At 61.2% G+C, this 56,711-nt stretch carries 48 protein-coding genes and 3 tRNA genes (2 of these 51 cut by a window edge); 30 read left to right on the top strand and 21 right to left on the bottom strand.

Going from position 1 to position 56,711, the window contains the following annotated elements; genetic code table 11:
- The 3 genes in view from agaW to agaF are tightly spaced (at most 10 nt apart) and all read left to right on the top strand, a layout consistent with a single transcriptional unit that may run on beyond the window.
- Positions 1-567, top strand: partial view of a PTS N-acetylgalactosamine transporter subunit IIC gene (gene agaW, locus ACF8MC_RS13195; RefSeq protein ID WP_033635784.1) — the 3' portion only. Its footprint begins 213 nt before the window's first position; only the last 567 of its 780 coding nucleotides appear in the window; the start codon falls outside the window, past its left edge; it ends in the stop codon at positions 565-567.
- Positions 557-1,450 carry a PTS system mannose/fructose/sorbose family transporter subunit IID gene (locus tag ACF8MC_RS13190; RefSeq protein WP_033649490.1) on the top strand — a complete coding sequence of 298 codons (894 nt, stop codon included), beginning with the start codon at positions 557-559 and terminating at the stop codon, positions 1,448-1,450. The genes agaW and ACF8MC_RS13190 overlap by 11 nt, the downstream gene beginning before the upstream one ends.
- Before the next feature lie 10 nt (positions 1,451-1,460).
- Positions 1,461-1,895, top strand: a complete 435-nt coding sequence (gene agaF / locus ACF8MC_RS13185; protein ID WP_164105288.1) for a PTS galactosamine/N-acetylgalactosamine transporter subunit IIA — start codon at positions 1,461-1,463, stop codon at positions 1,893-1,895.
- Between the two features lie 36 nt (positions 1,896-1,931).
- On the opposite strand, the gene ACF8MC_RS13180 is transcribed toward agaF, so the two are convergent.
- Positions 1,932-3,659 (bottom strand): ABC transporter ATP-binding protein/permease, encoded by a 1,728-nt coding sequence (locus ACF8MC_RS13180; RefSeq protein WP_164105289.1) that lies wholly within the window; start codon positions 3,657-3,659, stop codon positions 1,932-1,934.
- A 205-nt stretch (positions 3,660-3,864) separates the two neighbouring features.
- Between ACF8MC_RS13180 and ACF8MC_RS13175 the strand changes: the two genes are divergently transcribed.
- The gene (locus tag ACF8MC_RS13175; protein WP_060422165.1) at positions 3,865-4,572 is read left to right on the top strand and encodes a hypothetical protein; all 708 of its coding nucleotides are present in this window, start codon (positions 3,865-3,867) and stop codon (positions 4,570-4,572) included.
- Positions 4,573-4,604: 32 nt separating this feature from the next.
- Here ACF8MC_RS13175 and ACF8MC_RS13170 read toward each other — a convergent pair whose 3' ends face one another.
- Complete coding sequence (locus ACF8MC_RS13170) at positions 4,605-5,252, bottom strand: DsbA family protein (RefSeq protein WP_033649493.1); 648 nt, start codon at positions 5,250-5,252, stop codon at positions 4,605-4,607.
- Positions 5,253-5,320: 68 nt separating this feature from the next.
- Positions 5,321-6,205 (bottom strand): MBL fold metallo-hydrolase, encoded by an 885-nt coding sequence (locus tag ACF8MC_RS13165; RefSeq protein ID WP_039567352.1) that lies wholly within the window; start codon positions 6,203-6,205, stop codon positions 5,321-5,323.
- A gap of 108 nt (positions 6,206-6,313) precedes the next feature.
- Here ACF8MC_RS13165 and ACF8MC_RS13160 point away from each other — a divergent pair, with 108 nt between their 5' ends.
- A complete protein-coding gene (locus ACF8MC_RS13160) occupies positions 6,314-7,222 on the top strand; it encodes a LysR family transcriptional regulator (protein ID WP_086580390.1) in 909 nt (302 codons plus the stop codon).
- Positions 7,223-7,249: 27 nt separating this feature from the next.
- Here ACF8MC_RS13160 and ACF8MC_RS13155 read toward each other — a convergent pair whose 3' ends face one another.
- Positions 7,250-8,173, bottom strand: a complete 924-nt coding sequence (locus ACF8MC_RS13155; RefSeq protein ID WP_060422171.1) for a LysR family transcriptional regulator — start codon at positions 8,171-8,173, stop codon at positions 7,250-7,252.
- A 133-nt stretch (positions 8,174-8,306) separates the two neighbouring features.
- Here ACF8MC_RS13155 and lysA point away from each other — a divergent pair, with 133 nt between their 5' ends.
- A complete protein-coding gene (gene lysA, locus ACF8MC_RS13150) occupies positions 8,307-9,569 on the top strand; it encodes a diaminopimelate decarboxylase (protein ID WP_033649495.1) in 1,263 nt (420 codons plus the stop codon).
- A 27-nt stretch (positions 9,570-9,596) separates the two neighbouring features.
- Here lysA and ACF8MC_RS13145 read toward each other — a convergent pair whose 3' ends face one another.
- The 3 genes from ACF8MC_RS13145 to galR form a co-directional block, all read right to left on the bottom strand.
- Entirely contained in the window at positions 9,597-9,899 is a 303-nt protein-coding gene (locus tag ACF8MC_RS13145) for a helix-turn-helix domain-containing protein (protein WP_004931828.1), read from the bottom strand.
- 5 nt (positions 9,900-9,904) lie between these two features.
- On the bottom strand, positions 9,905-10,249 hold the full coding sequence (locus ACF8MC_RS13140; RefSeq protein ID WP_033635775.1) for a type II toxin-antitoxin system RelE/ParE family toxin: 345 nt from the start codon (positions 10,247-10,249) through the stop codon (positions 9,905-9,907).
- 160 nt (positions 10,250-10,409) lie between these two features.
- Positions 10,410-11,429: an HTH-type transcriptional regulator GalR gene (gene galR / locus ACF8MC_RS13135; RefSeq protein WP_033649496.1), complete on the bottom strand. Its 1,020-nt coding sequence runs from the start codon at positions 11,427-11,429 to the stop codon at positions 10,410-10,412.
- Positions 11,430-11,649: 220 nt separating this feature from the next.
- On the opposite strand from galR, the gene ACF8MC_RS13130 reads away from it, so the two are divergent.
- The 3 genes from ACF8MC_RS13130 to lplT all read left to right on the top strand — a co-directional run bounded on the left by ACF8MC_RS13130 (position 11,650) and on the right by lplT (position 17,594).
- The gene (locus ACF8MC_RS13130; protein WP_039567358.1) at positions 11,650-13,908 is read left to right on the top strand and encodes a molybdopterin guanine dinucleotide-containing S/N-oxide reductase; all 2,259 of its coding nucleotides are present in this window, start codon (positions 11,650-11,652) and stop codon (positions 13,906-13,908) included.
- Between the two features lie 348 nt (positions 13,909-14,256).
- On the top strand, positions 14,257-16,410 hold the full coding sequence (aas, locus tag ACF8MC_RS13125; protein WP_164105290.1) for a bifunctional acyl-ACP--phospholipid O-acyltransferase/long-chain-fatty-acid--ACP ligase: 2,154 nt from the start codon (positions 14,257-14,259) through the stop codon (positions 16,408-16,410).
- Positions 16,410-17,594, top strand: a complete 1,185-nt coding sequence (lplT, locus tag ACF8MC_RS13120; RefSeq protein WP_033635770.1) for a lysophospholipid transporter LplT — start codon at positions 16,410-16,412, stop codon at positions 17,592-17,594. Before aas ends, lplT begins: the two co-directional genes overlap by 1 nt.
- Positions 17,595-17,627: 33 nt before the next feature.
- Here lplT and ACF8MC_RS13115 read toward each other — a convergent pair whose 3' ends face one another.
- From ACF8MC_RS13115 to mutH, 4 genes are all read right to left on the bottom strand, one after another.
- The gene (locus tag ACF8MC_RS13115; RefSeq protein ID WP_033635767.1) at positions 17,628-18,668 is read right to left on the bottom strand and encodes an NADP(H)-dependent aldo-keto reductase; all 1,041 of its coding nucleotides are present in this window, start codon (positions 18,666-18,668) and stop codon (positions 17,628-17,630) included.
- A 206-nt stretch (positions 18,669-18,874) separates the two neighbouring features.
- A complete protein-coding gene (locus tag ACF8MC_RS13110; protein ID WP_033635766.1) occupies positions 18,875-19,093 on the bottom strand; it encodes a YgdI/YgdR family lipoprotein in 219 nt (72 codons plus the stop codon).
- A gap of 159 nt (positions 19,094-19,252) precedes the next feature.
- Positions 19,253-19,969: a TerC family protein gene (locus ACF8MC_RS13105; protein ID WP_033635765.1), complete on the bottom strand. Its 717-nt coding sequence runs from the start codon at positions 19,967-19,969 to the stop codon at positions 19,253-19,255.
- Positions 19,970-20,072: 103 nt separating this feature from the next.
- Positions 20,073-20,759 carry a DNA mismatch repair endonuclease MutH gene (mutH, locus tag ACF8MC_RS13100; protein WP_033635764.1) on the bottom strand — a complete coding sequence of 229 codons (687 nt, stop codon included), beginning with the start codon at positions 20,757-20,759 and terminating at the stop codon, positions 20,073-20,075.
- Between the two features lie 696 nt (positions 20,760-21,455).
- Between mutH and rppH the strand changes: the two genes are divergently transcribed.
- From rppH to recD, 12 genes are all read left to right on the top strand, one after another.
- On the top strand, positions 21,456-21,983 hold the full coding sequence (rppH, locus tag ACF8MC_RS13095) for an RNA pyrophosphohydrolase (protein ID WP_004931849.1): 528 nt from the start codon (positions 21,456-21,458) through the stop codon (positions 21,981-21,983).
- A 12-nt stretch (positions 21,984-21,995) separates the two neighbouring features.
- Positions 21,996-24,242 carry a phosphoenolpyruvate--protein phosphotransferase gene (gene ptsP, locus ACF8MC_RS13090; RefSeq protein WP_041036509.1) on the top strand — a complete coding sequence of 749 codons (2,247 nt, stop codon included), beginning with the start codon at positions 21,996-21,998 and terminating at the stop codon, positions 24,240-24,242.
- A 222-nt stretch (positions 24,243-24,464) separates the two neighbouring features.
- Complete coding sequence (gene lgt / locus ACF8MC_RS13085; protein ID WP_060422186.1) at positions 24,465-25,337, top strand: prolipoprotein diacylglyceryl transferase; 873 nt, start codon at positions 24,465-24,467, stop codon at positions 25,335-25,337.
- Positions 25,338-25,344: 7 nt separating this feature from the next.
- Complete coding sequence (gene thyA / locus ACF8MC_RS13080; RefSeq protein WP_016929918.1) at positions 25,345-26,139, top strand: thymidylate synthase; 795 nt, start codon at positions 25,345-25,347, stop codon at positions 26,137-26,139.
- Positions 26,140-26,313: 174 nt separating this feature from the next.
- Positions 26,314-26,817 (top strand): prepilin peptidase-dependent protein, encoded by a 504-nt coding sequence (locus tag ACF8MC_RS13075; RefSeq protein WP_039567375.1) that lies wholly within the window; start codon positions 26,314-26,316, stop codon positions 26,815-26,817.
- The gene (locus ACF8MC_RS13070) at positions 26,811-27,389 is read left to right on the top strand and encodes a prepilin peptidase-dependent protein (protein WP_041036506.1); all 579 of its coding nucleotides are present in this window, start codon (positions 26,811-26,813) and stop codon (positions 27,387-27,389) included. Before ACF8MC_RS13075 ends, ACF8MC_RS13070 begins: the two co-directional genes overlap by 7 nt.
- Entirely contained in the window at positions 27,386-27,832 is a 447-nt protein-coding gene (locus tag ACF8MC_RS13065) for a YgdB family protein (protein WP_033649503.1), read from the top strand. The genes ACF8MC_RS13070 and ACF8MC_RS13065 overlap by 4 nt, the downstream gene beginning before the upstream one ends.
- Complete coding sequence (locus tag ACF8MC_RS13060; RefSeq protein WP_164105291.1) at positions 27,822-28,178, top strand: prepilin-type N-terminal cleavage/methylation domain-containing protein; 357 nt, start codon at positions 27,822-27,824, stop codon at positions 28,176-28,178. Before ACF8MC_RS13065 ends, ACF8MC_RS13060 begins: the two co-directional genes overlap by 11 nt.
- Before the next feature lie 32 nt (positions 28,179-28,210).
- Positions 28,211-31,582: an exodeoxyribonuclease V subunit gamma gene (gene recC / locus ACF8MC_RS13055; RefSeq protein WP_164105292.1), complete on the top strand. Its 3,372-nt coding sequence runs from the start codon at positions 28,211-28,213 to the stop codon at positions 31,580-31,582.
- A 231-nt stretch (positions 31,583-31,813) separates the two neighbouring features.
- Positions 31,814-34,702, top strand: a complete 2,889-nt coding sequence (gene ptrA, locus ACF8MC_RS13050; RefSeq protein WP_033649514.1) for a pitrilysin — start codon at positions 31,814-31,816, stop codon at positions 34,700-34,702.
- Complete coding sequence (recB, locus tag ACF8MC_RS13045; RefSeq protein WP_049212623.1) at positions 34,699-38,250, top strand: exodeoxyribonuclease V subunit beta; 3,552 nt, start codon at positions 34,699-34,701, stop codon at positions 38,248-38,250. The genes ptrA and recB overlap by 4 nt, the downstream gene beginning before the upstream one ends.
- Positions 38,247-40,097 carry an exodeoxyribonuclease V subunit alpha gene (gene recD / locus ACF8MC_RS13040; protein ID WP_041036497.1) on the top strand — a complete coding sequence of 617 codons (1,851 nt, stop codon included), beginning with the start codon at positions 38,247-38,249 and terminating at the stop codon, positions 40,095-40,097. Before recB ends, recD begins: the two co-directional genes overlap by 4 nt.
- 37 nt (positions 40,098-40,134) lie before the next feature.
- On the opposite strand, the gene argA is transcribed toward recD, so the two are convergent.
- Complete coding sequence (gene argA / locus ACF8MC_RS13035) at positions 40,135-41,478, bottom strand: amino-acid N-acetyltransferase (protein WP_049232224.1); 1,344 nt, start codon at positions 41,476-41,478, stop codon at positions 40,135-40,137.
- A gap of 221 nt (positions 41,479-41,699) precedes the next feature.
- Here argA and amiC point away from each other — a divergent pair, with 221 nt between their 5' ends.
- The gene (gene amiC / locus ACF8MC_RS13030; RefSeq protein WP_033635752.1) at positions 41,700-42,953 is read left to right on the top strand and encodes an N-acetylmuramoyl-L-alanine amidase AmiC; all 1,254 of its coding nucleotides are present in this window, start codon (positions 41,700-41,702) and stop codon (positions 42,951-42,953) included.
- Between the two features lie 264 nt (positions 42,954-43,217).
- A complete protein-coding gene (locus tag ACF8MC_RS13025) occupies positions 43,218-44,558 on the top strand; it encodes an MFS transporter (RefSeq protein WP_164105293.1) in 1,341 nt (446 codons plus the stop codon).
- Between the two features lie 48 nt (positions 44,559-44,606).
- Here the strand turns inward: ACF8MC_RS13025 and ACF8MC_RS13020 are convergent.
- From ACF8MC_RS13020 to ACF8MC_RS13010, 3 genes are all read right to left on the bottom strand, one after another.
- Positions 44,607-44,683: transfer RNA gene (locus ACF8MC_RS13020), tRNA-Met, on the bottom strand.
- 65 nt (positions 44,684-44,748) lie between these two features.
- A tRNA-Met gene (locus tag ACF8MC_RS13015) sits at positions 44,749-44,825 on the bottom strand.
- A gap of 58 nt (positions 44,826-44,883) precedes the next feature.
- Positions 44,884-44,960: transfer RNA gene (locus ACF8MC_RS13010), tRNA-Met, on the bottom strand.
- 216 nt (positions 44,961-45,176) lie between these two features.
- Here ACF8MC_RS13010 and mltA point away from each other — a divergent pair.
- A complete protein-coding gene (gene mltA / locus ACF8MC_RS13005; protein WP_164105750.1) occupies positions 45,177-46,313 on the top strand; it encodes a murein transglycosylase A in 1,137 nt (378 codons plus the stop codon).
- Positions 46,314-46,397: 84 nt separating this feature from the next.
- The gene (gene tcdA / locus ACF8MC_RS13000) at positions 46,398-47,204 is read left to right on the top strand and encodes a tRNA cyclic N6-threonylcarbamoyladenosine(37) synthase TcdA (protein WP_004931886.1); all 807 of its coding nucleotides are present in this window, start codon (positions 46,398-46,400) and stop codon (positions 47,202-47,204) included.
- Here tcdA and csdE read toward each other — a convergent pair.
- A complete protein-coding gene (csdE, locus tag ACF8MC_RS12995; RefSeq protein WP_049235398.1) occupies positions 47,195-47,629 on the bottom strand; it encodes a cysteine desulfurase sulfur acceptor subunit CsdE in 435 nt (144 codons plus the stop codon). The genes tcdA and csdE overlap by 10 nt on opposite strands.
- Before the next feature lie 19 nt (positions 47,630-47,648).
- Positions 47,649-48,854, bottom strand: coding sequence for a cysteine desulfurase CsdA (gene csdA / locus ACF8MC_RS12990; protein WP_164105749.1), 1,206 nt, complete (start codon positions 48,852-48,854; stop codon positions 47,649-47,651).
- A gap of 196 nt (positions 48,855-49,050) precedes the next feature.
- Between csdA and ACF8MC_RS12985 the strand changes: the two genes are divergently transcribed.
- The 4 genes from ACF8MC_RS12985 (at position 49,051) to rlmM (ending at position 52,121) form a co-directional block, all read left to right on the top strand.
- Positions 49,051-49,275 (top strand): YgdI/YgdR family lipoprotein, encoded by a 225-nt coding sequence (locus ACF8MC_RS12985; protein WP_025304050.1) that lies wholly within the window; start codon positions 49,051-49,053, stop codon positions 49,273-49,275.
- A 385-nt stretch (positions 49,276-49,660) separates the two neighbouring features.
- Positions 49,661-50,578, top strand: coding sequence for a transcriptional regulator GcvA (locus ACF8MC_RS12980; RefSeq protein WP_025304049.1), 918 nt, complete (start codon positions 49,661-49,663; stop codon positions 50,576-50,578).
- A gap of 51 nt (positions 50,579-50,629) precedes the next feature.
- On the top strand, positions 50,630-51,025 hold the full coding sequence (locus tag ACF8MC_RS12975; protein ID WP_004931896.1) for a DUF423 domain-containing protein: 396 nt from the start codon (positions 50,630-50,632) through the stop codon (positions 51,023-51,025).
- Positions 51,018-52,121 carry a 23S rRNA (cytidine(2498)-2'-O)-methyltransferase RlmM gene (gene rlmM, locus ACF8MC_RS12970; protein WP_033635748.1) on the top strand — a complete coding sequence of 368 codons (1,104 nt, stop codon included), beginning with the start codon at positions 51,018-51,020 and terminating at the stop codon, positions 52,119-52,121. The genes ACF8MC_RS12975 and rlmM overlap by 8 nt, the downstream gene beginning before the upstream one ends.
- A 39-nt stretch (positions 52,122-52,160) precedes the next feature.
- On the opposite strand, the gene xni is transcribed toward rlmM, so the two are convergent.
- From xni to queF, 3 genes are all read right to left on the bottom strand, one after another.
- Positions 52,161-52,919 carry a flap endonuclease Xni gene (xni, locus tag ACF8MC_RS12965; RefSeq protein WP_033635747.1) on the bottom strand — a complete coding sequence of 253 codons (759 nt, stop codon included), beginning with the start codon at positions 52,917-52,919 and terminating at the stop codon, positions 52,161-52,163.
- A 52-nt stretch (positions 52,920-52,971) separates the two neighbouring features.
- Entirely contained in the window at positions 52,972-54,336 is a 1,365-nt protein-coding gene (gene ppnN, locus ACF8MC_RS12960; protein WP_038878760.1) for a nucleotide 5'-monophosphate nucleosidase PpnN, read from the bottom strand.
- A gap of 192 nt (positions 54,337-54,528) precedes the next feature.
- Positions 54,529-55,374, bottom strand: a complete 846-nt coding sequence (gene queF / locus ACF8MC_RS12955) for an NADPH-dependent 7-cyano-7-deazaguanine reductase QueF (protein ID WP_164105746.1) — start codon at positions 55,372-55,374, stop codon at positions 54,529-54,531.
- 63 nt (positions 55,375-55,437) lie between these two features.
- Here queF and syd point away from each other — a divergent pair, with 63 nt between their 5' ends.
- The gene (syd, locus tag ACF8MC_RS12950; protein ID WP_164105745.1) at positions 55,438-55,986 is read left to right on the top strand and encodes a SecY-interacting protein; all 549 of its coding nucleotides are present in this window, start codon (positions 55,438-55,440) and stop codon (positions 55,984-55,986) included.
- Between the two features lie 598 nt (positions 55,987-56,584).
- On the opposite strand, the gene ACF8MC_RS12945 is transcribed toward syd, so the two are convergent.
- A protein-coding gene (locus tag ACF8MC_RS12945; protein ID WP_072627069.1) for an MFS transporter crosses the window boundary here: on the bottom strand, positions 56,585-56,711 show its 3' end. 1,112 nt of this gene lie beyond the right edge of the window; only the last 127 of its 1,239 coding nucleotides appear in the window; its start codon lies beyond the right edge, outside the window — the gene reads right to left on this strand; it ends in the stop codon at positions 56,585-56,587.

The raw sequence follows: 56,711 nt of genomic DNA, 5'->3' as shown, positions 1-56,711 counted from the left end.
GTGATCGGCGGGGTGATCGGCACCGCGTTCGCCATTCTGACCAAGGCCGACCCTAAAGTGGCGATCGGCGTGGCGGTGCCATTCTCGATTGCGGTGCAGGGCTGCATCACGCTGCTGTTTACGCTGTTCTCGCCGATGATGCACCGCTGCGATCGCATGGTGAAAGAGCTGAACTGGCGCGGCGTCGAACGGGTGAACTATCTCGGCATCGGCATCCTGTTCATCTTCTATTTCGTGGTGGCGTTCCTGCCGATTTACTTCGGCGCCGATGCGGCCAGCGCCATGGTGCAGAAGGCGCCGGGTTGGCTGCTGGACGGGCTGGCGGTGGCGGGCGGCATGATGCCGGCGATCGGCTTCTCGCTGCTGATGAAGGTGATGATGAAAAAAACCTACGTGGCCTATTTTATCCTCGGCTTTATCTCGGTCACGTTCCTCAAGCTGCCGATCCTGGCGGTGGCGCTGGGCGCCCTGGCGATCGCCCTGATCGATTTCTTCAACACGCAACGCGGCGCGGCAGAGGCGACGGCCCGGCCCGCTCCGCAGGAGGACGCCGAAGATGGCATTTAACGATTCCGACGATCTGCTGGCGCAAAAGGCCGAGCAACGCATGGCGCAGGCGCTGGCCACCAGCCAGGTGGAGCAGGACGACTATCTGGACAGCCAGCCCGCCGAAGCGCTGACGCGCGGCGACATCAACCGCATGGCCTGGCGTTCGCTGCTGCTGCAGGCGTCGTTCAACTATGAACGCATGCAGGCCGGCGGCTGGCTGTATCAGCTGATCCCCGGGCTGCGCAAGATCCACCGCAACCCGCAGGATCTGGCCAACTCGATGAAGATGCACATGGAATTTATCAACGTGCACCCGTTCGACGTCACCTTCCTGTCCGGTCTGGTGCTGGCGATGGAGCAGAACAAGGAGAAGATCTCCACCATTCGCGCGGTGAAAGTGGCGCTGATGGGGCCGCTCGGCGGCATCGGCGACGCGCTGTTTTGGCTGACGCTGCTGCCGATCTGCGCCGGGATAGGCGCTTCGCTGGCATTGGAGGGCAGCCTGTTCGGGCCGATCGTCTTCCTGCTGCTGTTCAACCTGTTCCACTTCGGCCTGCGCTTCGGGCTGGCGCACTACGGCTATCAGGCCGGTACCAGCGCGTTGGCGCTGTTGAAGACCCACACCCGGCGCATTTCTCACGCCGCGTCGATCGTCGGCATGACGGTGATCGGCGCACTGGTGGCCTCGTATGTGCATCTGTCCACGCCGTTGGTGATGCATGCCGGCAAAGCCAGGGTGGCGCTGCAGACAGACGTGCTGGACAAGTTGATGCCCAACTTGTTGCCGCTGTGCTTCACGCTGCTCATTTTCTTCCTGATGAAGCGCGGTTTCTCGCCGGTGAAGCTGATTGGCGTCACCGTAGCGATCGGCGTGGCGGGCAAATTTATCGGCATTTTGTGAGGAGTGGGCTATGCCAGGCATGGTGATTACCGGCCACGGCGGCTTCGCCACCGGGCTGTTGCAGGCGGTGGAGCAGGTGGTGGGGCCGCAGCCGCACTGCGCGGCGGTCGATTTCCCCGAACAGATGAGCACCGCGCAGCTCAACGACGCCTTGCGCTCGGCGCTGGCGGCGGTGGCGCAGCCGGACGGCGTGGTGTTTCTCACCGACATGCTCGGCGGCTCGCCGTTCCGCAGCGCCTGCGAACTGGCGGATGCGCAGGGCGATTGCGAAGTGCTTACCGGCGTCAACATGCAGCTGGCGGCGGAAATGATGCTGGAGCGCGACGGGTTGAGCCTGGATGAGTTTCGCGAGGTGGCGCTGGCGTGCGGCAAACGCGGCCTGACCAGCCTGTGGCATGAGCGCCGCCGGGTGAAATGCGAAGACGTGCCGGCCGACGGCATCTGAACGAACGCCGGGCGCCGCCGCGCCCGGCTCTGCGGGTTATGCCGGCAGCGGGCTTAGCATCAGGCGCGCCGGTTGATCTTCGCTGCGGCTGAAGCGCCAGCAGGTCTGGTGGTACTTCGCCACGCTGTTGCGGTGCGCCACGCTGATCAGCGTCACGTCCGGCAGTTCATCCACCAGCAGGCAGTACATCAACTGTTCGGTTTCGTCGTCCAGCGCGCTGGTGGCCTCGTCGAGGAACAGGATGTTCGGGCGAATCAACAGGGCACGGGCGAACGCCAGCCGCTGTTGCTCGCCCGGCGACAGGCGATGGCTCCAGTTGGCGGAGGTATCCAGCCAACGCAGCAGGTGCTTCAGGCGGCAGTTTTCCAGCACTCGCATCAGCTGCGGATCGCTGTATTCCGACGCCAGGCTCGGGTAGCTCAACGCTTCGCGCAGCGTGCCGATCGGAATGTAGCTGCGCTGCGGCAGGAACAACGTGTTGGCATTGGCCGCTACCCCAATGGCGCCCGCGCCGTAAGGCCAGATACCGGCGATGGCCCGCAGCAGCGTCGACTTGCCGCAGCCGGAAGGGCCGACGATCAGCAGGCGATCGCCGCGTTGCAGCGTCATCTCGGCGCCGGCCAGCAGCGGCTGGCCGTCGGGCAAGTGCAGGCTGAGGTTGCTCAGCGTCAACGGATGGGCGGTCTCTTCCCGCAGCTGAATGCCGCGCGGCTGATGATGCACCTGATCGACGGCGGCGTTGAAGCCGGCCAGACGGTTGACGCAGGCTTTCCAGGTCGCCAAATCGTTAAATGCGTCGATGAACCACGACAGCGCACCCTGTACCTGGCCGAAGGCCGAGGCGATCTGCATCAGGCCGCCCATCTGAATGGCGCCGGAGAAGTAGCGCGGCGCCGCCACCAGCAGGGGAAATACAATGGCGAACTGGCCGTAGAAGTTGGTGGCGATGTTCAGCCGCCGGGTGATGCGCATAATCGCCCACCAGTTGCTGCGAATGGTGTCAAAACGATCGCCCAGCTGCTGCGCCTCGCGCGGTTCGCCGTGGTACAGCGCGATGGCGTCGTTGTTTTCGCGGATGCGGATCAGGCCGAAACGGAAGTTTGCCTCATACCGTTCCTGGTTGAAGCCCAGCATGACCAGCGGTTTGCCGACCCACCAGATCAGCAGCGATCCCAGCACCGCATACAGTAGCGCGAACCACACCATATAACCGGGCAAGGTGATGGCATGCTGGCCGAGCGCGAAGGTCATTGGCCCGCTGACGTGCCATAGGATGTCGATAAAGGAAAACAGCGTCACCAGGCTGGAGAGCAGCCCGAGCGACAGCGACAGGGTATATTGGGTCAATACGTTGAGATCTTCGGCAATACGCTGATCGGGGTTATCGACGATCTGCTGCTGCTCGGCGTGGTAATACGCCTGGTGCGCCAGCCATTTTTCCATGAACTTTTCCGTCATCCAGCGCCGCCAGCGCATCTGCAGCCCCTGAGTCAGGTAGATCTTGTAGACCGCCAGCACGATGAAGATCAGCGCCAGATAGGTAAAACGCCACAGCTGCGCCTTGAATACCGGGTAGTTCTTGTTCTGCAGCGCATCGTAGAACACCTGATTCCACTGGTTGATCTGCACGCTGATATAGACCAGACCGAGCGACAGGACGACGATGGCGATCAGCATCATCCAGGCGCGCCATCGCTCCTCCGACACCCAAAAGGGTTTGATCAGCTGCCACACGGCGTGTTTCTGCAAGGGGGTTGCGTTCATAACGGCTCGATAATTGCGGTATTTCGTTCAGCATGGGCTGCGGGACGGTAACAAACAAACCGCGACTGTAAGCAGTTTTAACTCCGCTAACCGTTTGAAATAAGGCGGCTGAATCGACAGCGGCACACCGACGGGCGCAATTGCGGCATACACTCCACCGCCGGGCGGTTATACTGGCGCCGAATTTTTGCAGAAAGGATAAACGATGAAGGCTTGGTTTCCCCTGTTGCTGACCTGCGGCGTCTTCGCCGGCGCCCGGGCCTGGGCGCACATTGACGAGCCGGACATCGCCGCCGACTGCCAAAAGGTGGCGAGCTACGCCGAACTGGGAAAAAAGGCCTATCAGCGGCAGGATTACGCCAAAGCTGCCGACATCTTTCGCGATCAGGCGGCCTGGAGCGAGTTTTGCGGCCTGAGCGAGCAGGCCATCGCCACGGCCTACAACAACGTGGCGCTGTCGCTGATGCGCGCCGGGGAATTGCTCAAGGCACAGGCCTACCTGGCGCTGGCGCCGCACGATGACAAATCGCAGCACAACATGAGCCTGTTGCGCCAACGCCTGGCGCAGCGGCCGCAGCCACAGGGGCCGGGCGGCGTGTATTGGCAATACGCCGGGCGCGGCGTGTGGAGCGAAGTGGCGGTGAAGCCGCAGGGCGAGCGCTGGCTGATCGATTTTTCCGGCTACGCCATGCCGCTGATGGGGCTGTATTACGGGCCGAACATGGGTGACTTCACCGCCGAGCTGCCAATCGAGCACGGCAAAGCGGTCTACCATCAGCATGACTCGGAAAGCGCGCAGGTCTGCGACGTCACGCTGGAATTTGGCGAGCAAGCGCTGGAGATGCACACGCGGGGGGATTGCGGGTTCGGTCACAACGTGCGCGCGGAAGGGCGGTTCGTGCGGGTCGAATGACCCGCCCCGGCAGCCGGGACGGGAAAGGTAGGTTACGCCAGCGCGGCGGCGCCCAGCAGGTTTTTCCAGGCTTCCACGTTACCCAGATAGTTGCCGGCCGGCAGCAGATGCAGGCGGCCTTCGCTGTCCTGCAGCGCAAAGGTCGGGAAGCCCTGGCCTTGCACTTTGGCCAGTAGCGCCCGGCTTTCCGCGATGTGCTGCGCGGTTGGCGCGCCGGTGTTGAAACGCATTTCGGCGATAAACGCCGCCGAAGGCAACCCCAGCTCTTTCGCCAATGCTTCCAGCACCGGCGTATCGGCGATGCGCCGGCCTTCTTGATAGTGCGCCTGCTGAATGCGGTGCAGCATGTCCAGCCCGCGCCCCGCCAGCTTTTCCGCCGCCAGGATAGCGGTGATCGGCGGCTCGGAATCCATCACTGCCGTGGTGTCGCGCAGCAGGCCGTTGAAATAGGCTTCGCCAAAAGGCTGGCCCGTCATCTCGGCGATGCGTTTGTCGTGCGGAATGACGTAGTTGCGCCATTCGTCGGTGATTTGGCGGCGGTTGTTACCGGTCATCATGCCGCCGGCGTGCGGCACAACCTTCAGCCCTGGGAGGCTCTGAGCAGCTTTCACCAGTGGCGCGGCGCCGTAGCACCAGCCGCACAGCGGATCGAAAATGTAATGCAGAGTGGTTTCGGTCATCTTTACTCCTCGCCTGGCGCGCGGCAGCTCACCGCGGCGCCAGGGCTGGTTCAATCACGCACGGGCGCTTATTGCGGCCACTTCATCTCGCCTTTCAGCACTTTCGCGCTCAGTTCCAGGCTCGACTCGTCTTTCAGCGTCGGGTAGTGCTTTTTCATCGCCTCAATCAGCGCGGCGGAATCCTTGGCCTTCGGCAGCTCGGCTTCCAGCGTGGTCAGGTATTTCTGGGTAAAGTGCACCGATGCCAGCGTTTGCGCTGCGCCCGGCAGGAAGTGGCCCGGCACGACGACCTGCGGCTTCAGCGCTTCGATGTTTTTCAGCGTCTGCTGCCAGTGCTGGCGCGATTCCACGCTCTGGTTGTCGGCGATCCACGGGTGGATATTGTCACCGGCGACCGCGACACCGCCCACTACCGCTTTCAGCGCCGGGATCCACACGAAGGTGCGATCGGGGGTCGGGCCGTTCAGGCCTTTCACTTCCACTTTCTGGCCGTCGATGGTGAAGCTGTCGCCCTGCAGCGGCTGCGGCACGATCACGGTTTTCGGCGCGTTGTCTTTCAGGATCGGGCCCCAATAGGCGACTTTACCGTCTTTGGTAGCGTTGATGTCCTTGATAGTGCCTGGCGAAGCGATGATTTTCGCCTCCGGGAAGGCCGCTTTAATCACGTCCAGACCGAAATAGAAATCCGGGTCTGAGTGGCTGATGTAAACGGTGGTCAGTTTCTTGCCGGTCGCCTTGATCTTTTTAACCAGCGCTTCAGCGTCGTTACGCTGGAACTGAGCGTCGATCAGCGCCACTTCGTGTTTGCCGCTGATGATTTCGGAAGACACCGGGAACACGCTTTTCTCGCCCGGGTTATACACTTCCATGGTCAGGGTATCGGCCGCGGTGGCGTAGGCGCTGAGGGTGGCGACGCCGGTGAAGGCCAGAGTTAACAGTGATTTCTTAAACATGGGCAGAGGTCCTTAGGTATCGGTTAATGTTGTAATGATGTTAGGTTGCATAAAGCGATAGAAAAACCGGATAATAAGCAATTATTCGTTGCATAAATCGGACTAATCATGGATCGCATTACCGCCGCAGAGGTTTTTGTCACCATCGTCGATCGCGGCAGCATGATCGCCGCTGCGGAAACGCTGGAGATGTCGCGCGCGATGGTGACGCGCTACCTGGCGCAGATGGAGCAATGGGCCGGGGCGCGTTTACTGCACCGCACTACCCGTAAGCTTAGTCTGACCGACGCCGGTGAGCGTACTCTGGAGCGCTGCCGGCAAATGCTGGCGCTGGCGGGGGAGATCGACCTGGTGGAGGAAGGGCAGAGCGACGAGCTGCGCGGCCTGCTGCGCATCACCTGTTCGCAGTCGCTGGGGCAAACGGCGCTGGTGGGGGCGGTCGCTCAGTATCTGAAGCGCCACCCGCAGGTGGCGGTCGATCTGCAGATGAACAATCGGGCGGTGAACCTGGTGGAAGAGCGTATCGATCTGGCGCTGCGCATCACCAACGAGCTGGATCCCAACCTGATCGCCCGCCCGCTGTCCACCTGCGCATCGGTGGTGTGCGCCGCGCCGGCATATCTGGCGGCGCACGGCGCCCCGCGTCAACCGCAGGATCTGGCGTTGCACAACTGCCTGACTTATTCCTATTTCGGCAAAAGCCTGTGGCACTTCGATGCTCAGGGCGTGAAATCGGCGGTAGCGGTCAGCGGCAACCTGAGCGCCAACGAGTCGGTGGTGCTGATGGCCGGCACGGTGCAGGGCGCGGGCATTTCCATGCAGCCCTATTATTCGGCGGCGCCGCTGCTGGCCAGCGGCGAACTGGTCGAACTGTTGCCGGATTACCGGCCGCAGTCGATGGGCATCTACGGCATCTACACCTCGCGCCGCCAGATGCCCGCCACCTTGCGCACCATGCTGGACTTTTTGGTGGAGTGGTTCGCCACCGATCCGCAGTGGCAGGCGACGCTGCGCTGATGCTGCGGCAATATTCCCCCGCCGCTTTCAGCGCCTGACGGCGGCGGCCAGCCGGGCGACAAAGGTGGCGGCCTGCTGATGAAGGTGGTCGATAAAGGCCGTCACCAGCGCCGACGAGGGGCGGTGTAGCGGCCGAATCAGGCTGACGGTGAACGGCACGTCGATGCTGAACGGCCGCACGTGCACGCCGTTGCCGGCATAGTCGAGCACCGTCAGCGGGTTGACGATCGACACCCCCACGCCGGCCCTCACCATGGCGCATACCGATGCCGCGCTGTGCGTTTCCATCACCATGCGGCGCTCGACGCCCTGCTCGCCGAACAGCGTATCCAACAGGTGGCGATAGCTGTCGGTGCTCGACAGGCTGATAAAGTTCTGCCCGGCGAAGTCCTGCGGCGTCAGCCGATCTTTCAGCAGCAGTGGGTGGCCCGTCGGCAGCACGCACACTTCGTTCAACGTCATCAGCGTCACCCGCTCGGTGCCCGCCGGCGTCAGGGTGGTTTCCGTCAGCCCGAGATCGTGGCGCTGGGCCGACAGCCACTCTTCCAGCAGCGGCGACTCTTGCGGGATAACGCTGAAGCTGACTTCCGGGTAACGTTCGATAAAGGGCCGGCATACCGCCGGCAGCAGCGATTGGGAAAAAACCGGCAGGCACACGATCGACAGCTGCGCCTGCTGAAACTGGCGGATGCCGGCGGCGGCGTTGACGATGCGATCGAGGCCGTAATAGGAGCGCTGCACCTCTTCGAACAACCGTAGGCCCTGCATCGTGGGGGACAAGCGACCGCGCACCCGATCGAACAGCTGCAGCCGAATCAGCTTTTCAAAACGCGCCAGCTCACGGCTGACGGTCGGTTGCGAGGTCTGCAGCAGGGCCGCCGCCTCGGTCAGGTTGCCGGTGGTCATCACCGCCCGAAAGATTTCGATCTGCCGCAAAGAGATGCTGTGCATGGCGAGGGCGCTCGACTGTGGGGAAAGCCATATCATAAATGAATAGACTACGGCTAAATAGATATTTTCCACCCGATTCAGCGTGCGGCACTATGGCGTTATCTGCCGTCATTTTTGAATTGGGAATATCGCCATGCCACGCCCGTTGCACGACACCTCCACTGCGTTGAACGCCGCTAACCTGTTGGCCTTGCCGCAGCGTTTCGGCTGCCCGGTTTGGGCCTATGATGCGGACATCATCAGCCAGCGCATTGCTCAGCTGCGCCACTTCGACACTATCCGTTTCGCACAGAAGGCCTGTTCGAACATTCATATTTTGCGCTTGATGCGCGAGCAGGGCGTGAAGGTGGATTCGGTGTCGCTGGGCGAGATCGAGCGGGCGCTGCAGGCCGGTTTTCAGCCGGGCGGCGAACCGAGCGAAATCGTGTTTACCGCGGACGTGTTGGATCATGCCACGCTGGCGCGCGTCAGCGAATTGAAGATCCCGGTCAACGCCGGTTCCATCGACATGCTGGATCAGCTCGGCCAGGTTTCCGCAGGGCACCCGGTGTGGCTGCGCATTAACCCGGGGTTTGGCCACGGCCACAGCCAGAAAACCAACACAGGCGGCGAGAACAGCAAGCACGGTATCTGGTATGCCGACCTGCCGCAGGCGGTGGAGAAAATTCGCCGCTACGGCCTGAAGCTTGTCGGCGTGCACATGCACATCGGTTCCGGCGTCGATTACCAGCATCTGGAGCGCGTCTGCGATGCGATGGTGCAGCAGGTGATCGATCTCGGTCATGATATCAGCGCCATTTCCGCCGGCGGTGGCCTGTCTATCCCGTACCAGTACGGCGAAGAGGCGATCGATACCGAACACTATTTCGGGTTGTGGAACCGGGCGCGTGAACGCATCGCCGCGCATCTGGGGCATCCGGTGCAGCTGGAGATCGAACCGGGGCGTTTCCTGATGGCGGAAGCGGGCGTCTTGGTGGCCGAGGTGCGGGCGGTAAAAGACATGGGCAGCCGCCACTTCGTGCTGGTGGACGCCGGTTTTAACGATCTGATGCGTCCGGCAATGTACGGCAGCTATCACCATATTTCGCTGTTGCCGGCCGATGGGCGCGACACCTCGCGGCAAGCGCTGCGCGAGACGGTAATTGCCGGGCCGCTGTGCGAATCCGGCGACGTGTTCACCCAGCAGGCGGGCGGCGGCGTGGAAACCCGCGAACTGCCGCCGGTGCAGATCGGCGATTATCTGGTGTTCCACGACACCGGCGCCTACGGCGCATCGATGTCCTCCAACTACAACAGCCGCCCGCTGTTGCCCGAAGTGCTGTTCGAAAACGGCGAGCCGCGGCTGATCCGCCGCCGCCAGACCATCGAAGAGCTGATCGCGCTGGAGCTTATCTGATAAGCGGGCGGGCGCCTTGCGCTCGCTTCACAGCGTCATGCGGCGGTGTTGGCCATTGGGCAATTGCACATCCAGCGACAGCGTGCCGCCCATGGCCTCGATATAGCGTTTGAGCGACGACAGCTTTATTTCGCTGCCGCGCTTTTCCAAATTGGCGACGGAGGGTTGGCTGATGCCGAGCCGCTTCGCCAATTCAACCTGAGAGACCGCCAGCTCTTCCCTCAGCATCGCCAGCCGCAGCTCGAAAATTTCCTGGTCCGCTTTTTGCCTGGCGGCGGCAACGACGGCGGGATCGAGTTTATCGATCAGTTGGGATAAAGGTTTGGCCATCTGCACTACCTCCGGGTTGCCAGATAATGTGAAAACTCCATGGCGGCGATGGGCAACATGCGCTGGTAAAAGCGTTTGTCGCCGGTTTTATCGCCACCGCACAGCAATACCGCTTGCCGCTGTGGGTCAAAGGCGAAAAACACCCTGAAAGGGCGCCCGCGATGTTGAACGCGCAGCTCCTTCAACTGCCGGACCGCGTCGGAAAAATACAGCGTATCGGCATGCGGCCGCGTCAACTGCGGGCCGAACGTCTGCAATTTGAAGATCGCCGCCAGGATGCTTGTTTGCTGGGCGTTGTTCAGCGCTAAAAACCAGTCGTCGAACCGTTCGACGGTCACCACTTGCCACATGATGCGCTCCGAATATAGCGTTTATGCTATATAGTGTAAAGGTTATTGTGCCAACAATATGCACGAACGCTGGGAGCGGAAAAAATCCAAAAGCGGGAAATGCGGCGGGCTGCGCAATCTGAACGCACGGGTGATGGCTCCACCCATGCGGCGGCGCGAATTACGGCTGTTCGTGCGCGTTGTTGAGGGTGGCGACCGAGTGGCGGCGCACCAGCGTCGGGCTGAACATGTTGGTGATTTCCGGCAGCGGTTGACGATTGGCCAAGGCCAGGGCCAGTTCCGCCGCCTGGGTCGCCATCGCCACGATCGGGTAGCGAACGGTGGTCAGGCGCGGCCGCAGGTAGCGCGAAATCAGTACGTCGTCGAAACCGATCAGCGAAATTTGCCCCGGTACGTCGACGCTGTTGTCGCTCAGCACCGAAAGCGCGCCGGCGGCCATCGGATCGTTGTAGCAGGTAACGGCGGAGAAAGAGCGGCCGCGGCCGAGCAATTCGGTCATCGCCTGTTCGCCGCCGATCTCGTCCGGTTCGCCGTAGGCGATCAGCTTTTCATCCACCGCAATGCCGTGCTCCTGCAGAGCGTCGAGATAGCCTTGCAGGCGATCGGTGGCGTCGGAAATCTGGTGGGTGGAGCAGATGATGGCGATGCGCTGATGCCCTTGCTGGATCAGATGACGGGTCGCCAGCCAGGCGCCGTAGCGATCGTCGAGCGCCACGCAGCGCGTTTCAAAACCCGGCAGCGTGCGGTTGATCAGCACCATGCCCGGGATCTGCTGCATCCAGCCGCCAAGTTCCCGATCGCTCAGACTTTTGGCGTGCACCACCAGCGCCTCGCAGCGATGTCGCACCAGCTGTTCAATCGCCTGACGCTCTTTTTCGGCGTCGTGGTAACCGTTGCCAATCAGCAGAAAATTGTGGGTGGCGTAGGCCACCTGCTCGACCGCTTTGACCATCGCCCCGAAGAAGGGGTCGGAAACGTCGGAGACGATCAGGCCCAGCGTTTCGGTGGACTGCTGCGCCAGCGCCCGTGCGTTGGCATTGGGGTGATACTGCAGCTGTTCCATGGCGGCCAGCACCGCGGTGCGCGACCCTTCGCTGGCCTTGGGAGAATTGTTTATCACGCGGGATACCGTGGCCACGGAAACACCCGCCAGCCTGGCAACATCCTTTATCGTAGCCATATCAGTCAACACATCCTGGGTAATCGCTTACATCCCCCAGTTTTGCGGAAAAAAACCGGGGCTGCAAGCGGTGTTGTGCGCAACTTGTGGCGGCCGTTGCAGAATCTTTTCGCGGCTGTGCGCATAACCGTCGGCCGCCGAACGATAGCGCAATTTGTACGTTGGCACTGGCGACGGGCTGAGGTAACGTCTGTGCATTCCGATTTGCGCCGAGAACGCCATGTCCATTAAACGCTATCCGCAGCTCGCCCATTGGGGCGCCTATACCGCCGTGGTTGAAGACGGCCGGCTTATCCGCTGTGAACCTTTCGCCGACGATCCCGACCCTTCGCCGTTGCTCGATTCCATCGTACCGATGGTTTACTCCGACAAACGTATCCGCAAGCCGGCGGTGCGCCGCTCGTGGCTGCAAAAGCGCGAGGGCAGCGACCGCACGCTGCGCGGCAGGGAAGATTTCGTCGAAGTGGATTGGGAACTGGCGCTCGATTTGGTGGCGCAGGAGAATCGCCGGGTGCGCGATCGCTACGGCGCCTCCGGGCTGTTTACCGGCTCTTATGGCTGGTCGTCGGCCGGGCGCTTGCATCATGCGCGCTCGCTGGTGCGACGGTTCTATTTCAGCGGCGGCGGCGGGGTCGATCAGCAGGGCAACTACAGCTGGGGCGCGGCGCAGTTTTTCCTGCCGTATGTGATCGGCACTTTCTCGCCGTTGACCGGGCGCGTCACCAGTTGGCCAAGCGTGGTGGAGCATTGCGAGCTGTTTGTGGCGTTTGGCGGGCTGGCGCTGAAAAATGCCCAGGTCTCTTCCGGCGGCGCGGCGGAGCATGCGCTCAAACCCTGGCTGCAAAAGCTGGCGCACAAGGGCACGCCGGTTGTCAACATCAGCCCGATGCGCGACGACTGCCCCGGGTTCGTCAACGCGGAGTGGATCCCGATCCGGCCGAATACCGACGTGGCGCTGATGCTGGCGCTGGCTTACGAAATTCAGCGGCTGGGCGCGCAGGACGAAGCCTTCCTGCGCAGCCACTGCGTGGGCTATCAACAGTTGGCGGATTACCTGAACGGCGTGAGCGACGGCGTGGCGAAAACGCCGGCCTGGGCCAGCGCCATTACCGGCATTCCGGCGGCGCGCATCGCCCTGCTGGCGCGGCAGCTGATCGGCGTGCGCAGTTTTATCACCTGTTCCTACTCCGTACAGCGCGCGCACCGCGGCGAGCAACCCTATTGGATGATGATCGCGCTGTCGTCGATGTTGGGCCAGGTGGGCCTGCCGGGCGGCGGCTTCTCGTTCGGCCACGGCTCGATGAACGGCGTCGGCAACCCGCGCGTGGACACACCCGCGCCGACCATGCCGGTAGGGGAAAACCCGGCCGGGCTGGCGATCCCGGTGGCGCGCATCTGCGACATGCTGCTGCACCCCGGCGAAACCTATCAATTTTGCGGCGAGACGCGGCAGTACCCGGATATCCACCTGGTGCACTGGGCCGGCGGCAACCCGTTCCATCACCATCAGCAGCTGAACCGGCTGGTGGAAGGCTGGCAGAAGCCGGATACGGTGATCGTACAAGATATCTGGTGGACGGCGGCGGCCAAAATGGCGGATATCGTGTTGCCGGTCACCAGTTCGCTGGAGCGCAACGACATCGGCGGCTCCTCGCGCGATCGCTACGTGCTGGCGATGCATCAGGCGATTGCGCCGCAGCATCAGGCGCGCAACGATTTCGATATCTTCGCCGATCTGGCGGAGCGCCTGGGCTATCGCGAGCGCTTTACCGAAAACCGCGGCGAGCGGGCCTGGATCGAAGATATCTATCGGCAATGCGGCGCGGCGCAGCGGCGCGCCGGCGTCGCCTGGCCCGAGTTTGAGGATTTTTGGCGCCGGGGCTATGTCGAACTGCCCGCGCCGGCCAAGGAGTTCGTGTTTTTTGACGCGTTTCGCGCCGATCCGCAGGCTAACCCGCTTCAGACGCCCAGCGGCAAGATCGAACTGTTCAGCGAGCGGATCGCCGGTTATCGCTACGAGGATTTCGCTCCGCATCCGCAGTGGCGGCCGCCGGTCGAGTGGCTGGGGGCGCCGCAGGCCAAAACCTGGCCGCTGCATCTGATCTCCATTCAACCGAGCGATCGTCTGCACAGCCAGATGGATCCGGCGCCGCTGGCGCAGGGCAATAAGACCGCCGGGCGCGAAACCCTGTATATGCATCCGGAGGACGCGGCGCAGCGCGGCGTGGCGGACGGCGCCGAAGTGCTGGTCAGCAATGCGCGCGGCAGCTGTCTGGCGGGGGCCTCCCTCACCGACGGCGTGACGCGCGGCGTGGTGCTGATGGCGACCGGCGCCTGGTTCGAGCCGGGTTACGACGCGCAGCGCCGGCCGGTCGAGCAGGCGGGCAACCCGAACGTGCTGACGCTGGATATCGGCACCTCGCCGCTGACGCAGGGGCCGAACGCCATGAGTTGCCTGGTGGAGGTCAGCGCGCGATGAGTGAAGGTTTCACGTCGGGATAACCGGCTCGCCGTCGCGGCTGTATTTATTTTTTCGCCGCTGCGGGAAGGTTTAAGTTTCATTGAGTTATTACAGCAGATCGCGGGAAATTTACAGCTGGTTGCATTTGGAGCAGAACTCTTGCGATTCGCCGGTAGTTTCCTGCACGCCATCTCTCTAGAGTAGGTGATCCCAGAGGTATTGATTGGTGAGAAATCAGCATACTCTGTATGTTGAAGCCATTTTCAATTGCACCAACCTACGCGGATGCGTAGGTTTTTTTTTGCCTGCCATATAGTATTCTTTTCCCTACAACGATTTACGCCTCCATGGCCAAGGGAGAAGGGCATGATCTTTTCACTGCTGCGCGCGCTGTTTCGCCTGCTGTTTCGGGTACGGGTCGAAGGGGACGTTCAGCACTTCGAGCGGCAAAAACTGCTGATTACGCCGAACCACGTCTCTTTCCTCGACGGCGTGTTGCTGGCGCTGTTCCTGCCGATTAAACCGGTGTTTGCGGTTTACGCCAGCATCGGCGAGAGCTGGTTTATGCGCTGGCTGCGGCCCTACATTGATTTCGTCTCGCTCGATCCCACCAAGCCGATGGCCATCAAGCAACTGGTGCGCATGGTCGAGCAGGGGCGGCCGATCGTGGTGTTCCCTGAAGGGCGCATCACCGTGACCGGCGCGCTGATGAAAATCTACGACGGCGCGGCGTTTATCGCTGCCAAATCGGGCGCCACCGTGGTGCCGGTGCGGATCGACGGCCCCGAGTTCAGCCCGTTCGGCCGCATGGCCGGGGTATTCAAGATCCGCTGGTTCCCGCGAATCAGCATCCGCATCTTGCCGCCGACCACGCTGCCGATGCCGGAAGCGCCGCGCGCGCGTGAACGCCGGGCGCTGGCGGGCGATCGGCTGATGCAGATCATGATGCGGGCGCGAATGGATACGCGCGAACCGCAGACGCTGTTCCATGCCTTGCTGGCGGCGCAGCACCGCTACGGGCGCCGCAAGCCCTGTATCGAAGACATCGCTTTCAAAGAAGACAGTTACCAGACGCTGATCAAGAAATCGCTGGGCGTCAGCCGCATTCTGCAGCGCTTTACCGCCGAAGGGGAACACGTCGGGCTGCTGTTGCCGAACGCCACCATCACCGCGGCGGCGATCTTCGGCGCTTCGCTGCGTAACCGCATTCCGGCGATGCTCAACTACACCGCCGGCGCCAACGGCCTGAACAGCGCGATGCTCGCCGCCGGCATCAAGACCATCGTCACCTCGCGCCAGTTTCTGGAGAAGGGCAAGCTGACCCACCTGCCGGAGCAGGTGACGCAGGCCAACTGGGTGTATCTGGAAGATCTGAAAGACACCGTTACGCTGGCGGACAAGCTGTGGATTTTGCGGCACTTGCTGCAGCCGCAGCGCGCGGCGTTGCCGCAACGCCCGGAGGACGCGGCGCTGATCCTGTTCACTTCCGGTTCCGAAGGCCACCCCAAGGGCGTGGTGCATTCGCATGCCAGCCTGCTGGCTAACGTAGAACAAATTCGCACCATCGCCGACTTCACGCCGTGCGACCGTTTCATGTCGTCGCTGCCGCTGTTCCACTCGTTCGGCCTGACGGTGGGGCTGCTTACGCCGCTGATCACCGGCAGCCGCATTTTCCTCTACCCCAGCCCGCTGCACTATCGCGTGGTGCCGGAGCTGGTGTATGACCGCAACTGCACGGTGTTGTTCGGCACGGCGACCTTCCTCAACAACTATGCGCGCTTCGCGCATCCGTATGATTTCGCCCGCCTGCGCTACGTGGTGGCCGGCGCGGAGAAACTGGCGGACAGCACCAAACAGATCTACCAGGACAAATACGGCATCCGCATTCTGGAAGGCTATGGCGTGACCGAGTGCGCGCCGGTGGTGTCCATTAACGTGCCGTTGGCGACCAAGGTGGGCACCGTCGGCCGCATCATGCCGCAGATGGAGGCGCGCCTGATTGCGGTGCCGGGCATCGATAACGGCGGCCGCCTGCAGCTGAAGGGGCCGAACATCATGAAAGGCTATCTGCGGGTTGAGCGCCCCGGCGAGCTGGAACCGCCGGCGGCGGAAGATGCGAACGGCGTGCTGCAGCCGGGCTGGTACGACACCGGCGATATCGTCAGCCTGGATGAGCAGGGCTATTGCACCATTCGCGGCCGCGTGAAACGCTTCGCCAAGCTGGCGGGCGAGATGGTGTCGCTGGAGAGCGTCGAATTGCTGGCGCAACGGCTGTCGCCGGAAAAAATGCATGCCGCCACGGCCAAAGGCGACAGCAGCAAAGGCGAGGCGCTGGTGCTGTTCACCACCGATCCCGCCATCACTCGTGAAGCATTGCTGCGGGTGGCGCGTGAGCTGGGCAGCCCGGAGCTGGCGGTGCCGCGCGATATTCGCCTGTTGAAAACGCTGCCGGTGCTCGGCAGCGGCAAACCCGATTTCGTCACCCTGCGTCATATGGCCGAACAGCCGGAGAGTGCCTGATGAATCCTTCGACCGAGTCCCCTTTGCTGTCACGCGGCATGATCGCCGTCATCAGCGCGCAGTTCCTCTCGGCGTTCGGCGACAATGCGTTGCTGTTCGCCACGCTGGCGTTGATCAAGCAGCAGCTGTATCCGGACTGGAGCCAGCCGATCCTGCAGATGGCCTTCGTCGCCACCTACATCATCCTGGCGCCGTTCGTCGGCCAGGTGGCCGACAGCTTTGCCAAAGGGCGGGTGATGATGTTCGCCAACGCCTTAAAATTGGCGGGGGCGTTGGTGATCTGTTTTGGGGGAAACCCGTTCCTCGGCTACAGCCTGGTCGGGGTGGGAGCCGCCGCGTATTCGCCGGCCAAATACGGCATTCTGGGCGAGATCACCAGCGGCGAGAAGCTGGTCAAGGCTAACGGCCTGATGGAGGCCTCGACTATCGCCGCCATTCTGACCGGTTCGGTGGCCGGTGGCATTCTGGCGGACTGGCATGTGGTGGCGGCGCTGGCGGTCTGCGCCTTGGTTTACGCGGGGGCAGTGGTCGCCAACCTGTATATTCCGCGCCTCGCGGCGGCGCGCCCGGGGGCTTCCTGGCGCCCGCGGGCCATGACGAACAGCTTCTTTACCGCCTGCGTCACGTTATGGCGCGATGGGCAGACGCGTTTTTCCTTGATCGGCACCAGCCTGTTCTGGGGGGCCGGCGTGACGCTGCGTTTTCTGCTGGTGCTGTGGGTGCCGGTGGCGCTCGGCATCGCCGATAACGCCACGCCGACGCTGCTGAACGCCATGGTAGCCGTCGGTATCGTGGTGGGGGCCGGCGCCGCCGCACGCTTTGTCACGCTGAAGACGGTGAAGCGCTGCATGCCGGCCGGGATCCTGATCGGCGTTGCGGTCGCGGTATTCGCGCTGCAAACCACCATGCTCAATGCCTATGTCTTGTTGGCGATCATCGGCATGCTGGGGGGCTTCTTCGTGGTGCCGCTCAATGCGTTGCTGCAGGAGCGGGGCAAGCATTCGGTCGGCGCCGGCAATGCTATCGCGGTGCAAAACCTGGGTGAAAACGCCGCCATGTTGCTGATGCTGGCGCTGTATTCGCTGGTGGTGAAGCTGGGCGTGCCGGTGGTGGGCGTCGGCGTAGGGTTTGGCGTGGTGTTTGCGCTGGCGATTAGCGCGCTGTGGTGGTCGCAGCGGCGGTGAAACGGGGCGCAGCCAGGCTGCGCCCTTGCTGTATTAAGGCGCCGGAATGGTAAACCGGGTATGGATTTCTTCGAGCGCCTGCAGTACGTCTTCATCCAATACCACATCGAGGCTGTCGATGTTGATTTTCAACTGATCCACCGTGGTGGCGCCCAGCAGGGTGCTGGCGACGAACGGCTGTTGACGCACGAAGGCCAACGCCATCTGCGAAGGATCCAGCCCGTGTTTTTTGGCCAGCGCCACGTACTCGGCGATCGCCAGCTGGGTTTGCTGACCTGAATAACGGTTGAAGCGGGTGAACAGCGTATTGCGCGCACCGGCCGGTTTTGCGCCATTGAGGTATTTACCGCTCAGGGTACCGAACGCCAGGCTGGAATAGGCCAGCAGTTCCACCCCTTCGTGCTGGCTGATCTCGGCCAGGCCAATCTCAAAGCTGCGGTTCAGCAGGCTGTACGGGTTTTGAATCGACACGATGCGCGGCAGCTCGTGTTTCTCCGCCAGCTGCAGGTAGCGCATCACGCCCCAGGGCGTTTCATTGGAAACCCCGATATAGCGGATCTTGCCGGCGCGCACCTGCTCGGTCAGCGCCTCCAGCGTTTCCAGCAGCGTGACCGTGGCTTTGTCGTCGGTGTATTGATAGTTGAGTTTGCCAAAACAGTTGGTGGCGCGCTGCGGCCAGTGCAATTGGTAGAGATCGAGATAATCGGTATTCAGCCGCTTGAGGCTGGCGTCCAGCGCGGCGCGGATGTTTTTGCGATCGAGCGCCTGCTGCGGGCGAATGCTGCTGTCGGTGCCGCGCACCGGGCCCGAGACTTTGCTGGCCAGGACGATTTTTTCGCGATTGCCGCGCGCCTTGAGCCAGCTGCCGATATAGCTTTCGGTCAGGCCCTGGGTTTCCGGACGGGGCGGCACCGGGTACAGTTCGGCGGTGTCTATCAGGTTGACGCCTGCGGCCAATGCATAGTCCAGTTGCGCATGGGCGTCGGCTTCGCTGTTCTGTTCGCCAAAGGTCATGGTGCCCAGTCCCAGCACGCTCACTTCTAAAGAACTGTGGGGAATACGGTGGTATTGCATTAACGGCCTTCCTTTCTTGTTAGCGCTTACGGGCCGCGCGGCCCGGTGAAACAGGAGCCCAATGTCAGAAGACGGCGCAGAGTCCGTCGGGCGGCGATGTCGCCTTTCCTGACTATAACCAAGCGGTGAAGATGGGGGAAGCGGATTCCGTGCGGACGCGAATGGGGGCTACCGCGCTTGAACGGGCGATAGCCGGCGGGCGGTGATTAGCGTTCGATAACCTGAGAAACTTGATCGCCGTTGATCTGGCGCTGGTTGCCTTTCTCGTCTTTATAGCTGATGAGGCCGGTATCTTCATCGATCTCCGGTTTGCCTTGCGTCAGGATCATGTTGCCGTCTTTGGTCGCCATCACGTAGTCGCTGGAACACCCCGCCAGGCCAGCCACCATCACCAGCGCAGACACTGCCATTACCCACTTTTTCATCCTGCGGATCCTCGATTATGCAGAAAATAATGTTCTTTCAAGATTAGCAAACTCTCGGCGAAGCGCGTCTCAGATAAGTCTTTATCTGATAAGAAAAAGTGAAATGAGAGGTCAACGAAGTGATGAAAGCCGCCAATGGCGGCTTTCATATAGATAGCGTTATTCCGGCGCGCGATTTTTTTTGCTGCGCATCAGATTGAGCGCTTCTACCGACATCGAGAAGAACATGGCGAAGTAGATGTAGCCTTTTGGCACGTGCACCTGGAAGCTTTCCAGCATCAGCGTGAAGCCCACCAGGATCAGGAACGCCAGCGCCAGCATTTTCACCGATGGATGGCGGTTGACGAATTCGCCGATCGGTCGGGCAGCGAACATCATCACGCCGACGGCGATCACCACTGCCGCCATCATGATGAACAGATGGTCGGAAAGGCCCACGGCGGTAATCACCGAATCCAGGCTGAAGATAATATCCAACAGCATGATCTGCACGATCGCGCCGAAGAAGCTGTGCACCTTGGTGTGGTGCTCTTCTTCCGACCCTTCGATGGTTTCGTGGATCTCTTTGCTGGCTTTCCAGATCAGGAACAGCCCGCCCAGCAGCAGGATCAGATCGCGAGCGGATACGCTGTGCTCCATCACGGTAAACAGCGGATGGGTTAGACGAATCACCCAGGCGATGGAAGCCAGCAGCGCCAGGCGCATAAGCATGGCGGCGGCCAGCCCGATCCGGCGAGCTTTGTTCTGTTGCGCTTTGGGCAGCTTGGCCACCACCAGCGACAGAAAAATGATGTTATCAATACCCAGTACGATCTCAAGAATGGTTAGCGTGCCTAACGCTAACCAGGCATTGGGATCCATAATCCATTCGAACATTGCTCGACACACCTTATTAATACTTAATAAATGCAAAGCGTGAATTATACGCGTTTATCATGGCGCTGATAGGGGCAGCTAAACCAGAGTTAAACGAAATCGCTTAGATTGAGAAATGTCTTGCCAGCAGCGCGCCGGTAAAACTCTTTTTCAGATAGAAGCCGCGCGGCAGCGTCATGATCGGTTGCCCTTGTTCGCCGATGGCTTCGGTGAGCGCCTTGCTGTTAGCCGCTTTGGGGCGCAGCTGCAGCACTTCGCCGTGGCGTGCGGTGATGCGCTCTACGTGGCCGAGCACGATCAAATCCATCAATTCTTCCCAATCGCGGCGCAGCATTTCGTCTTCTGCCGCGCTTGGGCTCCACAGCAGCGGCGAACCGACGCGGCGTTCGGCCAGCGGGATCTGGCGTTCGCCTTCTACCGGTATCCACAACACGCGCGCCAGCTTGTAGCGAACGTGGCTGTTGGCCCAGGTGACGCCGCTGTTGCCGGTGAGCGGAGCGACGCAGACAAAAGTGGTTTCCAGCGGTTTGCCGGCGGCGTCGACAGGAATGGTTTTCAGCTCGATGCCCAGCTCGGGAAAGTCCTGCTCCGGTTTGCTGCCGGCCATGGCGCCGAGATACAGCTCCAGCAGCATGCCTACCCAACCTTTATCGCGTTTCAGATCCTTGGGGATTGGCAGCTGCGCGCGAGCGGCCAGTTCGCCAAAGCTGGCGCCGGCCAGCGCCTGAGCGCGCTCGAACAGCTGCCGTTCATTTTCCGGCGGGGGCGGCAAAGGGGATAAAAACGCCATAAATCAAGCCTGTCTGGTTTGGTTGAAAAACGTACTGCAATTATGCGCGGTGAGCGATAACCGCCATCGCTTGGGGAAAAGAATAATAGTAGCATGATTTTACATGACTTTTTTCCTTTCTTGGCGTGGTGGACAATGCACTGGCGGGGCTTGTTCACCTGAAGCCACCGACAATAAACAGGATCTTACACCTATTTATCCACAGATTTTTGGGATAACCCAAATTTTTGCCGATCACTGGTTCAATTTACAGCCTTGACTCGGGCGGTTTTTTACGAATTTGTCCGTTTTGTGCGTAACTTGCCCGGATAATCTGTGGATAAAAACGACGTTGATGGATCTTTCGCCAGGGTAAGATCCTTACCGTGCATAGATCACATTTTTGCCCTGTATATAACGATGCGTTAATGCATAATTGTATGTTTTTAAAATAAATATGCGTTTTTAGTGTTGAGGGGGGATTTTGGGGGTTAAGAGTTTTACCGGCTTATTCCTCGAGTTCTGCACACACCTATCCACAGAAAAAGTGAATAAAACCGGTCTGAAAGGCTAGGGTATGTTTATAACTTTGCCTATATCTGTGAGTTATCCCAATGTTATTCGGCCCGCAGCGCCGTAAAGCAGTGGTTTACCGCCTGTAGCTTGTGTGAAACAATCAGGACATCTATGCGAATTTAAGCTTATCGAGGTAGTCCGGTGATCGATGATGATGGCTACCGCCCGAATGTTGGTATCGTAATCTGTAATCGTCAGGGGCAGGTCTTATGGGCCCGCCGTTACGGTCAGCACTCCTGGCAGTTTCCCCAAGGTGGGATTAACCCTGGCGAAACTGCGGAGCAGGCGATGTACCGTGAGCTGTTCGAAGAAGTGGGGCTGAGTAAAAAGGATGTGCGCATCCTGGCTTCGACCCGCAACTGGTTGCGCTATAAATTGCCGAAACGTTTGGTGCGTTGGGACACAAAGCCGGTTTGTATCGGCCAAAAGCAAAAATGGTTTTTGTTGCAGCTACTGTGCAATGACGCTGATATCAATATGCAGCGCAGCAGCACGCCGGAGTTCGACGGTTGGCGCTGGGTGAGCTTCTGGTATCCGGTACGCCAGGTGGTGTCGTTCAAACGCGACGTTTACCGCCGGGTGATGAAAGAATTCGCCGTGACCGTGATGCCGATGCAAGAGCAGGCGGCGCCGCGGCAGGCCCCTGCTTATCGCCGAAAGAGAGGTTAAGTTAAGCCGACTATGCTCACGCGCTTGCGAGAAATTGTAGAGAAGGTGGCTGCGGCGGCCAGTCTGACGGATGCGCTGGATCTGCTGGTCAATGAAACCTGTCTGGCGATGGACACCGAAGTGTGTTCCATCTATCTGGCGGACAACGATCGCCGCTGCTACTACCTGATGGCCACGCGCGGGCTGAAAAAGCCGCGCGGGCGCACTATCGCATTGGCGTTTGATGAGGGCGTCGTCGGGTTGGTCGGCCGCAGAGCCGAGCCTATCAACCTGGCCGATGCCCAAAGCCACCCCAGTTTCAAATACGTCCCGCAGGTGAAAGAGGATCGTTTCCGATCCTTCCTCGGGGTGCCGATCATTCATCGGCGCCAGCTGCTGGGCGTGCTGGTGGTGCAGCAGCGCGAGCTGCGCCAGTTCGACGAAAGCGAAGAGTCTTTCATGGTCACCCTGGCCACGCAGATGGCCGGGATCCTGTCACAATCGCAGCTTAACGCCATTTTCGGCCAGTATCGCCAAACGCGCGTGCGCGCGCTGGCGGCCTCACCCGGCGTGGCGGTGGCGGAAGGGTGGCAGGACAGCAGCCAGCCTTCGCTCGATCAGGTTTACCGCGCTTCGACGCTGGACACCGCCAGCGAGCGCGAGCGCCTGACGCTGGCGCTGGAAGAGGCCGGCGCGGAGTTTCGCCGCTTCAGCAAGCGTTTTGCCGCCAGCTCGCAAAAGGAGAGCGCGGCGATCTTCGATCTTTACTCTCACCTGCTAAACGACGCCCGCCTCAAGCGCGAACTGTTCGCCGAAATCGACAACGGTTCGGTGGCGGAGTGGGCGGTGAAACAGGTGATAGAGGCCTTTGCCGAGCAGTTTGCCAAACTGCAGGACACCTACATGCGCGAGCGCGGCAGCGACCTGCGCGCGCTGGGCCAGCGCCTGCTGTTCCACCTCGACGACACCACTCAGGGCGCCACCCAGTGGCCGGCGCGTTTTGTGCTGGTGGCGGATGAGCTGACCGCGACATTGCTGGCCGAAGTGCCGCAGGATCGCCTGGTCGGCGTGGTGGTGCGCGACGGTGCCGCCAACTCGCATGCGGCGATTCTGGTGCGGGCGATGGGGGTGCCGACGGTGATGGGCGCCGACATCCAGCCTTCTCTGCTCAGCCAGCGGCTGCTGATCGTCGACGGTTATCGCGGTGAACTGCTGGTCGATCCTGAACCGGTGCTGGTGCAGGAATATCAACGGCTGATCAGCGAAGAGCTGGAGCTGAGCAAGCTGGCGGAAGACGACGTCGAGCAGCCGGCGCAGTTGAAAAGCGGCGAGCGCATTCAGGTGATGCTGAATGCCGGCCTCAGCCCGGAACATGAACAGCTGTTGGGCGGCCGGGTAGATGGCGTGGGGTTATACCGCACCGAAATCCCGTTCATGTTGCAAAGCGGCTTCCCCTCCGAAGAGGAACAGGTCGCGCAGTACCAGGGCATGCTGCAGCTTTACCCGAGCAAGCCGGTTACGCTGCGCACTCTGGATATCGGCGCCGACAAGCAGCTGCCTTATATGCCGATCAGCGAAGAGAACCCCTGCCTGGGCTGGCGCGGCATCCGCATCACCCTGGATCAGCCGGAGATCTTTTTGATTCAGGTGCGCGCCATGCTGCGTGCCAACGCCGGCACCGGCAATCTGGGCATTCTGCTGCCGATGATCACCAGCCTGGAAGAGGTCGATGAGGCCAAACGCCTGATTGACCGCGCCGGGCGCGAGGTGGAAGAGGTGCTCGGCTACGCGATCCCGAAACCGAAAATCGGTGTGATGCTGGAAGTGCCGTCGATGATTTTCCTGATCCCGCATCTGGCCGGGCGCGTTGATTTCATCTCGGTCGGCACCAACGATTTGACCCAGTACCTGTTGGCGGTGGATCGCAACAATACCCGAGTCGCCTCGCTGTATGACAGTTTGCACCCCGCGATGCTGCAGGTGCTGAAATTGATCGCCGAGCAGGGGAACGCTGCCGGGTTGCAGCTTAGCCTGTGCGGTGAACTGGCCGGCGATCCCATGGGCGCGCTGTTGCTGGTGGGCATGGGCTATCGCAATCTGAGCATGAACGGCCGCAGCGTGGCGCGCATCAAATACCTGCTGCGGCATATCGACCTTGCCGACGCCGAAATGTTGGCGCAGCGGGTGTTGAACACCCAGATGACCACGGAAGTGCGCCATTTGGTGGCGGCGTTTATGGAGCGACGCGGCATGGGCGGATTGATCCGCGGGGGCCGGTAGCCGCCGCGCGTTGTGATTTTTTTACAGAACTTTTCCCGGCCTGCCGGACCGGACCGCGCTAAGCCTATGTTATGATGCGCAACCTCAGTGCGGCGCAGGCTCGTCGCCTTGCACACCGCAGCGGCCAATGCTGCTGCTTGCAAGACGCGGGACAATCTCCGCCGCCGCTTGGCACCTGCCGCCCCCGCATGGGGAAAAATAACAGACATGTTGTGGTGATAGATGAGCAATAGCTATCTGGCGTTTCCTAAATTTGATCCGGTCATTTTCTCCATTGGCCCGGTTTCTCTGCATTGGTACGGCCTGATGTACCTGGTCGGCTTCGTTTTTGCCATGTGGCTGGCTGTGCGCCGTGCCAACAAGCCGGGCAGCGGCTGGACCAAAGACGAAGTTGAAAACCTGCTCTACGCCGGTTTCCTGGGCGTATTCGTCGGCGGCCGCGTAGGCTATGTGCTGTTCTATAACCTGCCGCTGTTCCTGGATAACCCGCTCTATCTGTTCAAGGTCTGGGATGGCGGCATGTCGTTCCACGGCGGCTTGATGGGGGTGATTCTGGTGATGTTCTGGTTCGCTCGCCGCACCAAACGCACCTTCTTCCAGGTTTCCGATTTTATCGCGCCATTGATCCCATTCGGCCTGGGCGCCGGCCGCCTCGGCAACTTTATCAACGGTGAACTGTGGGGCCGCGTGACCACCGATACCCCTTGGGCGATGCTGTTCCCAAGTTCGCGCAGCGAAGACGTGGCCCTCGCCGCCGCCGATCCTTCCTTGCTGCCGTTATTGAATCAGTACGGCGTACTGCCGCGCCACCCATCGCAGCTGTATGAACTGCTGCTGGAAGGCGTGGTGCTGTTTATCATTCTGAACCTGTTTATTCGCAAGCCGCGGCCGATGGGCGCCGTCTCGGGCCTGTTCCTGATCGGTTATGGCACATTCCGCATCATCGTTGAAGCGTTCCGCCAGCCGGATGCCCAGCTCGGCCTGTTCGACGGCGTGATCAGCATGGGGCAGATCCTGTCCATCCCGATGGTGGTGGCCGGTATTATTATGATGATTTGGGCGTACCGTCGTCGCCCGCAGCAACAAATGTCGTGAGGGACAAATGAAACAGTATCTGGATTTGATGAACAAGGTGCTCGCCGAGGGCACCCCTAAAGCCGACCGTACCGGCACTGGCACGCTGTCGATTTTCGGCCATCAGATGCGTTTCAACTTGCAGGAAGGTTTCCCGTTGGTGACCACCAAGAAATGTCATCTTCGTTCGATCATTCATGAGCTGTTGTGGTTCCTGAACGGCGATACCAACATCGCCTACCTGCGTGACAACAAGGTCACCATTTGGGACGAGTGGGCCGATGAAAACGGCGATCTCGGCCCGGTGTACGGCAAACAGTGGCGCGCCTGGGGCGCGGCGGACGGCCGTCAGATCGATCAGCTGAGCAACGTGCTCCAACAGCTGAAGCAGGATCCGGATTCGCGCCGCATCATCGTTTCCGCCTGGAACGTCGGCGAGCTGGATCAGATGGCGTTGGCGCCGTGCCACGCGTTCTTCCAGTTCTACGTCGCGGACGGCAAGCTCTCTTGCCAGCTGTACCAGCGTTCCTGCGACGTGTTCCTAGGCCTGCCGTTCAACATCGCCAGCTACGCGCTGCTGGTGCATATGATGGCGCAGCAGTGCGATCTGGAAGTGGGCGATTTCGTCTGGACCGGCGGCGATACCCACCTGTACAGCAACCACATGGAACAGACTCAGCTGCAGCTAACGCGTGAACCGCGTCCGTTGCCGAAACTGGTGATCAAACGCAAGCCGGCTTCGCTGTTCGATTACCGTTTCGAAGACTTCGAGATCGAAGGTTACGATCCGCACCCGGCCATCAAGGCGCCGGTCGCGATCTAACCTTAACCGCATCACACCAGGGGGGCAGCGATTGCACCCCTTTTTTTATCCGCATTGCGCACCGAGCCGCATTTTTTTGTCGTCCTCTGCCGTCGTAAATAAAACATTGCGCAGCTTGCCGCAGCGATTACGCATGCGGCTTTACCGCGTTGTGGCGATCCTTACACTGGCGGCATGAAAGACAATACTCTCTCGAACATCGATGATCGCCAGCGTGGCATGACGCTGATTGAGCTGTTGGCGGCGATATTGATCGCCGGCATGCTCACCGGCTGGGGCGTCGGGCAATGGCGTTATCATCAGCAAGCGCTGCGGCTGGAACACACGGCTCAGCAGCTGCTGGCGTTTTTGCTGCGATTGCAGGCGGACGCCAACTGGCGTAACCGCGCGACGCTGCTGTGGTTCAAGAACGGCACGCCCTGGTGTCTGGGCGGTGGCGTGCCGCCGACGGATTGCGCTTCCGCCGAAGGCGCCGTTTTCTCGCCGTCTTATCGCGACGTCGCTTTGAGCGGCTACACCGGCAAAGAGATTGGGTTTTACGGTTTGCGCAATACTGCGCAGGCGGGGCACATCCTTCTCAGCAACGACGCAGGCAGCCTGCGGCTGGTGCTGTCCGCCCGTGGGCGGCTGCGTTTGTGCAGCGAAGGGCAGCGGGTCAGGGGCATTGCGCTATGTTGACTTTAGAACGCGGTTTTACCTTGCCGGAGGTGATGTTGGCGTTGGTCTTCGGCAGCGTGATCGCGCTCGGCGCGGCGAAAACCTATCCGTTGTTGCGCCAGCAAAGTGTAGTCGTCAGCCAGCACTTTCGGCTGGAGTCAACGCTGCGGCAACTGGCGTTCGGCATTGAGAAAGATCTGCGCCGCGCCGGTTTTTGCGCCGGGCAGTGCGCCGGCCGTCCGTTGCTGATCGGTCAGGCATCGGGAGAAGCGGCGGGCAGTTGCGTTATCGTTGCCTACGACATCGCTCGCAGCGGGCAATGGCTCGCTTCGGGCGAGGATGCGGGCTATTTCGGTTACCGGCTGCGCAATGGCGGCTTGGAAGGGCAGCGCGGCGTGAGCCAATGCGATGGCGGTGGCTGGGAGCGTTTGCTCGATTATGACGAAGTGCGCATTGAGCGGTTTCATGTGGCGATCGAGCGGGGCGATCACGGCGCGACCTTGGCTCGCCTGACGCTGGCGGGGCGCTCCGCCAGCGATACGCGTATCAGGCGCAGCCTGAGTGCGAGCGTCGAAATGGCGGCGCTGCCATGAATTGGCGAACCCAGCGGGGCGGTAGCACTCTGGCGGCGGTGATGTTGCTGTTGGCGCTGGGGCTGATGTTGCTTAACGCTCAGCATCGGCAGTTGGATAACGCGCTGTTACTGGCCGCCGATCAGCAGCGTTACCTTCAGGCTTATAATCAGGCCGCTTCGGCGCTGAGTTGGGGCATGAGCCAGCGCTGGCCACGCGCCGAGCTGAGTGCGGCGGCCTGGTTATGCAGGCAGCGCGCGGAACTGACGGCCTGCGCCCGGCTGTCTGCCAGAGCGGGCGTTGTGACGATACGCGGCCTTGGTGAGATGCGCGGCGGTGAACCGCTTTGGCTGTATCAGTGGGGCACCTTTAACGGCGCAGAGACCGCTGGCAAGGTGCAAGCTCAGCCGGGCGGTCGGCTGGATTTTTGCCCAGAGAAAAGGCTGACCGACTGTGACGGCTAACGCTCGGCCAGGGCGGCTATCCCGCAACGGCTTCAGCCTGCCGGAAGTGTTGGTGGCGGCCTTGCTGTTCTCGGTGTCGCTGCTTGGCTTGTTACAGTATCATCAGGTGCTGTTGCAGTCGTTTCAGCGCCAGTGGCACTACCGGCAAGCCTGGGCGCTGGCGCATCAGCAGTTAGAAGCGTTCGCCGTCACCGGGCGGCTCGAGGCCGAATTGCCGCCGGAAGGTTGGCGACGCGAGACGGCGCTTGACGATGCGGAGAATGATTGCCGCCGATTGACGGTTAGAGTCCAAACGCCGCAGTGGCAGTGGGCGACGCTGAGCCGCTGGTATTGCACCCGCTTTTAAGCCGGTATGTCTTTTGTTTTAAAGGAGCCTTGATGTTCACGGTTTATCATTCCAATCAGCTGGATTTGTTGAAAACGCTGACCAGCGCGCTGATAGCCAGAGATCCGTTGGCCGATCCTTTTCAACAGGAAGTGGTGCTGGTGCAGAGCCCCGGTATGGCGCAATGGCTGCAGATGCAGTTGGCGGAACAGTTCGGCATCGCCGCCAATATTGCGTTTCCGCTGCCGGCGACCTTTATTTGGGACATGTTCACCCGGGTGTTGCCGGATATCCCGAAAGAGAGCGCTTTCAGCAAGGACGCCATGACCTGGAAGCTGATGTGGTTGCTGCCGGAGATGCTGACTCAGCCGGCGTTTGCGCCACTGCAGCACTATCTGACCGATGACGGTGACAAGCGCAAGATTCACCAGTTGGCCGGCCGGGTCGCCGACCTGTTCGACCAATATTTGGTTTATCGCCCGCAGTGGCTGGAGAGCTGGCAGCGCGGTGAGCGCATCGACGGCCTGGCGGAGGCTCAGCAATGGCAGGCGCCGCTCTGGGCGCGGCTGGTGGAGTACACGCGCGAGCTGGGGCAGCCGGAATGGCACCGCGCCAATCTTTACAGCCGATTTATCCACGCGCTGGAGCAGGCAAAAACCTGCCCGCCCGGTTTGCCGCCGCGGGTGTTTATCTGCGGTATCTCGGCGTTGCCGCCGGTCTATCTGGAGGCGCTGCAGGCGCTGGGGCGGCATATCGATATCCACCTGATGTTCACCAACCCCTGTCGCTACTATTGGGGCGATATTCAGGATTACGCTTTCTTGGCCCGCTTGCAGAGCCGCAAGCGCCGTCACTACCATCAGGCACGCGAGCACGGGCTGTTCCGCCAGCCGGATGACGCGGCGCGCCTGTTTGACGCCGAAGGCCAGCAGCAGCTCAGCAACCCGCTGTTGGCCTCTTGGGGCAAGCTGGGGCGCGATCACCTCTATCTGCTGTCGCAGATGGAAGGGGCGCAAGAGGTTGACGCCTTTGTCGATATCCCGGCCGATACCATGCTGCACGCCGTTCAGCGCGACATGCTGGAGCTGGAAGACCATGCGGTGATCGGTATTACCGCGGAAACGCTGGAAAGCAGCTTCAGCAAACGTCCGCTAGATGAGAACGACCGATCCCTCAGCCTGCATGCCTGCCACAGCCCGCAGCGGGAAGTGGAGGTGCTGCACGATCAACTGCTGACCATGCTGGCGCAGGATCCGTCGTTGACGCCGCGCGACATCATCGTGATGGTGGCGGATATCGACAGCTACACGCCTTACATTCAGGCGGTGTTCGGCAATGCCCCTGCCGAGCGCTACCTGCCGTTCGCCATTTCCGACCGTAAAGCGCGCCAGGCGCATCCTGCGCTGCAGGCGTTCATTTCACTGCTCGATCTGCCGCAAAGCCGTTTTACCTCGGAACAGGTGCTGGCGCTGCTTGAGGTGCCGGCCCTGGCCGCCCGTTTCGCCATTGGCGAAGAGGGGCTGCGCCTGCTGCGCCATTGGGTCGGTGAATCCGGCGTGCGCTGGGGCCTGGACGACGATAACGTGCGCGAACTGGATCTGCCCGCTACCGGCCAACATACCTGGCGCTTTGGCATCACGCGCATGTTGCTTGGCTACGCGATGGACAGCAATGCCGGCGATTGGCAGGGCATTTTGCCTTACGACGAATCGAGCGGATTGGTCGCCGAACTGGCGGGGCAGCTGGCAGACCTGCTGGCGCAGCTCAGCCACTGGCGGCAAATCTTGAGCGAAGCGCGCCCGCTCGAGGCGTGGCTGCCGCTCTGCCGGCAACTGCTGGATGCTTTCTTCGCTGCGGACAGCGACACCGAGGTGGTGCTGGCGCTGATCGAACAGCAGTGGCAGCAGGCCATTAATTTTGGCCTGGCGGCGCGCTATCCCGATGAGGTGCCGTTGACCATTCTGCGGGACGATCTGGCGGCGCGTCTCGATCAGGAGCGCATCAGCCAGCGCTTCCTCGCCGGGCAAATCAACTTCTGTACGCTGATGCCGATGCGTTCCATTCCGTTCAAGGTGGTGTGCCTGCTGGGCATGAACGACGGCGTGTATCCGCGCACGCTGCCGCCGCTGGGTTTCGATCTGATGGCGCAGCAGGTCAAACGCGGCGACCGCAGCCGACGCGATGACGACCGTTATCTGTTCCTGGAAGCGATTTTGTCCGCTCAGCAGCGGCTGTATATCAGTTTCATCGGCCGTTCCATTCAGGACAACAGCCCGCGCTACCCTTCGGTACTGGTCACCGAGCTGCTGGAGTACCTGGAACAAAGCTATTGCCTGCCGGGAGATGAAGAGCTTAGCGCAGACGACAGCGCCCGGCGGGTTGGTGAGCACTTGCTGAAGTGGCACGCGCGCATGCCGTTCGCCGCCGAGAACTTCTTGCCGGGCTCGGAGGAGCAAAGCTATGCCGCCGAGTGGCTGCCCGCCGCCGATGGGCGCGGTGCGGCGCATCCGGCGTTCAACCAGCCGCTGCCCGCCGAAGCGCTGCAGCAAATATCGCTGGATGAACTGCTGCGGTTTTACCGCCATCCGATTCGCGCGTTTTTCCAACTGCGGCTGGGCGTCAGTTTTATCCTGGAAGAGACCGAGCTGCCCGACGAAGAACCCTTCACGCTGGATAACCTCAGCCGCTACCAGTTCAACAGCCAGCTGCTGAATACGCTGATCGACGGTGACGATCCCGAACGGCTGTTCCAGCGGGTGCGCGCCGCCGGCGGCTTGCCCTATGGCGCCTTCGGCGAAATTTATTGGCAAAAGCAGCAGGAAGAGATGAGCGAACTGGCCGAGCAGGTGCGTGCGGAACGCGCAGAGAGCCATAGCCTGGAGCTGGATATCGATATCGCCGGCGTGCGCCTCAGCGGCTGGCTGCATCAGGTGCAGGATGACGGCCTGTTGCGCTGGCGGCCCGCGACGCTGTCGGCGGTGGATGGCATATTGCTGTGGCTGGAGCACCTGGTGTACTGCTGCGCCGGCGGCACCGGCGAGAGCCGCATGTATGGCCGCAAGAACTCCGCCTGGCGCTTTGCCGCGCTGGCGCCTGAAGAGGCACAGGCGCAGCTGGCGGAACTGCTGACGGGCTATCAGCGCGGTCTGAGTCAGCCGCTGCTGTTGCTGAACAAGAGCGGCTGGGCGTGGCTGAGTCAGTGCTATCTGCCGGAAAAGCAGCAAATCGACTGGGAGGAAGAAGCGCAAATCAAGGCGCGCGCCAAATTGCTGCAGGCCTGGCAGGGCGATCAGCGCATTCCCGGAGAAGGGGAAGATCCCTACGTGCAGCGAGTGTTTCGCCAATTGGATAATGAATACTTAGCGCAAATACTGGCCGAAACAGAGCGTTATCTGCTGCCGGTGGCGCGGCATAACCTGGGGTAACAATCCCCCGGTGGTGCTGTGCGGCGGTAGGTGGTAAAAATAACGAAGGTTATATTCAACCATTGGGGTCATTCCCGGTCTTACATAACGTACAGGCATATACCCGCCGAGTTCGGGTCGCCATATTGGCGAAGAACCCGGTGAGTACAGATTTGGTTATGTGGTTTTGATGAACGTCGCCACCGTCAGGGAGTGGGCGCAGCGACGTCAGAATAGGGGTTTATTTTGGATATGCGCAGACAGTTGGCCCGTATCACCGGGCTGGTATTATTGGCTATGTGTTGGGCGCCGTTGAGTTGGGCCGCGCAAGGATGGCAACCGCTGGCGGAGAAGATCAACAAAAGCGAACACGATCCGCGTCAGTATGAGGCGATCAAATTGACTAACGGCATGACGGTGTTGCTGGTGTCAGATGCCCAGGCGCCGAAATCGCTGGCGGCGCTGGCATTGCCGGTCGGCTCGCTCGAAGATCCGAACAGCCAACTGGGTTTGGCGCACTATCTGGAACATATGGTGCTGATGGGCTCCAAGCGCTATCCAGAGCCGGAAAACCTGTCCGAGTTCCTGAAAAAGCATGGCGGCAGCCACAACGCCAGCACGGCTTCTTATCGCACCGCCTTCTATCTGGAAGTGGAAAATGACGCGCTGGAGCCGGCGGTCGATCGCATGGCCGACGCCATTGCCGAGCCGCTGCTGGATCCGGGCAATGCCGACCGTGAGCGCAACGCGGTTAACGCCGAGTTGACGATGGCGCGTTCGCGCGACGGTATGCGTATGGCGCAGGTGGGCGCGGAAACCCTTAACCCGGCGCACCCGAGCGCGCGCTTCTCCGGCGGCAATCTCGATACGCTGAAAGACAAGCCGGACAGCAAGCTGCACGATGAGCTGACCGGCTTCTATAAGCGCTACTATTCCGCCAATTTGATGATGGGCGTTTTGTACGGCAATCAGCCGCTGCCGCAGCTGGCTGATATTGCGGCGAAAACCTTTGGCCGCGTGCCGAATCACGACGCCACCGTGCCGCCGATCACCGTGCCGGCCGTGACGCCGGAACAGCAGGGCATCATCATTCACTATGTGCCGGCACAGCCGCGCAAGCAGCTGAAGGTCGAGTTTCGCATCGATAACAACAGCGCCGCGTTTCGCAGCAAAACCGATACCTACATCAGCTACCTGATCGGCAACCGCAGTAAAAACACCCTGTCTGACTGGCTGCAGAAGCAGGGGCTGGCGGACGCCATCAATGCCGGCGCCGATCCGATGGTGGATCGCAACGGCGGCGTCTTCGCCATCAGTGTCTCCCTGACCGATAAAGGCCTGGCCAAGCGCGACGAGGTCGTCGCCGCCATTTTCAACTACCTGAAAATGCTGCGCAGCGAAGGCATCAAGCAAAGTTACTTCGACGAAATCTCGCATGTTCTGAATCTGGATTTCCGTTATCCGTCGATCACGCGCGACATGGACTACATCGAATGGCTGGTGGACACCATGCTGCGCGTGCCGGTTGAACATGCGCTGGATGCGCCTTACCTGGCCGATCGCTATGATCCTAAGGCGATCGCCGAACGCCTGGACGCCATGACGCCGCAAAACGCCCGCATCTGGTTCGTCAGCCCGGATGAGCCGCACAACAAGACGGCCTATTTCGTCAACGCGCCTTACCAGGTCGACAAAATCACGCCGCAGCGCTTTACGCAGTGGCAGCAGTTGGGGAGTGGGATTTCCCTGTCGTTACCGACGCTCAATCCGTACATCCCGGATGACTTTACCCTGACCAAGCCGTCGCACGAGTTCAAAAAGCCGGAAATGGTGGTGGATAACCCCGGCCTGCGCGTGCTGTACATGCCGAGCCGTTACTTCGCCGATGAGCCGAAGGCCGACGTCACCGTCGCTTTCCGCAACGCCAAGACCATGGATTCCGCGCGCAACCAGGTGCTGTTCTCACTGACGGATTATCTGGCCGGCCTCGCGCTGGATCAGCTGAGCTATCAGGCATCGGTCGGCGGGCTGAGCTTCTCGACCTCGCCGAACAACGGCCTGATGTTTAACGCCAACGGCTTTACCCAGCGCCTGCCGCAGTTGCTGACGGCGCTGATCGAGGGCTATTCCAGCTTCACGCCGACGGAAGATCAGCTGGCGCAGGCCAAGTCCTGGTACCTGGAGCAGTTGGACGCCGCCGAGAAGGGCAAGGCGTTTGAATTGGCCATTCAGCCGGTGCAGATGGTTTCCCGCGTGCCGTATTCCGAACGCAGCGAACGCCGCGAAGTGCTGAAGACGCTGACGCTGAAAGACGTGCTGGCCTATCGCGACAGCCTGCTGGCCGAGGCTACGCCGGAGCTGCTGGTGGTGGGCAACATGAGCAAGCAGCAGGTCGACACGCTGGCGTCGACGCTGAAACATCGCCTGGGCTGTACCGGCATCGAATGGTGGCACGGCGAAGACGTGGTAGTGGACAAAAATCATCTGGCCAATCTGCAACAGGTGGGCAGCAGCACCGATTCGGCGCTGGCGGCGGTCTATGTGCCGACCGGCTACGACGAAGTGGCCGGCATGGCCTACAGCTCATTGCTGGGGCAGATTATTCAGCCGTGGTTCTATAGCCAGCTGCGCACTCAGGAGCAATTGGGGTATGCGGTCTTCGCCTTCCCAATGTCGGTGGGGCGCCAATGGGGCGTGGGCTTCCTGTTGCAGAGCAACAGCAAACAGCCGGCCTACCTGTACCAGCGCTATCAGGATTTCTATCCGAAAACCGAGAAACGCTTGCGCGACATGAGCGAAGCGGACTTTGAGCAGTACAAACAGGCGCTCATCAATGAGCTGAAGCAGCGGCCGCAAACCCTGAGCGAAGAGGCCAGCCGGTTCGCCAACGATTTCGATCGCGGCAATTTCGCCTTCGATACTCGTCAGAAGCTGATTGCGCAGGTGCAACAGCTGACGCCGGCCAAACTGGCGGATTATTTCCACCAGGCGGTGATCCAGCCACAGGGGCTGGCTGTGCTGTCGCAGGTGAGCGGCAGCGGGCAAGACAAGGCGGATTACGCGGCGCCTAAGGGCTGGGTCACCTATCCGAACGCGTCTGCATTGCAGCAGATCCTGCCGCGCAAAGTGGCGACGCCATGACGGAAACTGCCCCGCAGAGGCTGGAGCCGCTGACGCTGCCGCTGTTCGGCGAACGCCTGATCGAGGCGTCGGCGGGCACAGGCAAAACCTTTACCATCGGCGCGCTGTACCTGCGTTTGCTGCTGGGGCTGGGCGGTGAAGCGGCGTTTCCCCGGCCGCTGGCGGTCGAAGAAATCCTGGTGGTGACCTTTACCGAGGCCGCCACCGAGGAGCTGCGCGGGCGTATCCGCGACAATATCCACGGATTGCGCATCGCCTGCGTGCGTGGCGTCAGCGCCAACCCGCTGTTTTCGGCGCTGATGGCTGAAATTGACGATTTGACCGACGCCGCCTCGCAGCTGCTGGCGGCGGAGCGGCAAATGGACGAAGCGGCGATCTACACCATTCACGGCTTTTGCCAACGAATGCTGACGCACAACGCCTTCGAATCCGGCATGCTGTTTGAACAAACGCTGGTGCAGGACGAGTTGCCGCTGCGGCGGCAGGCCTGTGCCGATTTCTGGCGTCGCCACTGCTATCCGTTGCCGCTGGGCGTGGCGCGTGCGGTCAGCCAGGAGTGGAGCGGCCCGGAAGCGTTGCTGGCCGATCTCTCCGGCTATCTGCACGGTGAGGCGCCGGCGCTGCGCCGGCCGCCGAAAGAGGAAGAAACCGTCCTGATGCGCCACGAGCAGATCGTCGCGCGCATCGATGCCATCAAGGCGCAATGGCGTGCGGCGGCGGGCGATCTGGAGGCGTTGATCGCCCAGTCCGGCGTCGATAAGCGCAGCTACAGCAGCAAGCACCTGCCGAACTGGCTGAACAAGGTCGGCGAATGGAGCGGGCAGGAGACTCAGGACTACCAGTTGCCGAAGGAACTGGATAAATTTCGCCAGTCGGTGCTGCTGGAGAAGACCAAGAAAGGCGAGCCGCCGCGGCATGCGCTGTTCACGGCGATCGACGAACTGTTCGATGAGCCCTTGACGCTGCGCGACCTGATCATGGCGCGCGCGCTCAGCGAGATCCGCACTTCCATTCAACAAGAAAAGCGCCAGCGCGCCGAGCTGGGGTTTGACGACCTGCTCAGCCGGCTGGACGGCGCCCTGCAAAGCGGCGGCGGCGAACAGCTGGCGCAGGCGATCCGCCAGCGTTACCCGGTGGCGATGATCGATGAATTCCAGGACACCGATCCGCAGCAATACCGCATTTTCCAAAAGCTTTACGTCGGCCGGCCCGATTGCGGCCTGCTGTTGATCGGCGATCCCAAGCAGGCGATTTACGCCTTCCGCGGTGCCGATATCTTTACCTACATGCGGGCGCGCTCAGAGGTGAGCGCCCACTATACGCTGGAGACCAACTGGCGCTCGTCGCCGTCGATGGTCGCCAGCGTTAATCACCTGTTTTCTCAGGTAGAAAAACCTTTCCTGTTCGGCCAAATCCCCTTTATCGAGGTCAGCGCGGCGGAAAAGAACCAAGGGCTGGCGTTTGACCTGCACGGCAAGCCGCAACCGGCGATGCAGTTCTGGCTGCAGCAGGGGGAAGGCGCCGGTGTAAGTGATTACCAACAGCTGATGGCGCGCCTGTGCGCCACGCAAATTCGCGACTGGCTCAGCGCCGGGCAGCAGGGCCAGGCGTGGCTGCAGGGCGGCAAGGAGCCAAGGCCGGTGCAAGCCTCCGATATCACGGTGCTGGTGCGCAGCCGCAATGAGGCGGCGTTGGTGCGCGATGCGCTGAGCGCGCTGTCCATTCCGTCGGTCTACCTGTCCAACCGCGACAGCGTGTTCGACACCCCGGAGGCCAAAGACCTGCTGTGGTTGCTGCAGGCGGTGTTGGCGCCGGAGCAGGAGCGCACGCTGCGCAGCGCCATGGCCACCGGGCTGATGGGGCTGGACGCGCCGACGCTGGACGGCCTGAGCCGCGATGAACGCGCCTGGGACGAGCTGGTTAACGAGTTCGACAATTACCGCACGCTCTGGCTGCGCCGCGGCGTGTTGCCGATGCTGAGCGAGGTGATGAAAGCGCGCCAGCTGGCGGAGAACCTGCTGGCCAGCGCCGGTGGCGAGCGTCGTTTGACCGACGTGCTGCATCTGGGGGAGTTGTTGCAAGAGGCGGCGGCGCAACTCGACAGCGAACATGCGCTGGTGCGCTGGCTGGCACAGCAGATCGCCCAGCCTAATCGCCAGTCCGATAATCAGCAACTGCGGCTGGAGAGCGACCGGCATCTGGTGCAGGTGATCACGATTCATAAATCCAAGGGGCTGGAGTTCGATCTGGTGTGGCTGCCGTTCGTCGGCAATTTCCGCCAGCAGCAGCAGGCGCTGTATCACGATCGCCACAGTTTCCAGGCGTTGCTGGATCTCGACGCCAATGAAGAGAGCCAGGCCTGGGCGGAGGAAGAGCGGTTGGCGGAAGACCTGCGCCTGTTGTACGTGGCGCTGACTCGCTCGGTGTACCACTGCAGCATCGGCATCGCGCCGCTGTTCCAGGGCACGCGCAAGAAACAGGGCGATACCGATCTGCACCGCAGCGCATTGGGTTATCTGGTGCAGGGCGGGCAGGCCGGCGACGCCGCGTATCTGCAGGAGCGCCTGCAGCAATTGGCGGGCGGCGGCATCGCGCTGTCGCTGGTGGAACCGCCGGACGAGGCGCCCTGGCAGCCCCAGGCATCGCTGGCCGCTACGCTGGCGGCGAAAAGCTTTACCCGACGGATCCAGGATTTTTGGCGGGTGACCAGCTATACCGGTTTGCAACAGCACGGTTCGAGCCTGATGCAGGATCTGCTGCCGCGTCTGGATGTCGACGCCGCGGGCGAGCGGGGTGAGGAGAGTGAGCCAGCGCTCACACCGCATACCTTCCCGCGCGGCGCAACGCCCGGCACCTTCCTGCACAGCCTGTTTGAAACGCTGGACTTCACCCAGCCGCTGGACGAACAGTGGCTGCAGGAACAGCTGCAACAGCAAGGATTTGCCGAGCACTGGCAGCCGATTCTGCTGGCGTGGATGCAGGTGTTGCTCAATACGCCGCTCGACGACAGCGGCGTGACGTTGTCGGCGCTGACGCCGCAGCACAAGCAGGCCGAGCTGCAGTTCTATTTGCCGATTAACCGGTTGTTGCAGGCGAAGGCGCTCGATGCCCTGGTGAAGCGTTACGATCCGCTTTCCGCCCGCTGCCCGGCGCTAGATTTTCATCAGGTGCAGGGCATGCTGAAAGGCTTTATCGACCTGGTGTTCTGCTGGCAGGGCAAATACTACCTGCTGGACTACAAGTCCAACTGGCTGGGGGAAGACAGTAGCGCCTATACCCGGCCGGCCATGGAGCAGGCGATGGCGGAGCATCGTTACGATCTGCAATACCAGCTGTATACGCTGGCGCTGCATCGTTATCTGCGTCATCGGTTGCCGGATTACGATTATCGGCGCCATTTTGGCGGGGTGATTTATCTGTTCCTGCGCGGCGTGGATGCGGCGCACCCGGGCAACGGCATTTTCACCTGTCTCCCCGAGCTTGAGCTGGTGGAGGGGATGGATCGCTTGTTCAGCGGCGAAGCTGCGGCGACGGAGGAAGGATCATGATCGCACTGCTGGAGCAGGCGGTGGCGCTTGGCGTGCTGCGCCCGCTGGACGTGCAGTTCGCCCGCGTGGTGGCGAGCGAAGACGAGCCCGATATTTTGCTGGCCGCCGCCTGCCTGAGCGCAGAGGCGGGGGCCGGTCACGTCTGCCTGATGCTGGAGCAGCTGCAGGCGGACACGCTGTTTGAAGGGCGCCAGCCGGCGTTGGCGCTGGCGGTGTGGGAGGCGGCCGGGCGGCCGGATAGCGCGCGTTGGCAGCAGCGTTTGGCGGCCAGCGCGGCGGTCGGGGACGGCAGCGGCGCTACGCCGCTGGTGCTGCGCGGGCCGCGCCTGTATCTGCAGCGCATGTGGCAAAACGAAGGCGAAGTGGCGGCGTTTATCGGCGGCGAAGGCGAGTCGCTGGCGGTGCCGGAGGCTGAGCTGCGCACCATTCTCGACAGCTTGTTCGGCGCCGCGAGCGACGAGCCCGACTGGCAGAAAATCGCCGCCGCGGTGGCCGCCACGCGGCGCATTGCGGTCATTTCCGGCGGGCCGGGCACCGGTAAAACCACCACCGTCGCCAAACTGTTGGCGGCGCTGGTGCAGCTGGATGAAAGCGCGCGCTTGCGCATTCAGCTGGCGGCGCCGACCGGTAAGGCGGCGGCGCGCCTGACGGAGTCGCTTGGCAGCGCCAGCCGCCAGCTGGCGTTGACCCCGGCGCAGCAGGCGCTGTTCCCGACGGAGGCGGCGACGTTGCACCGTCTGTTGGGGGCGCAACCGAACAGTCAGCGCATGCGTTATCACCGTGGCAACCGGCTGCATTTGGATGTGCTGGTGGTGGATGAGGCCTCGATGGTCGATCTGCCGATGATGGCGCGCCTGATTGCCGCGCTGCCCGATCGGGCGCGGGTGATTTTCCTCGGCGACCGCGATCAGCTGGCTTCGGTGGAGGCCGGCGCGGTGCTGGGCGATATTTGCCGTTTTGCCGAGCAGGGATACAGCGATGCGCGCGCCGCTGAGCTGAGCCGCCTGACCGGTTGTTCGCTCACGGGGCAGCAGGCCGACGCGGAAGCGGCGGTGCGCGACAGCCTGTGCCTGCTGCGCAAGAGCTATCGCTTCGACGCCCGTTCCGGCATCGGTCAGCTGGCGTTGGCGGTCAACGCCGGAGCGGGGGATCGCGCGCTGGCGGCATTAAACGGCAGTTTCGGTGATGTTGCGGGCTATGCGCTGGCGACGAGCGAAGAGTATCAGGCGCTGTTGGATGCCTGCGTGGCGGGCTACCGCGACTATTTGCGGCTGACCGCAGAAGGGGCGGACGCGGCGACGGTGCTGGCGGCCTTTGGCCGTTTCCAGGTTCTATGCGCGCTGCGTGAAGGGCCGTTCGGCGTCGCCGGCCTGAACGAGCGCATTGAGCTCGGGCTGCAGCGTGCCGGTTTAATTGACCGCAAGCCGGGCGTGCTCGGCCGCTGGTACCGGGGGCGGCCGGTGATGATCGGCCGCAATGACAGCGCGCTGGGGCTGTTCAATGGGGATATCGGCATTACGTTGCCGGATGAGCACGGCGATCTGCGCGTGCATTTCCAACTGCCCGACGGCAGCATCAAGTCGGTACAGCCAAGCCGTTTGCCGGCGCATGAAACCGCTTATGCGATGACGGTGCACAAATCTCAGGGATCGGAGTTTGACCATACGGTGCTGGTGTTGCCGAATCACTTCCTGCCGGTGTTGACGCGTGAGCTGGTCTATACCGCGATCACTCGCGCGCGTAAGCTGCTTTCGCTGTACGCTACGGAGGCGGTGCTGCTGCGGGCCATTCGCACGCCGACCCAGCGCCGCAGCGGATTGGCTGAACGGCTGCAGGCGACGGAATAAGCGCTGAGGGGCGCGGCAACGGCCGCGCCCGCAGGGATTACAGATCCGCCAGCAGAATTTTGGAGCGGCGCTGGTAGTTGTACAACGCCTGTTTCTGCATCGGCAGCACGTCGACCTCCGCCGGGGTAAAGCCACGCTCCTGGAACCAGTGGATGCTGCGGGTGGTCAGCACGAACAGCTTCTTCAGCCCCATCTGCCGCGCCTGATTTTCTACCCGCTGCAGCAGCATCTCGCCGCGCGATGAGCTGCGGTAATCGGGGTGTACCGCCACACAGGCCATCTCACCGATTTTTTCCTCCAAGAACGGGTACAGCGCCGCGCAGGCGATGGTCAGGTTGTCGCGTTCGATAATGGTGAACTTGTCGATTTCCATCTCCAGCTGTTCACGCGAACGGCGCACCAGAATACCCTGCTGCTCGAGTGGCCGAATCAGCTCCAGGATGCCGCCGATGTCGTTGATCGTCGCCCGGCGCACCTGTTCGGCGCTCTCCATCACGATTTGGGTGCCGATGCCGTCGCGCGAGAACAGCTCCTGCACCAGCGCGCCGTCCTCTTGATAGCTGATCAGGTGGCTGCGGCGCACGCCGCTGCGGCAGCCTTTCACCGCGCCGCGCAGGAAGCGCACGGTGCCGGAATGGTAATCGCCGCCTTCTTCCAGCTCTTCAAGGCGCTTTTGCGCGTCGTTGGGGAACAGCTCGGAAAGGATGTTACCCTCCGCGTCGGTCACGCCCTGCGAGGAGCAGAAGCCGATCATTTTTTCCGCTTTCAGCTTGATTGCCAGCTGGGTGGCCACTTCTTCCGAGGTCAGGTTGAAGCTCTCGCCGGTAACGGAAACCGCGACCGGGCCGATCAGCACGATGGCGTTGCTGTCGAGCTGACGGTGGATCGCGTCTTCATCGATGCGGCGAATGCGGCCGCTGTGACAGTAGTCGATACCGTCATCGATGCCCAGTGGTTGCGCGATGATGAAGTTGCCGCTGACCACGTTGATATGCGCGCCCTGCAGCGGCGTATTGTTGAGGCTCATCGACAGCCGGGCGGTGATGTCGAGCTGCAACAAACCGGCGGCCTGCTTGACCAACTCCAGCGTATGGGCGTCAGTTACCCGCGTGTGCTTGTGGTAGATCGGCTCAAAGTTATGCTGCGCCAGGTTGGCGTCGATCTGCGGCCGCGCGCCGTAAACCACCACCAGGCGAATGCCCAGACTATGCAGCAGCCCGATATCATTGACGATGTTGGAGAAATTCTCGTGTTCGATGGCTTCCCCGCCGAGCATGATGACAAACGTTTTGCCGCGGTGGGCGTTGATATAGGGGACTGAGTGACGGAATCCTTGCACCAGCTCTGTACTACGTTCCTTCACGACAAACCTCTTTTGCATATTTATACGGTATTTTTGTATTTTTATTCTTTTATGGCGCCGATGGCAAGCGAGAAATCATCATGAAGAGTGGGCTAAGGGCGCTAAATCGTTAATAAATTGAAAAACCATAAAAAGATTTTCTGATGACAGGGCTGGAATGATTGGTTAAAGTTTTCGGCATCCCCATTTTATTGATGTTTTTTTCATCTGTTGTAAACAGCTATTACTGCCGGAGCCGCATGCCAAACTCTAATCACAATCTGGGCCGCCGTCGTTTATTACAGGGCGTTGCCGCCAGCTGGTTGCTGAGTGTGAGTCGCACGGGCTTCGCCGCGTCATCGCACGTGATCGCCGTGCGCGTCTGGCCATCCTCCACCTATACCCGCGTCACGCTGGAATCCAACGTCGAGCTGAAATACAAGCAGTTTGCCCTGACCAATCCCGATCGCGTGGTGGTGGATATCGAAGGCGTCCACCTCAACAGCGTGCTGAAAGGCATCGCTGGGCAGGTGCGCGCCGACGATCCGTATCTCAAGCAGGCGCGCGTCGGCCAGTTCGATCAGAATACCGTGCGGCTGGTGCTGGAGCTCAAGCAGAGCGTTAGCCCGCATATTTTCACGCTGGCGCCGGTGCCGGAGTATCGCAACCGTCTGGTGATGGATCTCTATCCGACCAAGGGCAGCAGCGGCGGTGAGGAGTATGATCCGCTGCTGGCGTTACTGGAAGATTACAACAAGGGCGATCTGGAGCGCACGCTGCCGCCGGAAGCGCCGCAGGCCGGCAAGGCGGGGCGCGATCGGCCGATTGTCATCATGCTGGATCCCGGCCACGGCGGCGAAGATCCCGGCGCTATCGGCAAGTACAAGACGCGCGAGAAAGACATTGTGTTGCAGATTGCCCGCAAGCTGAGCGCCATGATCAAGCGCGAGCCGAACATGAAAGTGTTCATGACACGCAACGAAGACGTGTTTATCCCGCTCAAGGTGCGCGTCGCCAAGGCGCGCAAGCAGCGCGCGGATCTGTTCGTTTCTATTCACGCCGACGCCTTCACCAGCCGCGCCGCGCGCGGTTCGTCGGTGTTCGCGCTGTCCACCAAGGGCGCCACCAGCTCGGCGGCCAAGTTCCTGGCGCAGACGCAGAACGCCTCGGACCAAATCGGCGGCGTCAGCAAGAGCGGCGACCGTTATCTCGACCACACCATGTTCGATCTGATCCAGACCGCGACCATCAACGACAGCCTGAAGTTCGGCAAGGAAGTGTTGAATCGGATGGGGAAAATCAACCGGCTGCACAAGAATCGCGTCGATCAGGCCGGTTTTGCGGTGTTAAAGGCGCCGGATATCCCGTCGATTCTGGTGGAGACGGCGTTTATCAGCAATATCGAAGAGGAGCGCAAGCTGCGCACCAGCCATTTCCAGCAGCAGGTGGCGGAGTCGATTCTGGCGGGCATCAAGGCTTATTTCGCCAACGGCGGCGCGCTGGCGAGCCGATAAACGCCCTCATCATTTTCTCACATGGCAACCTCCCGCTCGGGGGGAGGGATGTTGCCGCTTGAAATCCACCGCTGCGTATTTGCCCCCTCAACCCCCAGACTCTCACCCTGAGAGTGCTCCTGCAAGAGAAAATCGGACCGACAACAAGATTGCGTGAACGGCAGATTGACAGTTAATAAAATTTATATTTTTATAAAAAATAAATTTTATGGCGATATGTCGTAAACGCCCCGACTCGTTTTTGCTGAACTGATGGGAGGCTCCGTGCCGCTAGAGACCCTGGAAGGAAAAAACGGTATTCAAACGATGATCGACCACGTGGGCACGCGCGGCCGCCAGATTCGTTTGCTGGTTTTGTGCGCGCTTTGCCTGATGTGCGACGGCTTTGATATTCAGGCCATGGGGTATGCCGGGCCGGCGATTCGGGAAGAGTGGGGGCTGGAAACCGCACGGCTCGGCCCGGTGTTCAGCGCCGGTCTGGCAGGCATCGCCATCGGCGCCTTCATGTTGGGCTGGCTTGCCGATCGGATCGGCCGCAGGCCCGCCATTTTATTGGCGACGTTGGTTTTTGGCGCGTTTACGCTCTGTTCGGCTTTTGCGCAGAATGTCGATCAACTGTTAGCGCTGCGCTTTGTGGCGGGCATCGCGTTGGGGGGCGTGATGCCGAACTGTATTGCGCTGGTTGTTGAATACAGCCCGAGCCGTCAGCGCGCGACCTATATCACCGCAATCACCTGCTTTTTTGCGATCGGCGGCGGGCTTGGCGGCATTGCAGCCGCCACGCTGATCCCGCCCTTTGGCTGGCGTGCCGTCTTTCTGCTCGGCGGCCTGTTGCCGATGTTGTTGGCGCTGGCTATGTGGTTCTATTTGCCCGAGTCCGCACAATGGTTGTTGAAATGCGGAGGGAAGGAGAGGGCGGTTCGCACGCTGTTGCAGCAGATGTTCCCGTCACAGCGAGTGCGGGAGGTCGATCTCTCGGTCAGCCAGGCAGAAGCAACACCGGACAAGGCGAGCGTGCTGGATCTGTTTCGGGAGCGGCGGACGACGTTTACGCTGCTGTTGTGGCTGGTGAATTTTATGAACCTTATCGATCTGTACTTTCTGGCCAACTGGCTGCCCACCTTAATGCGGGACGCCGGCCTGACGTTGGAGACGGCGAATCTGGCTACCGGAACGTTACAGTTTGGTGGGGTGCTGGGTACGCTGGCCTTGGGGCGTCTGATCGACAAGTTTGGCGCCTACAGCGTGCTTATCACCGGTTTTTCCGTTGCCACGGTGTCGATAGCGGCGATCGGTGTTGATCCGAGCAATCTACTGCTGCTTTTCAGCGCCATTTTTATCACAGGTATTTTTGTTGTCGGCGGTATGCCGGGGGTGAACACGTTGGCGGCGGGCAGTTACCCGACCTTCTTGCGTTCAACCGGGCTGGGGTGGGGGTTGGGCATTGGTCGGGGGGCGTCGATGCTTGGCCCGCTCCTGGGAGCGGCATTGATCGCCCGACATTGGCTGGCGTCAGACCTGTTGTTGCTGGCGGCGGTGCCGGCGATGATATCGGCTATGGCGATAGCACTAATGTGGTGGAAAAACGTAAAAAATGATGACTGAGGTAAAACAGAGAGTGAAATACGAGAATTGATCGAGGACGACCGAAATTGGTTGCGGGGGCCGGATTTGAACCGACGACCTTCGGGTTATGAGCCCGACGAGCTACCAGGCTGCTCCACCCCGCGTCCGTCTTGATGCTGTATTACTACGAACCACCGTTTCATGTTATGCCGCTGGTACGACATTCGGTTGGTTGCGGGGGCCGGATTTGAACCGACGACCTTCGGGTTATGAGCCCGACGAGCTACCAGGCTGCTCCACCCCGCGTCCGTGTAATACTTTGTTATCGAAGCCAAACGCAAAATACCGCCGCTGCGGCATCGGTTGGTTGCGGGGGCCGGATTTGAACCGACGACCTTCGGGTTATGAGCCCGACGAGCTACCAGGCTGCTCCACCCCGCGTCCGATGGATGCGCACTATACTCTCCATGCGTTTTGTTGCAAACCCTTTTTGCATTTTATTGGCCTAAACCCGTTTTTCTGCTGAATTTGCCCGCAATTTGCCTTCTTTTTCATCACCATCCTCCGTGCGGCTTTTTTTATTTGCAGCGATTCCTTTATCAATGAGCGTTTGTTATCGTTCAGCCGGTAGATCATATCAGTTTGAGAGTGTGCGCGATGAAAGGACGTTGGGGCAAATACCTGCTGGGCGGGTTTATGGTGGCGGTGTTGGCGGGCTGTTCGTCCAAGCCGACCGATCGGGGTCAGCAATATAAAGACGGCCGTCTGGATCAGTCGCTGGAGCTGGTCAATCAGCCCAACGCCAAAGGTTCGCCGGTCAACGCCAAGGATTATTCGGATCAGCTGATGGAGATCAAGTACGCGTCGCCTTCGCTGTTCAACCGCAACAACGGCACCTATCAGGCGGTACAAAATTGGATGGCGTCCGGCGCCGACACGCGCATGCTGAGCCAGTACGGCCTCAGCGCTTACCAGATGGAAGGCGTCGACAATTACGGCAACGTGCAGTTTACCGGCTACTACACGCCGGTGGTGCAGGCGCGCTATACCCAACAGGGCGAGTTCCGCTATCCGCTGTACCGCATGCCGCCGAAGGGCAGGGGCCGCTTGCCGGATCGCGCGGGCATCTATTCCGGCGCGCTCGACGATCGCTATATCATCGCTTACACCAACTCGCTGATGGACAACTTCATGATGGAAGTCCAGGGCAGCGGCTATGTCGACTACGGCAACGGCCAGCCGCTGGTGTTCTTCGGCTACGGCGGCAAGAACGGCCACGCCTATCGCAGCATCGGCAAGGTGCTGATCGATCGCGGCGAAGTGGCCAAGGCGGACATGTCGATGCAGGCGATCCGTCAGTGGGCGGATACCCACAGCGCCGCAGAGGTGCGTGAGCTGCTGGAGCAAAACCCATCGTTCGTGTTCTTCCGCCCGGAAGCTTTTGCGCCGGTGAGAGGCGCCAGCGCGGTGCCGCTGATCGCCAAAGCCTCGGTGGCCTCCGATCGTTCGCTGATCCCGGCGGGCACCACGCTGCTGGCCGAAGTGCCGCTGCTGGACAACAAGGGTAAATTCACGGGAAAATACGAGATGCGTCTGATGGTCGCGCTCGACGTGGGCGGCGCCATCAAGGGCCAGCATTTTGACATGTATCAGGGCATCGGGCCGGAAGCCGGCCACTCGGCGGGGTACTACAACCACTACGGCCGCGTCTGGGTGCTGAAGAACAACGGCGGCGGTCAGCTGTTCAGCGCCAATCAGTCAAACGGCGGCGGTTCGTTGCTGGCCACCCGGTAAACGCATACGGCGTGAAAAGAGTGACCCGCAAGGGCCGGATTTTCCGGCCCTTATCATTTGCATTACGAAGGTAATTAAAGCGTTATGAGCACAGCTTATTCGGAAGCCTATCTGCAGCGTTTCGGCGGCACGGCGCGGTTGTACGGCCAGCAGGCGCTGGCGGTGTTCGCGCAGGCGCACGTCTGCGTGATCGGCATCGGCGGCGTGGGTTCCTGGGCGGCTGAGGCGCTGGCGCGCACCGGCATCGGCGCCATCACCCTGATCGATATGGATGATGTTTGCGTCACCAATACCAACCGCCAGATCCACGCGTTGCGCCAACACGTCGGGCAATCGAAAACCGAGGTGATGGCGGAGCGTATCCTGGCGATTAACCCGGAATGCCGGGTGACCTGCATCGACGATTTCATCACCCCGGACAACGTCGCCGAGCTGCTGGATCATAACTTCAGCTACGTCATCGACGCGATCGACAGCGTGCGGCCGAAGGCGGCGTTGCTGTCATACTGCCGCCGCTTCAAGATCCCGGTGGTGACCACCGGCGGCGCCGGCGGGCAGATTGACCCGACCAAGATCGAAGTGGCCGATCTGGCGAAAACCATCCAGGATCCGCTGGCCGCCAAGCTGCGCGAGCGGCTGAAGCACGATTTCAACGTGGTGAAAAACGGCAAGGGCAAGCTGGGCATCGACTGCGTCTTCTCCAGCGAGCCGCTGGTTTATCCGCAGCCGGACGGTTCGGTGTGCGCTTCACGCAGCACGGCGGAAGGGCCGAAAAGAATGGATTGCAGCGCGGGGTTCGGCGCGGCGACCATGGTCACCGCTACTTTCGGCTTCGTCGCCGTGTCGCACGCGCTGAAAAAGATGGTGGCGAAGGCGGCGCGTCAGGCGTAACGGGCGGCGATCGCCTTGACGGCGGCGGCCAATGCCGCCAGGCCGCCGGCGCGGGTGGCGCTCAGCTGGGCGCGCAGCGCTAACCGGTCGAACAGCGCCAGCGGATCCAATGCGGCGATCTGCTGCGGCGTTTTCCCTTCCACTTCGATCAGCAGCACCGCCAGCAGGCCGCGCACGATGCGGCCTTCGCTGTCGCCATAGAAGTGCAGCGTGCCGTCTTCCAGCAACTGGTGCCCCAACCAGACGCGGTTTTCACAGCCGCTCAACGCCATTTCTTCACTACGCAAGGCCTCCGGCAGCGGCGGCAGCCGTTTCGCGAGCATAATCAGCTGGCGGTAGCGATCTTCCCACTGTTTCAGCGTGCTGAAGGTGGCGATCAACGCCTCGGCGGTGACCTCTCGGCCAAAAGGATGGGGGGCGAGCATAGCATCTCCGGGAATCAAGTCAGTCGGCCAGCAGATCGAGGGCGTGAGTCAACGCGCTGACCAGCGTATCGACGTCCTGTTGCGTATTGTAGGGGGCGAACGACGCGCGCAGCGTGCCGCTGACGCCCAACGCCGCCATCAGCGGCTGCGCGCAGTGTTGGCCGGCGCGCAGCGCAATGCCTTGCTCCGCCAGCAGGGTGACGATGTCGCTGTGGTGCACGCCGGCGATGTCGAACGCCAGCAGGCTGGAGCCGGAGCTGCGGAAGCTGCGAAAGCCCGGCAACTGTGCCAGCCGCTGTTCCGCCTGGTCCGCCAGCTCGCGGCTGTAGCGCTCCGCCGCCGCCATGTCCTGTTCGCTGAGCCAGGTGAGCGCCGCGGCCAACCCCAGCACGCCGGCGATGTTTGGCGTGCCGGCTTCGAAGCGATGCGGCGGCTTTTGCGGGGTAAAGCCGTCGAACGATGCCTGGGTCAGCATCTTGCCGCCGCCTTGCCAGGGTGCCATCTGCGCCAGCAGCTCGGCTTTGCCGTACAGCGCGCCGATGCCGGTCGGCCCATACAGCTTGTGGCCGGAAAAGGCGTAGAAATCGATGTCGAGCAGCCGTACGTCGGCCGGGCCGTGAACCACGCCCTGTGCGCCGTCGATCATCACGCGTGCGCCGGCGGCATGCGCCATCGCGATCGCCGGCGCCAGATCCGGGCAGCCGCCGGTGACGTTGGACATTTGCCCCAGCGCCAACAGGCGGGTGTTGTCGTTGAGCAGGGTGGGCAGCTGCGTCAAATCCGGCAACCGATCGGCGCCGATCGGCAGTTTCACCACCCGCGCGCCGGTTTGTTCCGCCACCATCAGCCAGGGGATCAGGTTGGCGTGGTGTTCCGCTTCGCTCACCAGAATTTCATCGCCCGGCTGCAGACGCGGACGCAGGTAGCTCTGCGCCACCAGGTTGATCGCTTCGGTGGTGCCGCGCGTCCAGACGATGTCGTCGGCCGACGGCGCATTGATCAACTGCGCCACCTGGCTGCGCGCCTGCTCGAAGCGGGCGGTCAGATCCTGCGCCGCCCGATGCTGGCTGCGGTGCACGGTGGCGGCGTCATCGCGATAAAATTGCTGCGTGGCGTCGATCACCGCCTGCGGTTTTAACGCGGTGGCGGCGCTGTCCAGATAGATGCCGTCCTGCGCGAGCGCGGGAAACTGTTGGCGAAAAAGGCTGGGGTTAAAAGGCGTCATACCCTGATTGTCACTGGCTTGAGTCGATGGGTGATCCTGTCCTATTTTGCCGTCGGAGACAAGCGATCCTGCCTATTAGGACTTATCGCCTGGCAAAATTGGGAAAGTTTGTTATGCTATTAAATGTGCGCTTATTAATCGCATCTATACACATAAAAGGTATTTATCAGCATTTAAAACTAAAAAGGAGTCCTCAATGAAGAAAACAGCCGCAGTTCTCTCTGCCCTGATGCTTACGTTCACCCTGGCCGCCTGTTCCAGCAATTACGTGATGCATACCAATGACGGACGCACCATTGTCGCTGACGGCAAGCCAAAAGTGGACAACGATACCGGCATGATCAGCTATAAAGACGCCAACGGCGTCGAGCAGCAGATCAACCGCGCCGATGTGAAAGAGATGGTTGAAAGCAACCAGTAACCGTCAGGCAAAAAAAAGCACCGCAAGTTTTGCGGTGCTGCATAAAATCACTATGGACAGACAGGGTAAATGTACAGGAAGTGAAAAAACAGTAGCCTAGCTACCATGTCCGGAATCGCCGGACAATTTGCAAACACAACATCACAACCACAAGCCAAAAGTTCATCGGCGTCCTCGACACCCACTCCCTTTTCGTTCCGGCCCGGGAAGTGCCGCCACTATAGGTATTTGCTGGCGCATCCTCAACGGACAAATTATAATGGCTCGGATTAAAAAAACTAATGGCAATACGCCGTTAGCGTTTACCGATGGCTTGCCACACAAAGCCGCCCGATTTTCGGCGCCGAATCATTCGGATTAATGTTACACAAAAGTAGCTAATTTAATGTCTAAACGCTTACCTCCCCTCAATGCGCTGCGCGTGTTCGATGCGGCCGCTCGCCACCTGAGTTTCACCAAGGCGGCGGAAGAGCTGTTCGTGACCCAGGCCGCGGTGAGCCACCAGATCAAGTCGCTGGAGGACTTCCTCGGGCTGAAGCTGTTTCGCCGGCGTAACCGCTCGCTGCTGCTGACCGAAGAGGGGCAAAGTTACTACCTCGATATCAAGGAGATCTTCTCTTCGATCAACGAGGCGACGCGCAAGCTGCAGGCGCGCAGCGCCAAGGGGGCATTGACCGTCAGTTTGCCGCCGAGCTTCGCCATTCAGTGGCTGGTGCCGCGCCTGTCCGGCTTTAACTCAGCTTATCCGGGGATCGACGTGCGCATCCAGGCGGTGGATCGCGAAGAAGACAAGCTGGCGGACGACGTCGACGTGGCGATTTTCTACGGCCGCGGCAACTGGCCGGGGCTGCGCGCCGAGCGCCTGTATGCGGAATATCTGCTGCCGGTGTGTTCGCCGAGCCTGCTGACCGGCGATCATCCGCTGAAAACCGCAGAGGATCTGGCTTATCATACGCTGCTGCATGACGTTTCACGCCGCGACTGGCTGGCCTATACGCGCCAGCTGGGGTTGCAGCACATTAATGTGCAGCAGGGGCCGATCTTCAGCCATAGCGCGATGGTGGTGCAGGCGGCGGTGCACGGCCAGGGCGTGGCGCTGGTGAACAATGTGATGGCGCAAACCGAGATCGAAGCCGGTCGCCTGGTGTGCCCGTTCAACGATGTGCTGGTCAGTAAAAACGCTTTTTATCTGGTATGTCATGACAGCCAGGCAGAACTGGGTAAAATAGCCGCCTTCCGGCAGTGGATCCTAGCGCGCGCCGCCAGCGAACAAGAGAAGTTCCGCTTCCGCTACGAACAATAAGACCGGCCGCCGCCTTGCCGCGGCCGGTGATTTTAAATGGGATAAATCACGATGAGCAGCCGTTCCATGCTGGTTTTCGCCGCTATCAGCGGCTTTGTGTTTGTCGCGTTGGGCGCATTCGGCGCGCATGTATTAAGCGGCACGCTCGGCGCCAACGAAATGGCCTGGATCCGCACCGGGCTGGAGTATCAGGGGTTCCACACCCTGGCCATCCTGGCGCTGGCGGTCGCGATGCAGCGCCGCGTGAGCCTGTGGTTTTACTGGAGCGGAGCGCTGTTGGCGTTCGGCACCGTGTTGTTCAGCGGCAGCCTCTATTGCCTGGCGCTGTCGCACCTGAAGGTCTGGGTATACATCACGCCGGTTGGCGGCGTGTGCTTCCTGATCGGCTGGATATTGATGTTGATTGGCGCTTTGCGTCTGAGGAAAAAGGCCGAGCGCCATGAATAAGATTGCGTTGTACTGCCGCCCTGGCTTTGAAAAAGAGTGTGCGGCGGAGATCACCGACAAAGCCGCCCAGCGGGAGATTTTCGGCTTTGCGCGGGTAAAAGAGCACAGCGGTTACGTGTTGTTCGAATGCTATCAGCCGGACGATGCCGATCGCCTGGCGCGGGAAATTCCGTTCCGCGAACTGATTTTCGCCCGCCAGATGATCGTGGTGGGTGAGCTGCTGCGCGATCTGCCGCCGGAAGATCGGGTATCGCCGATCGTCGGCATGCTGATCGGCGTGGTTGATCGCGGCGGCGAGCTGCGGGTGGAAGTGCCGGACACCAACGAAAGCAAAGAGCTGATGAAGTTCTGCCGCAAGCTGACGGTGCCGCTGCGCGCCGCGATGCGCGAGCAGAAGGTGCTGATGGCGCGCGAGAACCCCACTCGCCCGGTGGTGCACGTGTTCTTCATCGCGCCGGGCTGCTGCTACGTCGGTTATTCCTACAGCAACAACAACTCGCCGTTCTACATGGGCATTCCGCGTCTGCGCTTCCCGGCCGATGCGCCGAGCCGTTCGACGCTGAAGCTGGAAGAAGCGTTCCACGTGTTCATCCCCGCCGACGAGTGGGACGAACGTCTGGCCAGCGGCATGCACGCGGTCGATCTGGGGGCCTGCCCGGGCGGCTGGACCTATCAGCTGGTAAAACGCAGCATGATGGTGCATTCGGTGGATAACGGCCCGATGGCGCCGAGCCTGATGGAAACCGGCCAGGTGACGCACCACCGCGCCGACGGCTTCAAGTTCGAGCCGAACAGCAGCAAGATCTACTGGCTGGTGTGCGACATGGTGGAGAAGCCGGCGAAGGTAACCAGCCTGATGATCCAGTGGTTGGTGAAAGGCTGGTGCCGCGAAGCGATTTTTAACCTCAAGCTGCCGATGAAAAAGCGCTACGAGGAAGTGTCGCAGAACCTGATGAGCATCCGCGAAGCGCTGGGCGCTGCCGGCGTCAGCGTCGAAGTGCATGCCAAGCAGCTGTATCACGACCGCGAAGAGATCACCGTACACGTGCGCCGCATGTGGTCGGCGGTGCCGGGCCGGCGCGACGAGCGCGATTAATCGCGTTAAGCCTGATGAAGGGCGCTGCTTGCAGCGCCCTTATGGTATCGGCAGGCGCAGCTGCTGCAGGTTGCCGTCCAGCGACAGATCGGTGCGCAGCGTGGCGACTTGTTTGCTGACGTAGGCCAGCTCGCGGTGCCGCTCCAGCTTGCCGCGCCATTTCTCCGGCACCTGTTCCAGCTGCTGATAGAGCCCATCCAGGCTGCCCGACTGCTGCAACAGCAGCACGGCGGTTTTCGGCCCGATACCGGCCACGCCGGGGATCTTGCTGCTGCCGATCCCCGCCAGCCCCCAATAGTCCGGCAGCTGCTGCGGCTGCACGCCGAATTCCTGTTGCACGAAAGGCATATCCAGCCAGCGTTTCTGGAAGTAATCGCGGATCTGCACGTTCGGTGCCAGCAGCTGGCAGTAGCCTTTGTCGGTGGAGACGATGGTCACCTGGTGGCCGCCGCCGGCGACCTTCGCCGCCAGCGTGGCCGCCAGATCGTCCGCCTCGTTGCCGGGAGAATGCCAGCTGGCGACGCCCAGTTCGGCGAAGGCCTCGCGCAGCTGCGGCATCTCCTGCTGCAGGTTTTCCGGCATCGGCGAACGCCCGGCCTTGTAGTCCGGCAGAATTTGGTGACGCCAGCTGTCGCGGCGATCGTCCTCGTCGAAGACCGCCACCGCGTGGGTCGGGCGGCTGTGCTGGATCAACTGCTGCAGCGCGTGGCGGCAGGCGTTGACACAAGGGGAACCCTGCACGGCGTGAATGCGGCGGATGAGGTTCAGGGCGTCGACAATCAGTAGGTGTATCATCATGGGCGGCAAGGTCAAAAAACGGGGCGGCCGTTACGCCGCCCGGGATTGAGGGTCAGGCGACGATTTCGTAGCAGGGCACATAGGCGCTGCCCGGCAGCTTCATGCGGTGCTGGGCGACAAAGCCCTGCAGCAGGCTGTCCATCTGTTTCATCATCTGCGGCTCGCCGTGCAGCTTGTACGGGCCGAACTGCTCGATGGCGTGGATGCCGTTTTCCTTCACGTTGCCGGCCACGATGCCGGAGAACGCGCGGCGCAGCGCGGCGGCCAATTGCTCCGGCGGCTGGTTCGGATACAGGTTGAGGTTCGCCATGTTCTCGTGGGTCGGCTCGAACGGCAGCTGCAGATCCGGCGCGATGCGGATCGACCAGTTGAAGCTGTAGGCGTCGCCGGTGTTGCGGCGGTTTTCCTTCACCAGCGGCATGGCTTGCTTCATCTGCCGCGCCACTTCCGCCGGATCGTCGATGATGATGGTGTAATGGCGGCGCGCTTCGTCGCCCAGCGTGTTCATGATGAACTCGTCCAGCACGCGGAAGTAGTCGGCGCTCTCTTTCGGCCCGGTCAGGATCAGCGGCAGCACCTGTTCGCTGTTCTCCGGGTTCATCAGGATACCCAGCAGGTACAGCAGCTCTTCGGCGGTGCCGACGCCGCCCGGGAAGATGATGATGCCGTGCGCGATGCGCACGAACGCTTCCAGACGTTTTTCGATGTCCGGCATGATCACCAGCTCGTTGACCAGCGGGTTAGGCGGCTCGGCGGCGATGATCGACGGCTCGGTCATGCCGATGAAGCGGCTGTTGCGGTAACGCTGCTGCGCGTGACCGACCGCCGCGCCTTTCATCGGCGCTTCCATGGCGCCCGGCCCGCAGCCGGTGCAGATGTTCAGCTCGCGCAGGCCCAGCTGGCTGCCGACCTTGCGTGCGTACAGGTATTCGTTCTCGTTGATCGAGTGCCCGCCCCAGCACACCACCATGTTGGGATCTTCATCCAGATGCAGCGTGCGTGCATTGCGCAGGATCGAGAATACCAGGTTGGTGATGTGGGCCGAGTTTTCCAGGTTAAGGTGCTGGAAACGGCCGGCGCTGGCGATTTGGCCGTGCACGAACAGAATGTCGCGCAGCACGGCGAACAGGTTGGCCTGCAGAGAACGGATGATGCGGCCGTCGACGAACGCCTCTTCCGGCGGGTTGACCAGCTCCAGCTTCACCCCGCGCTCGCGGCGCAGCACGTTGATGTCGAAGGTTTCATAGCGCGACAGCAGCTGCTTGCTGTTGTCGGTTTGGCTGCCGGAGTTCAACACGGCCAGCGAACAGTTGCGGAACAGGCGGTACAGGTCGCTGCTGGCGGTGCGCTTCAGCATGTCTACTTCCAGCTGCGACAATAAATCCATAGAGCCAAGCGGGCTGATGTGTGTAATCAAGGTAACTCCTTTGCACCCGGTGCGGGGCGGTAGTAATCCATACGCAGCAAAACAGCATCTCGTTATGGTTGGCGTGCTGCGGCACAGCGGGCGCTCTGCCCGGCCGCAGCCTCGTTTTAACCTTACCGCCGTCCCTGCGCTTTTACCAACACAAACCGCTCGTTAGCTCAGTTGTTGAGCAATGTTTCGCACTTATTGGCGCGCCAGCCGGCCGTGCCCGGGGGCGAATTCGACGTTGCTGCGCCACGGGTTGATGTCCAGCCCGCCGCGGCGGGTGTAGCGGGCGTAAACCGTCAGGCTTTGCGGCCGGCAATAGCGCATCAGATCGTTGAAGATGCGCTCGACGCACTGCTCGTGGAATTCGTTGTGGTGGCGGAAGGAGACCAGGTAGCGCAGCAGCGCTTCGCGATCGATCTTGCCGCCGCGGTAGCTTATCTGCACCGAGCCCCAGTCCGGTTGATGGGTGATCAGGCAGTTGGACTTCAGCAGATGGCTGACCAGGCGCTCTTCCACCACCTCTGCACCGGCGGCGTTCAGCAGGTAGTCGGCGTTGAACTCATAATTGTCGATGCGGATATCCTGCCGATCGATGCAGTCGCCGGCCAGACGGGCGATCGGCGTGCCTTCCAACTGCTCGACGCTGAACAGGGTGACGCTCACCTCGCCCTGGGCGCAGGCGGACAGATCGCGCTGCAGCGTGCTGCGCACCGTTTCCCAATCGGCGAACGGGGTTTGGTTGAAGCTGTTGAGATACAGCTTGAAGCTTTTCGATTCGATCAGGTTCAGGCTGTCGGCGTTGAGGCTGATTTCGCCGACAGCCACCTGCGGCAGTCCGTTGGCGTTCAGCCAGGAGAGCTCGTACAGCGTCCAGATGTCCGCACCGTGGAAGGGCAGGTTATCGGGGTACAGTCCCAGCGGCTCGCGGTTCATGCTGCGCGGCACAGCCTGCAGCAGCGTGGCGTCGTAGCGGTCGCGGTAGGCGGTGGGTTTGCCCAGCGTCAGCCCCGACAGGGCCTGGTGGTCTTGATATGAGGACATCTGCTGTCACCTCGGTCAGAGATAGGTACAATGGCTGTCAGTTTAACGTATGCGAGAAAGAATATGGACCATGATGTATCGCACGCTCTGCGTGAATTCACTCAACGCTATGTCGAGTTGTGGCAGCAAGAGCGCGGCCACGCGCCGGCCAGCCAGGCGCTGTACGGCGTGCCGTCGCCCTGCATCGTGGAGAACCGCGAGGACGAAGTGCTGTGGTTGCCGCAGCCTTTCGAACCGGCGGCGACGCTGGAGAAGGTAGAAGCCGCGCTGGAGCTGCGTTTGCAGCCGGACGCGCACCGTTTCTACACGCAGCAATATGCCGGCGACATGAGCGCGCAGTTCGGCGAGCATCGCCTGAGCCTGCTGCAGGTCTGGAGCGAAGAGGATTTTATCCGCCTGCAGGAAAACCTGATCGGTCATCTGGTGACGCAAAAACGCCTCAAGCTGTCGCCGACCCTCTTCCTGGCGACCACTGAATCTGAAATGACGATGGTGTCGTTGTGTAACGTCAGCGGCAACGTGGTGCTGGAACAGTTCGGCAGCGATAAGCGCACCCTGCTGGCGGCGACGCTGGGGAATTTCCTCGATGCGCTGCGCCCGGTGTTGGACTGAATCGCGACGGATTCGCCGTCGCCCGTGTGAGAGATCTCTCACACGGGCTGTGAGATATCGCTCTTAATTTTTCCCACCTTTCCCCAGGCTATGAGATTATTGTTATCCAGATCAATTGGTTAGAATTTCTTTAGGATAACTCTTAGTCTTAATTTAGTGTGAGACACCTCCCAAACCCTTGTGATTCCGGGGAATTTAAGCGATCTTATCGTTACCGGAACGGAACCGGCGGAGCAGGAAAGCATCAGGATGATGCAGCTTCAGGAAGAAGAAAGGGATGCGCTCAGGCAAGAGCGAAGGATGGCGTCAGGAGATGCCCAGGATGTTTCAGGATAGAAACCAGGGACACCTCCAGGACGGAGATAGAGAGCCGGCACGGGACTGTCGGCGGGTCAGGAAGGCTGAGGAACCGCGTCAGGACGATGCTGCAGGATGATGCAGGGATCACTTGGTCAGGATGGCCGCAGGAAAAGTTTTCAAGGATTGAGCAGGGAGCACACTGTGTAGCGGGATAGCTATAAAACGAACCGGGGGCACTGTTAACGCAGTGCCCCCAACTTTTTGTTTTATCCCGCCCCGCCTTAATCCTTCTTCAGCATTAACCAATCGCGCCCAGCGTATCGCCTGCGCCCTGTTTTTTCGGCAGCAGGAACAGCGTGGCGTAGATATCCAGCAGGTAAATCGCCGCCAGCAGGCTGATGGCCGCGGTAAACGACACCTGCGTC

Origin of the sequence: Serratia sp. LACPHL-BACT-2024-00286 (assembly GCF_043109535.1) — a bacterium.
Lineage (GTDB): Bacteria > Pseudomonadota > Gammaproteobacteria > Enterobacterales > Enterobacteriaceae > Serratia > Serratia sarumanii.
This window is presented reverse-complemented; position numbering and strand designations above follow the sequence as displayed.

Excerpts from the sequence above, each read along its gene's own strand:
- ACF8MC_RS13105 (WP_033635765.1), bottom strand. The coding sequence starts at position 19,969 with ATGTTCGAATGGATTATGGATCCCAATGCCTGGTTAGCGTTAGGCACG.
- tcdA (WP_004931886.1), top strand. The coding sequence starts at position 46,398 with ATGAGCACAGCTTATTCGGAAGCCTATCTGCAGCGTTTCGGCGGCACG.
- recD (WP_041036497.1), top strand. The coding sequence starts at position 38,247 with ATGATCGCACTGCTGGAGCAGGCGGTGGCGCTTGGCGTGCTGCGCCCG.
- lgt (WP_060422186.1), top strand. The coding sequence starts at position 24,465 with ATGAGCAATAGCTATCTGGCGTTTCCTAAATTTGATCCGGTCATTTTC.
- mltA (WP_164105750.1), top strand. The coding sequence starts at position 45,177 with ATGAAAGGACGTTGGGGCAAATACCTGCTGGGCGGGTTTATGGTGGCG.
- argA (WP_049232224.1), bottom strand. The coding sequence starts at position 41,478 with ATGCAAAAGAGGTTTGTCGTGAAGGAACGTAGTACAGAGCTGGTGCAA.
- lplT (WP_033635770.1), top strand. The coding sequence starts at position 16,410 with ATGAATCCTTCGACCGAGTCCCCTTTGCTGTCACGCGGCATGATCGCC.
- ACF8MC_RS13175 (WP_060422165.1), top strand. The coding sequence starts at position 3,865 with ATGAAGGCTTGGTTTCCCCTGTTGCTGACCTGCGGCGTCTTCGCCGGC.
- csdA (WP_164105749.1), bottom strand. The coding sequence starts at position 48,854 with ATGACGCCTTTTAACCCCAGCCTTTTTCGCCAACAGTTTCCCGCGCTC.
- ptsP (WP_041036509.1), top strand. The coding sequence starts at position 21,996 with ATGCTCACGCGCTTGCGAGAAATTGTAGAGAAGGTGGCTGCGGCGGCC.
- csdE (WP_049235398.1), bottom strand. The coding sequence starts at position 47,629 with ATGCTCGCCCCCCATCCTTTTGGCCGAGAGGTCACCGCCGAGGCGTTG.
- aas (WP_164105290.1), top strand. The coding sequence starts at position 14,257 with ATGATCTTTTCACTGCTGCGCGCGCTGTTTCGCCTGCTGTTTCGGGTA.
- galR (WP_033649496.1), bottom strand. The coding sequence starts at position 11,429 with ATGGCTACGATAAAGGATGTTGCCAGGCTGGCGGGTGTTTCCGTGGCC.
- ACF8MC_RS13110 (WP_033635766.1), bottom strand. The coding sequence starts at position 19,093 with ATGAAAAAGTGGGTAATGGCAGTGTCTGCGCTGGTGATGGTGGCTGGC.
- ACF8MC_RS13160 (WP_086580390.1), top strand. The coding sequence starts at position 6,314 with ATGGATCGCATTACCGCCGCAGAGGTTTTTGTCACCATCGTCGATCGC.
- ACF8MC_RS12985 (WP_025304050.1), top strand. The coding sequence starts at position 49,051 with ATGAAGAAAACAGCCGCAGTTCTCTCTGCCCTGATGCTTACGTTCACC.
- mutH (WP_033635764.1), bottom strand. The coding sequence starts at position 20,759 with ATGGCGTTTTTATCCCCTTTGCCGCCCCCGCCGGAAAATGAACGGCAG.
- ACF8MC_RS12975 (WP_004931896.1), top strand. The coding sequence starts at position 50,630 with ATGAGCAGCCGTTCCATGCTGGTTTTCGCCGCTATCAGCGGCTTTGTG.
- thyA (WP_016929918.1), top strand. The coding sequence starts at position 25,345 with ATGAAACAGTATCTGGATTTGATGAACAAGGTGCTCGCCGAGGGCACC.
- rlmM (WP_033635748.1), top strand. The coding sequence starts at position 51,018 with ATGAATAAGATTGCGTTGTACTGCCGCCCTGGCTTTGAAAAAGAGTGT.
- lysA (WP_033649495.1), top strand. The coding sequence starts at position 8,307 with ATGCCACGCCCGTTGCACGACACCTCCACTGCGTTGAACGCCGCTAAC.
- xni (WP_033635747.1), bottom strand. The coding sequence starts at position 52,919 with ATGATGATACACCTACTGATTGTCGACGCCCTGAACCTCATCCGCCGC.
- ACF8MC_RS13140 (WP_033635775.1), bottom strand. The coding sequence starts at position 10,249 with ATGTGGCAAGTGGTGACCGTCGAACGGTTCGACGACTGGTTTTTAGCG.
- syd (WP_164105745.1), top strand. The coding sequence starts at position 55,438 with ATGGACCATGATGTATCGCACGCTCTGCGTGAATTCACTCAACGCTAT.
- ACF8MC_RS13075 (WP_039567375.1), top strand. The coding sequence starts at position 26,314 with ATGAAAGACAATACTCTCTCGAACATCGATGATCGCCAGCGTGGCATG.
- ACF8MC_RS13155 (WP_060422171.1), bottom strand. The coding sequence starts at position 8,173 with ATGCACAGCATCTCTTTGCGGCAGATCGAAATCTTTCGGGCGGTGATG.
- queF (WP_164105746.1), bottom strand. The coding sequence starts at position 55,374 with ATGTCCTCATATCAAGACCACCAGGCCCTGTCGGGGCTGACGCTGGGC.
- ACF8MC_RS13065 (WP_033649503.1), top strand. The coding sequence starts at position 27,386 with ATGAATTGGCGAACCCAGCGGGGCGGTAGCACTCTGGCGGCGGTGATG.
- ACF8MC_RS13070 (WP_041036506.1), top strand. The coding sequence starts at position 26,811 with ATGTTGACTTTAGAACGCGGTTTTACCTTGCCGGAGGTGATGTTGGCG.
- ACF8MC_RS13170 (WP_033649493.1), bottom strand. The coding sequence starts at position 5,252 with ATGACCGAAACCACTCTGCATTACATTTTCGATCCGCTGTGCGGCTGG.
- ACF8MC_RS13115 (WP_033635767.1), bottom strand. The coding sequence starts at position 18,668 with ATGCAATACCACCGTATTCCCCACAGTTCTTTAGAAGTGAGCGTGCTG.
- ACF8MC_RS13190 (WP_033649490.1), top strand. The coding sequence starts at position 557 with ATGGCATTTAACGATTCCGACGATCTGCTGGCGCAAAAGGCCGAGCAA.
- ACF8MC_RS12980 (WP_025304049.1), top strand. The coding sequence starts at position 49,661 with ATGTCTAAACGCTTACCTCCCCTCAATGCGCTGCGCGTGTTCGATGCG.
- ptrA (WP_033649514.1), top strand. The coding sequence starts at position 31,814 with ATGCGCAGACAGTTGGCCCGTATCACCGGGCTGGTATTATTGGCTATG.
- ACF8MC_RS13130 (WP_039567358.1), top strand. The coding sequence starts at position 11,650 with ATGTCCATTAAACGCTATCCGCAGCTCGCCCATTGGGGCGCCTATACC.
- agaF (WP_164105288.1), top strand. The coding sequence starts at position 1,461 with ATGCCAGGCATGGTGATTACCGGCCACGGCGGCTTCGCCACCGGGCTG.
- ACF8MC_RS13145 (WP_004931828.1), bottom strand. The coding sequence starts at position 9,899 with ATGGCCAAACCTTTATCCCAACTGATCGATAAACTCGATCCCGCCGTC.
- amiC (WP_033635752.1), top strand. The coding sequence starts at position 41,700 with ATGCCAAACTCTAATCACAATCTGGGCCGCCGTCGTTTATTACAGGGC.
- recB (WP_049212623.1), top strand. The coding sequence starts at position 34,699 with ATGACGGAAACTGCCCCGCAGAGGCTGGAGCCGCTGACGCTGCCGCTG.
- ACF8MC_RS13165 (WP_039567352.1), bottom strand. The coding sequence starts at position 6,205 with ATGTTTAAGAAATCACTGTTAACTCTGGCCTTCACCGGCGTCGCCACC.
- recC (WP_164105292.1), top strand. The coding sequence starts at position 28,211 with ATGTTCACGGTTTATCATTCCAATCAGCTGGATTTGTTGAAAACGCTG.
- ACF8MC_RS13180 (WP_164105289.1), bottom strand. The coding sequence starts at position 3,659 with ATGAACGCAACCCCCTTGCAGAAACACGCCGTGTGGCAGCTGATCAAA.